Raw genomic sequence first — 56,457 nt, 5'->3', positions numbered from 1 at the left:
CGGCGGCTCATTGCAGGTCGGCCAGTTCGTACAGCGGCCGGATTTCGATCTCGCTTGGCCCGAGCATGGGATTGGGGCAGCACTTCACCCAGGCGACCGCTTCGTCCATGTCCTTGACCTCCCACAGCCAGAAGCCGGCGACCAGCTCGCGGGTTTCGGCGAACGGCCCGTCGACGACGGTGCGGCCGGGACCGGCGAACGCGACGCGCTTGCCCTCCGACGAGGGTTTTAGGCCGTCGCCGGCGAGCATGATACCGGCCTTGACCAGCTCCTCATTGAAACTGCCCATCGCCTCCATCATCGCGGTCGTCTCGGGCGTGGGGAAAAAGCCCTGTTCGCTGTCTTCGGTCGCCTTCACCAGCACCATCACACGCATTGCCTGTCTCCTTTGTTTGCGCCGGCCCGATCGGCCTGACATCGAAACGACGAACGAGATGTCCGGGAATCGACATCGCCGGCGCAAATTTTTTTCGACGGTCGAGGCGCGGGCCGCGGCTGGCCGTGAAAAATCGCGCCATGAGAGCCGGTATGACAGCGTGCGGGCGCGATGTGAATCGGTCCGTCTGGGGGTGGGCAATGCCGGAGGGTTTGGGGAGGCGGTCGGGGGGAGATATGGGACACCCGTTGTGCCGAATCTTGGGCGCCGGGCGCGCGCGCCATGAGAGCGGGCATGACAGCGCGCGGGAGTGATGTGCGTCGGTCCGTTCAGGGGTCATTGCCGGAGGATTTGGGGGGCGGTCCGGGGAGATATGGGACACCCATTGTGCCGAATCCCGGGCGCCGCGCGAGCGCGCAGTTTTTCAAAAATATCAATTATTATTCAATGATATATCCGGAATACTTGGCAATTCCATCCTGACTCGGGCGCGGGCATCATCGAGCCCGGAACGCGTTACGACGTCCAAAGCCTTTGCGCTTCCTCCGCGAGCAGATCGGGCCGCTCCTCCGGCCAGAACAGCTTTCCGCCTTCCACGCGGCGAACGCCGCGCGATTGCGGCAAGGTCCGGTCGAGCCAGTCGGCCCAGATGACCGGGAACAGCGGGTCAGCGGTGCCCCAGAGCATGCGCGTCGACACCCGAGAACGGCGCAGCGCCGGTTCGATGGCGAGGAGCGGGTTCGGTTCGAACGCGGCGAGGTGCCGATTGAGCTGCGCCCGCCGCTGTGGTGTCGAGACGAGCGGCGCGAGATAATAGTCGATCGCGTCGTCGCTGAAATTGGCGGGATCGACATAGGCGGAACCGCCGATACCGCTCGACGAGCGGGCATAGGCGCGGTCGGCAAGATGGCGCGCCAGCTTCTGATCATAGGTGCCGGCCCGCGCCGCGGCGATCGAGTTGCGCATCTGCGGCGGCGGGCTGTTCTCGTGAACATCGCAGTTGGTGAGAAGCATGGTGCGGACCCGGCCCGGATGCCGCACCATGAAGAGCTGGGCGATCGTGCCGCCGCTGTCGTTCGCGACAAGGTCCACATCGCGGATCGAGAGCGCGTCGAGAAACGCGGCGAGCATGTCCGCTTGCGCCTGGGGAGAAAGATCCTGCTGCTCGGACACTTCGGTGTAGCCCAGCCCCATAAAGTCCGGCGCGAGGCAGCGCCGGTCCCGCGACAGGCGCTCAAGCGATCCGCGCCACTGAAAACCGTTCAACGGAAAGCCATGGAGGAAAAGCGCCGCCGGCCCCTTCCCGCGCTCCACAGAGGCGATCCGCCCGAACGACGTATCGACCAGACGCCGCGATGCATGGAAGGCGGCGGCGTCCAGCCGCACCGGGGCCTCCTCATCGCTGCGCAGCGTCCGGCACGCCGACAAAGCCCCGGCGCCGGCGCCAACACCGGCAAGGATGGCGGAAGACCGCAAGAAGTCCCTTCGGTTCATCTCGAATCTCGTTGTGACGGCGCCGCTTTGCCACGATCCGTAAGCTTCACGGCGTCTCTCCCAAAAGTGCCGGGCGCCGGAATCAGAAGTCCGCCCCTACAAGCCAACAATGTTTACGACGGTGTCATTACGTGAAGTCCGTTTTTTCTCTGGCCGTGGCGCGTCATAAACTGCTCACGGGCGACCGGCAATTCGTGAACTGTCACCGTAATGAATGGATGCGATGGTTGGGCAGCCTGCCGCCGGAGGATGCGGGCGGCCATCTGGTGGCGGTTCGATATGACGCGATGGCTCGATCTGGGGGGAAGTAGGAGTTAGAATTATGGTGACTGCGCACCCAATTCAATTTTCCCGCGAGCGACAGTTTTTCCGGTTAACGCATTAAGTGCACTGTCACTGCAATTCCAGCGAGGATCTGTGATTCATCCGGTCTGGTTAGTGGGATTGCAGTTGGCGCGCTTGCGTGATTTGTGTCGGCGATGGCCGACGCGGACCCGGAACCGAAATATAGCTACCCCGAGCTCATAGCGGCAGTCCGAGAGGGTGCGCTTGAAGCCTTCCTGAAGGCTGCTCAGCGCGCACTTGGGGAGGATCAATGGGCGAGTCTGGTGACGCAGGCGCTTGAGGCGCACCAAGCTGGCGAGATCGATCTGCTTGCAGCCTTGGCCGCTATGCGCGAGGGCCGGCTCAGCTACGGCACCCAGCAATTTCTTGAGCACGTACTTCCCGCCTTGACCATCGAATTGAAGGCGATGATCGAGTTGATCGCGAGCTTCTCGGCCCGCGCGCCCGATGATGGGATTGCGCACTATCTCTTGAACGGATTTGTGAAGTGGTGCGAGGCCGACGCTGCCCGTCCCCTCGCCGCGCTGACAGCGGTGCGCGCGGGCGAAGCGCCGGCGGAGCTGCTACGGGGGATCTTCTTCTCCGGTCTCCGCGTCGACTACGCGCACTTCCTACCGGCGATTGTCGAAATGCTCGCTAGCGGCACACCCGAGGAGCAGCAAGTCTCAGCGGGCGTGCTTGGACGGTTCGATCCGTTCACCCAAGATGGGCTTGAGCAGGTCGTCACGAGCCTCGAGACTGCGCTCTCCGGAGCAATTGGCGACCGGATCGCGGAACCTCTCAGAGCATTGCTTGCGATTGCCATGCGGGCGCCGGACAATACTGCTATCGGCATGCGAGCACTTGAGAATGTCGCGCGGAAATCGGATGCGCATGTACGCCAAGCCGTAGCCACCGAGATGATGTTCGACATCGCCAAGGCGCCCGACGCGCTCGCCGCTGCCGCGCTGGCGCTACTGCATGGCACCGAGCAGGGAGAAATGGCGGCGATCAATGCGATCGATCACATTCTGTCGCATGATCTAGCCGGTCGGCTCGAAGAGGAGAAGCGCACTCTTCTTGACACGTTGCTCGCGCGGCGCACAGCGACGATGACGCTGCTAGCCTCTACTGCACGCACACTTCTGACAGGAAACCCAACCACCTATTCGGCAACGATCGTGCGCTGGCTGACTTCGGACAACTCGGTGCACGTTCTTGCTGTTAGGGACCTGTGTACCGGATTCGGCGAGGACGCGCCGCGTTTCGACCTTGATTTCACCGGTCTGCCGCACGTTTTGGCCGAGCGGATCGCGAAGCGCTGCTGTGCGCTGCTGATGGTATTCCCGGAGACAATCGCATCGATTCTCGCCAGCCTGATGCGGACGGGCCCGACTGACGCCGTCCCATTGATCGAGCAGCTGCTCTTCGATCCATTGCTCATTACTTATTGGAGCGGTCCGCGCGTTTATCTGGAATCAGTCTTGCCCGGCGCACCCGCACCGATGGCAGAAGCTATTGTGCGCGCGATCGAGCATCTTGATCGCTACATCGCCGCGGTCGAGGCTGTACGCGACTTGCCCGAGCTCCGACCGTCGCAGCACCGGCGATTCTTAGTCGAGACTAAACGGCGGGAGGGAAGCCTCGCCATCAATAAGGCAGCGCAGCGCCAGTCTATATTCGCCGAAATTTTTCCAACCTCTATTTTACTCTATGGCGACGCCGCGATCTTCGACATACATGTCGAACCAGGCAAGGTAGTTCGCAATGAAACTCCCATGCAAAGTCACGAATTCTCGCACGAACTCCCGCGGCTCGACGTGATCGACCCATTCGGCTTCTGGTTTCAGCGCGAGCAGCTCCTGCGCGGTGATAACAGTAAATGATTCCGATCGTCCGGGAGTTTTTTCGCGGCCTGAAAGAGCGGCACGAGCTCGACGCCATCATCCCCGAGCTGCTGACCGCGATGGGGTTTGAGGTCATTTCTCGCCCGATGATCGGGACACGACAATATGGCGCCGATGTCGCCGCGATCGGCGTCGACGAGGACGGCGTGCGGAAGCTTTTCCTTTTCGTGATCAAGAAGGGTGACCTAACGCGGGAAGAGTGGGATGACTCCTCCCAAGCAGTCCGTCCCTCGCTTAACGAGGTTCGTGATGCCTATCTGTCAGGCGTTGCCCCCGAGCACAAGGCGCTGCCGGTGGTCGTGTGCATAACCGTCGGCGGCATCGTCCGCGAGAATATCCTGATGTCGGTCAACGGCTATATGGCCATAGAATCCAAGAGCGGGATCGAGTTCCGGCTATGGACCGGCGATACACTCACAGGAAAGATCGTTGACGGCGCGCTGCGCGAGGAAGTGTTTCCACCCGAACTCAGGACGCTGCTGCGGCGGGCCGCGGCGCTCGTCGAAGAGCCCGAGGCTGCGTTCGCGCAGTTCGCGCGGCTGGTTGAACACGTTGCCTCGAACGGCGCGTTGGACCCGGTGTCGCGAGTCCGAATCCTGTATCTCGCGCTTTGGATCTTGACGGTTTGGGGCCGCGAGGCAAAAAACCTTGAGGCGCCGTATCGCGCGAGCGAGTTCGTAATACTTCGCGCATGGATCCTTCTCCGACCCAAGATTGAATCCGACAGGAGCCGCAAGCTCGCGGCGAGCCATACTTTTCTAGAAGTCGTGCAGCTGCATCTGCTGATTTGGGACGACCTTTACGGCGAAAAGATCCTGCCCTACGCGTCCAGCTTGCATGCACTGAGCTTCGCGGCTTGGTCGCATGAAGCACTCGACGTGAACCTCGCGCTGTTCGAGACTGTCGGTCGCGTCGCAATGGGCGGATTGTGGCGCGCCTGGCTCGAAGCGGGTGCCGGGAGCCTGCCGGACCTGATCGAGCAACCAGGCGAAAAACTCGCCGCGACTGCGGTCGCGTTGGCCCAGCTGATCGAGGCCAATCCGGCATTGTACACGCCCGCTTGTGACGACCATGCCATCGACATAAATCTCGCTTTGATGCTGCTCACCATCGTACCGCAGACGCGCGGGGCCGCCGCCCATTGGGTGTCGCAGGCCGCCAATGCCACGATGATCTGCTACCGGCGCGGTAGCAGTTTCCCTGTCATCGAGACCGACTATGCGACGCTGATCCGATATCCATCTGTTCCCGAAGAGGAACTGCGCAAGGAAATGACTGCGGGCAGCATCCTCTATCCCATGCTCGCCGCATTTGCCTGGGGCTTCGGCGACGACGCACTCGTCGGCGCCCTTGGCGAATTTCAGACTGGCCATCTCGCCCACAGCAATTTCCAGATCTGGGTTCCTAACGCGCGAAGCGAGGAGCGAATCTGGCTCGGCGAACGCAACGGCTCGGTGCTGGGCGGACTGTCGATCGGCAACGATGGAAGCGCATTGATCGCCGCATTGCGCCGGGAAATAGATCAGAACACCGCCTATCCCGATCTATCTGCGGTCAAGCTTGACCATTGGCCCATGCTGTTGCTGGCGTGCCGATGTTACCGCATGCCTCCGCCACCGCAACTCTGGTTGCCGCTTCTCGACGCGCTAGCCGCAGCAAGCAAGCCAAAGACTGGTCGATGGGTGAAAGGTCGGCCACGGTCGATAGGCGGTGTGGCACGGGTGCGCCAAATCGCCCTGCGCTCTGCCGGTATGGGCGCGTTGATGCATGGCCAGCTGACTATGGAGACCATGATCAGCGACTAGACCAACGACAGGCTGCCGGAAGTCGATACGAAAAGCACAGCCAGCAAACATTTTGACGAAAATCGATCTCGCTGCTCTCCATGAGTATCAGCTAAGGGACGGTGTACCCGTTTTTGTCAACATTCCGGTGCGCATCGAGCGAGAATTGGCTGCACCGTCACCGTAATGCAGTCAGCCCCGCTTTTTACCACAATGGCTTACGCTCCCGTACAACAATACCTTCGATTTCCGACCATTCGGAGGGCGTCGCTAGCAGAACGGAGAGCGGGAGCCCAAAGGCTGTCGCGAAGCGCGGCACTAGGTCATCGCGAAGCGATCTTACCCGATGCCACCCAGCCTCGCCGGCACGGTCAGTCGTGACTAGCACTACATCGATGTCGCGCGGCGTCCTTGTCGGGTCCAGTGCCGATCCGAACAAGAAGGCAGCGAGAAGGTCGTCTCTCGCCATTTCAAGTTCAGTTTGTAGCCAGAATATTATTCCCAAAAGGAAACGCCCTTGTTACGAAGAAACGCGAATAGGCCGGCATACCGCACGACAGAAACGCCCTTTGCTTTCGCGCGCAATTTGCCTTCCACGGTGGCATCGCACCAGGAACCGTAAGCGATGATATTCGCGCCGAGATCGACTGCTTTATCCACCACGTCGGCGGTCACCCGATATTCGTCGGAATCCGGGCAGTAGACTCGCTCATCCCGTCCGCCACCGAGGAAAATGGTTAGGACCGGATCGCCGCCGTCGGTTCTCGCATCGCTCCCGTCTGCGAGCTTGCCCCTCAGCCAATATGTGCTCAAATCTGCTCTCCAATGGCTTGGTAGTAAGCTTCGAGAACCGCCTCTCGCTTGCTCACGACATGGGGGCGGATATCTGTCGGGAAGAAAAAGCGCTTGTACAGGTCCGTTTGTACCTTCTGGAAAGTCTCGTACATCGCAACATGCACCAGTAGGCGATGATAGGCATCGAGAGAGTCCGCCTCCTCTAGTAGATGCGTCTTAGTGCGCAGGATGGTTTCGATCTGCGCGTTGTTGGTTAGGATCTTCTTCTTCGTTTCCTTCCAGACCAAGGCCGCCGCGGTGTGACCATCTTCGTCTCTAGGAAAGCTTGATGGCCCGGTCTGATCAAAAATCTCCTTGTTTATATCCAAAAGGGCAAGAAGTGGGTTGTAGAACTCGTTCAGAGAGGCCGACAAATGTTCAATTTTTCGCTGTCGGAGCAAGGCATTGAACGACCGAGATGATTGGAGATAGATGAGGCCGACTGCAATTCCGTTGGTGATGATAAGGGTGAGACCGGTTCCGATAAGCGGCCACGGACCGCGCTCGAACCATGATTTTTCGTCTTTGGGAGAAAGCTGAAGCTGCTCGGTCGACTGGATCGTTAGCGTGTGCGTCGGCGCCGCTATCACAGCCGTCGCCATTGCAGTCATTACCAATAGTACTCCGATAAACAGAATCGCCGCCGTGCGAGCGCGGCCTCTCGCGCGCGCGACAATCTGCTTGATCGTTATCATACAGCCTAAATAGGCGAAATGAGCTCGCCGCGCTGCTGCTAATTGATGGTGCAACTCGCCTCCTTGGGAACGGCGCCACCGAATACGGTAGAATTACGGTGACTGCGCACATAATTTTCACGATCGGCCCGTGCCCCATCTCGCCCAAGGCCTATGGGGCTACGCGCAGCCGACGGTGAATTTCACGCATCGGCAGCAGCTTGTCATGGCGCGCGGCGTGCGATGAGGCCCACGAGTTAGCGCCATGTTAACCATGGCCAATTATCGCCGGCGCAAGCAATTGGGAGTGGGTTTTGGACCAGGACATTCATGTGCAGGCGGGCGCCGCGGCGCTCGGCTCCGGACACTCCGCCGTTGGCGGTTCCGGTCATGCCGCACAGGATCGCGAGGCGATCGTCCGCCTGGTCGGGGCGAGCGCGCTGATGCTGTTTCTCGAGCTGGCGCTGATCCGCTGGCTCGGCGCCAATGTCGTGCATTTGTCCTATTTCTCCAATTTCGTCCTGCTCGGATCGTTTCTCGGGATCGGCGCCGGGTTCCTGATCAGCCGCAAGAGCTGGTCGATCTGGCCGGTGTCGCTGCCGGTCCTCACCATCCTGGTGTTCGGGGTGCTCAAATTCCCGGTCACGATCGAGCGCACCGGATCGGACATGATCTATTTCACCTCGCTCGCGGTGAGCGGCCCGCCGGCCTGGCTGGCGTTGCCATTGCTGTTCATCCTTGCGGCCATCATCCTTGCCGGCCCGGCCGAGCTGGTCGGCCGCTGCTTCGCGAAGCTCCGCCCGCTGACCGCTTATCGTTACGACCTGATCGGCTCGCTGCTCGGCATCGTCACCTTCACCATCCTCAGCTTCCTCAATGCGCCCTCGGTCGTGTGGGGCGTGGTCGCCGCGGCATGCTATCTCGGGCTGGCCGCGCCGAAGCGACGCCTGGTCACCGCCGCCTGGATCGTGGCGCTGCTCTATGCGCTGACACTCGAAACCATGACCCCGGGGGTGAGCTGGTCGCCCTATTACAAGGTGACGGCCCGCGAAGTTCCCAACATGGGACCCGGCTTCCTGCAGATCGACGCCAATGGCGTGCCGCACCAGCTGATGGCGCCCGCCAGATGGAAGATCGAGCAGGGCGAACGGATCTACGAAACGCCCTATCTGCGGCTTCCGGGCAATGCGATGCAGGATGTGCTGATCATCGGCGCCGGTTCGGGATCGGACGTGGCGATCGCGCTGAGCGAAGGCACGCGCCGGGTCGACGCCGTCGATATCGACCCGCGGATCCTGCAGATCGGGGCGGAGCGCAACATCGACCGTCCCTATGCCAATCCAGTGGTAACGCGGCACACCAATGACGGCCGTGCGTTTCTGGAAAGCACGAACCGGAAATATGATCTGGTGCTGTTCGCCCTGCCGGATTCGCTGACCCTGGTCAGCGGCGCGTCGCAGATCCGGCTTGAATCCTTCCTGTTCACCGAAGAGGCGATGGCCTCGGTCCGCCGGCACCTGAAGCCGGACGGCGCGTTCGCGATGTACAATTATTATCGCGAGCCCTGGCTGATCGACCGGCTTGCCGGCACCGCCGCCAAGGCATTCGGCCATGCACCGTGCGTCGACACCTTTGCCGGCGCGCAGGCGGTGATCAGCATCGCGGTGGCGCCCGCGGGGCAGAAGTGCAACGGCGCGTGGAGGCCGTCCACCGCCCGGGCGGTGCCGCCCGCCACCGACGACGCGCCGTTCCTTTATTTCCGGGGCGATGTCTTCCCGCCCTTCTATGCCATCACGCTGGCCGCGATCCTGCTGACATCGCTCCTCACGGTGCGCGTGCTCGGCGGCCCGCTCGCGCAGATGCGGCCCTATGCCGACCTGTTCTTCATGGGCGCGGCGTTCCTGTTGCTCGAGACGAAGAATGTCGCGACCTTCGCGCTGCTGTTCGGCACGACCTGGCTGGTCAATGCGATGGTCTTTGCCGGCGTGCTGCTGATCGTGCTGGCCGCGGTGGAGACGACGCGGAAGTTTCGCACGCCGCCATTGCCGCTGGTGTTCGCCGGCATCGCCCTGTCGCTGGCGCTGGCCTGGGCGATCCGGCCGGAATGGCTCCTGCCGCTGCCGGTGGTGCCGCGGCTGATCGCCGCGACGGTGCTGGCGTTCCTGCCGATCTTCCTGGCCAATGTGGCCTTCGCCAAGCGCTTTCAGGGGACCGGGGATGCGCAGGCGGCGTTCGCGATCAACCTGCTCGGCACAATCGTGGGCGGCTGCCTCGAATATGCGGCGCTGCTCACCGGCTACAACAATCTGCTCATCCTGACCGGCTTGCTGTATCTCGTGGCGTTCATCCTGGTGCCAAAAGCACGGCCGCGCGTGATGACACCGACATAACCGCAAAGATTTGTTTGCGGAAAATTACGGGGGGCGTTGCGTTCAATTGCGCCGGTCCGCGAGCGCCGGTTTTTCTCGGTTTGACGCATTACGGGCAACGTCGCCGTAATTCTCTCGCGTCTGGGGGTAGACAGGATTTGTAGCGCTGCTACGCAACGCCAGTTGAATGAATTGTATCAGAGGTAATCCAAATGGCGGCCAATAATGAAATGCTGCTGGCACTCACTGCCGATATCGTTGCGGCGCATGCCGGACATAATAGTGTGCCGATGAATGATCTCCCGGCAGCCATTGCGAATGTCTACGCAGCGCTGGCCGGACTCGGTGAGGCCGCCGCGCCGGCACAGCCCGAAAAGCCGGTCGGAGCGGTGTCGATTCGCGCATCGATCAAGCCGCAGCACATTGTCAGCATGATCGACGGCCAGCCCTACAAGATGCTCAAACGGCATTTGTCGCTGAACGGCTATACGCCGGAGAGCTATCGCGAAGCCTTTGGATTGCCCCGGGATTATCCGATGGTATCAGCGGAATATAGCGAGAAGCGCAAGGCATTGGCGCTCAAGATCGGTCTCGGCCGCAAGCCAAAGGGCGCTGCACCCGCAAAGGCCGCCGCCCCGGCAAGCAAGGCCGTTCGCAAGCCCAGGGCATCGAAGGCAGCGGCAACAACCGAAGCCTGAGAGGCGGTACGCCTTTCGGGCGGTCGCACAGGCACAGGGGGTGAGGCTTAGCTCACCCCCTTGTGCCCCTATGGCGCCCGCCTCACTCCACCGTCACCGACTTCGCCAGATTGCGCGGCTGGTCCACATCGGTGCCCTTGAACACCGCCACATGGTACGCCAGCAGCTGCACCGGCACCGCATACACCAGCGGCGCGATCAGCGGGTGGACCTTGGGCATCTCGATCGTCGCGATGGTGTTCTCGCCGGCCTGGGCGATGCCATCGGCGTCGGAAATCAGCACGACCTGCGCGCCGCGCGCCTGTGCCTCCTGCATGTTGCTGACCGTCTTGTCGAACAGCGGGCCTGACGGCGCGAGCACGATCAGCGGTACGCTGTCGTCGATCAGCGCGATGGGCCCGTGCTTCATTTCGCCCGAGGCATAGCCCTCGGCATGGATATAGCTGATTTCCTTGAGCTTTAGCGCCCCCTCCAGCGCGAGCGGGTAATCCGGGCCGCGGCCGAGATAGAGCACGTCGCGCGCCGCGGCGATCTTCGGCGCCATCGCCTCGATCTCGCCGTCATGGGATAGCGCGTTGCTCATCGCCTGCGGCACTTCCTGCAAATGATGGACGATGTCGCGCTCCTCCTCCGGGCTGAGCTTGCCCTTGGCGCGGGCGAGATTGACCGCCAGCGCGGCCATCACGCTGAGCTGGCAAGTGAAGGCCTTGGTCGAGGCGACGCCGATCTCCGGCCCCGCATGCGTGGGCAGCAACAGGTCGACTTCGCGCGCCATCGAGCTGGTCGGCACGTTGATGATCCCGGCGGTGGTCAGGCCGGCCGCCTTCATGTGGCGAAGTGCCGCGAGCGTGTCCGCGGTCTCGCCCGATTGCGAGATGACCAGGCCAAGCATGTCGGGGGTGAGGACCGGGTCGCGGTAGCGGAACTCGCTCGCCACATCGACTTCGACCTGAACGCGGGCGAGCTGCTCGATCCAGTATTTGCCGATCATCCCGACATAGGAGGCGGTGCCGCACGCGACGATCGCGACGCGCTCGACCGATCCCAGGTCGAATTCCATATCGGGCAGCGCGACCTGCTCCTCAAGCGGGCGGAGATAGGAGCGCAAGGTCTGCGCGACGACCACCGGCTGCTCGTAAATCTCCTTCTGCATGAAGTGGCGGTGATTGCCCTTGTCCATCAACTGGCCAGAGGCGCCGCTATTGACGATCGGGCGCTTCACCGGATCATTGTTGCGGTCATAGACCTGCACCGCGGCCCGCGTGATGACGGCCCAGTCGCCTTCCTCGAGATAGGCGATGCGCTGGGTGAGCGGCGCGAGTGCAAGCGCGTCGGAGCCGAGATAATTCTCATTGTCGCCGTACCCGACGGTCAGCGGCGCGCCGAGCCGCGCGCCGATCAGCAGATCGGGTTCGGACTTGAACATCACGCCGAGCGCAAAGGCGCCGTGCAGCCGCGGCAGGACATTGGCGACCGCTTCGCGCGGTTTGAACCCCTTGCCCAGTTCGCGGTCGATCAGATGCGCGACGACTTCGGTATCGGTCTGCGACTTGAACTCGCGGCCTTCGGCGGTCAGCTCGTCGCGCAGCGGCTTGAAATTCTCGATGATGCCGTTGTGGACCAGCACGACGTCGCCGACGATGTGCGGATGGGCATTATCGACGGTCGGCGCGCCGTGCGTCGCCCAGCGTGTGTGTGCGATGCCGCTGTCACCGGGCAGCGGATTGGCGACGAGCTCGGCGGCGAGGTTGACCAGCTTGCCCGGCGCGCGGCGGCGGTCGAATTCGCCGTCATGCACGGTGCAGATGCCGGCCGAGTCATAACCGCGATATTCGAGCCGCTTGAGCCCATCGAGCAGCCGGTCGGCCACTGCGCCCTGCCCCAGAATTCCGACAATTCCGCACATTCGACTGTCTCCACTCCGCCATCTGGCGGGTTATTTCTTCGCGGCCTTTTTCGCCGTCATCGCATCGCGAAACCGTTTCGCCCAGCCGGCGCGCGCTTCCTGCGTGCCGCGTGCCACGGCCAGCGCATCGGCCTCGACATCTTTGGTCACCACGGATCCGGCGCCGACGATCGCGCCGGCGCCGATCGAGACCGGCGCGACCAGGGCGCTGTTCGAACCGATAAAGGCACCCGCGCCGATCACCGTCTTGTATTTGAAATAGCCGTCATAATTGCAGGTGATCGTGCCCGCGCCGATGTTCGCACCGGCGCCGATTTCGGCATCGCCGAGATAGGTCAAATGATTGGCCTTTGCGCCGGGGCCGAGCACCGCCTTTTTCATCTCGACGAAATTGCCGACCTTGGACTTTTCGCCCAGCACCGCGCCGGGGCGCAGCCGGGCGTACGGGCCGACCTCGGCCTTCGCGCCGATCGTCGCGCCCTCGATATGGCTGAATCCGTGGATCACCGCGCCGTCGCCGACCGTGACGCCGGGGCCGAAGAAGACGTTCGGCTCGATCACGACATCGCGGCCCAGCTTGGTGTCGTACGCGAACCACACCGTGTCCGGCGCGATCAGGCTCACGCCGTCGGCCATCGTCTGGTCGCGGCGCTTGGCCTGCCAGCGCGCCTCGGCATAAGCGAGTTCGGCGCGGCTGTTGATGCCGATCACTTCATCAGCGTCGGTCTCGATCACGATCGCGCGGTCGCCATCGGCCAAAGCGAGCATGACGATGTCAGGCAGATAATATTCGCCCGCGGCATTGTCGTTGCCGACGCGTTCGAGCAGCGGCCAGAGATCGGCGGCGCGCACCGCGGTCACACCGGAATTGCACAGGTCGACCGCGCGCTCGGCCTGGGTCGCGTCCTTATATTCGACCATCTTGGCGATCGATCCGTCGGCGCGCGCGATGATCCGGCCATAAGCCTTGGGATCGTCGGGCCGAAAGCCAAGCATGACGACGCGCGGCGCGTCGGGTGCCTCGAGGCGCGTCGCGAGGCGGGCGATCGTCGCCGCATCGAGAAAGGGCGTGTCGCCAAAGCAGACGATCGCGGTACCGTCGAACCCGGCCAGTGCGTCCTTTGCCTGCAGCGCGGCGTGCGCGGTGCCGAGCTGTTCGGCCTGCAGCGCCAGCGTCACCGGATGACCGGCCACCGCGGCCTCAAGCTGTTCGCGCCCTACGCCCGCCACCACCACGCTGCGTGTGGCGCCGGCGCGCTCGAAGCTGTCGATCAGCTGCAGCAGCATTGGCCGCCCGGCAATCGGGTGCAGCACCTTGTGCAGGTCGGATTTCATGCGGGTACCCTTGCCTGCGGCAAGGATGATCGCGGCAATCGGCTGGGTCATGCGCCTGCCCTGCCACGACACTATTGGCATTTCCATAGCGATGCTGTCAGGGGCCCGTTTCATGACGGATTTTTCATTTCAGATCGTCGGTTTCGACCTCGACGGGACCTTTCTCGACACCAGCGGCGACCTGACCGCGTGCGTCAATTATGCGCTCGGCCTGGCGGGCCGGCCTCTGCTCACGGTCGAGCAGGTCAAGCCAATGATCGGCGGCGGGGCGAAACATATGCTGACGCAGGGGCTGAACGCGACCGGCGGCTGCGAACCGGAGGAGCTACACCGGCTCTACAAGCTGATGCTGGGCTATTACGAGGCCAATATCTCGGTGCACACCGTACCGTTCCCGGGTGCGATCGACACGCTCGACCAGCTCGATGCGCTCGGCGTGAAGAGCGCGATCGTGACCAACAAGTTCGAGGGGTTCGCGCGCAAATTGCTCACCGAGCTTGGCCTGATCGACCGCTTCGCCACGCTGATCGGCGGCGATACGATGGACAAGATCAGGGGGGTCAAAGGACTATCCAAGCCGCACCGCGCGCCGATCGACGAGATGATCCGCCGTTGCGGCGGCGGCCGGGCGGCGTTTGTAGGTGATTCAATCTACGACATCATGGCGGCGAAGAATGCGGGCATCCCCAATGTCGCGGTCAGTTTCGGCTTCCTGATGCAACCGATCGAGGAGCTTGAGGCCGATGTGGTGATCGACTCTTATGGCGACCTGATTCCCGCGCTGCGCCGTCTCGGCTGATTTTTTCGTTACGATCCCGGCACTTTTTCTCTGCTCCCACGTTACCTCGCCCGACCGACCCCCGCACCGCTCGTAATGGCTTTGCGGGACGGACAGGGATCAAGGAAAAAGGGAGATACGATGCACGACCGTATGCTGAAGAAGTTCCGGAGGGTCCTGGCCCCCTCGTTCGGGGAGGCGACCGATGCCCGATAACAGCAAATGGATCATCCTGACCTGCATTGCGGCGTTCATTGGCGTGTTCGTGGGACCGGTGCTGGTGCGCAGCTTGCCGGACGGTGTTGGCGGGTCGCTGATGATCGCGATCCTCGTCGCGGTGGTTGGTTACATCGTCTATTTGCTGGCGGGTAACAAGGTCGGCAAGGCGGCCGATGCGGCAACGCTGAAGGACGCCCGGCTGCTGATTCCCGCACCCGGCAAAGCGCGCATCTATGTCGTCCGGCGCGGCTTCATGGGTGGCCTGGCGGGTATGAAGGTGAGCATCGCCGGCGTCGCGTCGGGACAGATCCGCATGAACCAGTTCGTCATGGCGGAGGTGACGCCCGGAACCTATACCGTCGAGACGGCGATGGCCCGCAACGGCATGAAGCCGTCCAATTCGGAGTCCAGCGTGACCGTGGCCGACGGCGATGCCGTGGTGGTGCAGGTGATACTCGAAGTGCGCGCCACCCATGCGGTCACCGTGCAAAAGCAGCTTTCACCCGGCCAGGCGCGATCCGAGATCGCGAGCACCAAAATGGTGCAGTGGACCAGCTGAATCTGGCGAGATTCAGCTGACGGTCAATTGAGGACCAGGGCGTCGGAATTGATGTGATAGCCTGCCAGGCTGACATCCTTGTCCGACACCTGGAACACGAAGGTCTCGGCCGCCTTACCACGCTCATAGAGCGTGTCGTAACCGAGCGTGAGCGTGTGTCCGTCGCCATTGACTTGTTCGTTCCAGCCCTGACGAACGGACTGTTTGGTCGCGCCGAGCTTACGATGCACGGCGGACAGAAGCGCAACAAGCTGCGGGCCAGTGGCAACGGATTTCATCACGCTGCCAGACTGATCGTAGATTTGCTGGAACTGCCCGCGATCGAGCATGGCGTGGAATTTGACAACGGCTTTTTCGGCCGCCGGTACGCTCGCACCCAGTGAACAGGACGAAAGGCCGATCAGGGCCAGGGCAGCCAGCGCACGCTTCATGTCATATCCTCGAGTCGCGGGCGAAGTTTGCCGGATCGGCACGCGCCGCACAATTGCGCGGCGTCGGAATCCTTACCCGCTGACCGGACCCGCTCCGCCCTTGCGCCATTTGGTCCATAAATGCCGCGCCAGCATCGCCGGCGGCATGCGCAGCCAATGCGAGCGGATATAGAAGGCAAGTCGGGTTACGGGCCGTGTCGGCCAGCCCCAGCCATCGCGCGCGGTAAGACGGCGCAAATACAGGCGATCGGCGGGATTGAGCCTTGCCCCCGCGCCGTACAGCGCGGTCGCGAGGCGCAGCGCGCGCGCGGTTTCCTTGGCCAGCCCATGATACGCTGCGCGCTCCGCCAGGCCGCCGGTGCCGAATTGCCCGACCAGGCAATGCACGTCCCACAAATTGCGTATCCCCCCGGCGAGATCGCCATCGGCGAACAGATGCGCAGCAGCATGGACCAGCATGTCGTTGGGCGAGAGGATACGCACCTCACCAATCCCGTTCGCTTCGGGCCCTTCGACTGCCTGCCAAGGCAGGCGCTCAGGATGAACTTCTACCCCGCCGGCCGAAGTCGAGAAGCCGGTATCGTCGCTCTCGGAACCGGTTTCTCGACTTCGCTCGAAACGAACGGAGGGAGGAAGTGCCAGGCTGTGCTCAAGCAGCGCGCCCGCATCAGGCGTGATCCGCGCGGTCAGTGGCAGGATCGTATGGTGCACATCGATCATCCGGTCGCGCTCGCGGTGGATCAGCGGCGGCAGTTCGTGCATCCAGCGACGGTAATACTCATCGTCATAGGGATCGGGCTTGACCCATTCCCATCCCGCTGCGAGCAGCGCCGTCTCGACCGCATCGATGCGATCCCTGGGCACCAATATGTCGAGATCACCGATCGAGCGCCCCCGCCCTGCCTCCAGCCCGGCCGCGACGAACGCCGTGCCTTTCAGGAGCACCAGCGGCACGCCGATCGCGGCCAGCACGCGGCGCGCCATCTCGGCTTCCCACAAAGCGACGATGCGCCCCTGTTCCGCCGAGGCGCGGGCATCGTCGAGGATGCGCGCAACTGCATTCGGTACCGGCAGGCCGGCGAGCCGATGCGCCAGCGTGCCGATCATCTGCTCCGCGCGCGCGATCGCGAGCAAATCGGTCCAGCCCGCCGCGTCGAGTGCGAGCATATTACCGGGCGTGCGCAGAGCGCGGGCGAGCAGCCAGCCGTCATTCACGGCGTTGCCCCCAGATCTGGCCCAAGATCTGACCCAAGATCTGACCATGCCGCCTCGACTTGCGCCAGCGCGCTCTCGGTGTCGGGATAGTCAATCGCGCATGCGGGGATCGACTTCACCAAGCGAGTCAGCGCCGTGAAGCCGCGTTCGCCCATCGCGACATAATTGGTCGACGCCTGGGTCAGCCGCACGAACACTTCGCTCAACGCCACATCGCGTGTCGCCGCGTCGAAGCCGAAGCTCGGAAAGAGCAGCAACGCCGGTATCGCGGGCGTTTCCATCGCCGCGATCGCGTCCGCGCCGGGCACGAGATGGCGGATGCTGCCCTTGGGCGTTCCGTCCATCAGCGGGCCGAAACGCCCCTGCGGCACGGCCTGTTCGGTGACCGCAATCGCCTGGTTCTTCAGGCTGACCAGCCGGGGAAAGGGATGCACCAGCCGGGTCGCCGGATCGAGCAGGGCGAACTCATCACCCATCAGCCGCCAGCCCCGCGCGCCGAGCAACGCTGCGAGCGTCGATTTGCCCGAGCCCGACACGCCGGTCATCAACAGCGCGCGGCCGCCGCGCTCGACCACCGAGGCGTGGAGCAGCAGATAGCGCCGCTGCCCGAGCGCCATTTGCAGGTTCATGCCCATTTCCGCCGCGAGCAGGCCCTGCGCGAGCGGCAGCGGCGCCGCTTCGGGCAGCACAAAATCGCCGCCGATCATCACTGACGGCCGCACGAAACGCCGCCACGGCCGCGCCGCGAACAGACGCACGGTATAGTCCGGCACGCCGTCCTGCGGCGCGGGGTAATCGCGATACAGTTCCGCGAGCTGATCGACCGGCGCGCGCCAGTCGGAACCGATGCGAAAGCCGATCGGCCCGATACGCACGGAAAAGACGTGCCTCATGCCGGGCTTGCCTCGACCAGGCCGGCCGCAACCAGTTCATCAAGCCGCGCCGCCAGTGCTGACGCATCACCGTCGAGCATGTCGAAATCGGCCGCAAGCCGCTCGGCCAGGGCGGGCAGCGTCATGCCGGCCTCCCCCAGTGCCGCGAGAATCTCAGGCGCGGGCGAGGTCAGCAAATGCGTGATGCCCGAAACGCGATGGTAGAAAAGCGTGAAATCGTCGAGCCAGTCGATGCACAGCGTCTCGACGCGCGCCGCGCGAAACAGCCTGTCCAACGTCAGCCGCGCGGCATCTGCAACGATGCGAAGCAGGTGAAGCCGCTGGTGCCCGACTGCAGACGGCGGATGTAATTGGTGTAGGCGCGGTTGCGCTCATAATCGACGCCGGGAAGCTGCCCGCCCGACAGCGCGCGCTTGACGTCCTGGCCCTTGAACGGCCGGCCGGCCGGCGCGAACGCGCCCGGCGTGCCCGCCGGCACCAATTTACCGTCCGGGGCGATATAGCTGCCACGACGGGCCGGGTCGGGCACCGGAATCTCACAGGTCAGGATCGACGCCTGGGTCTGTGCCAATGCAGGACGGATCGAAATGATCGCCGAGGCACCGACCGCACCAAGCAGCAGCGCGCGGCGGCGGGTCGTTCCCTCCGTTGGCAACTCGGTTTCAGGAATGTCGTCGCTCATTGTCCGCCCCTTATGCGGCCTCAGCCCTTTCATATTCATGAAACACTGGCAAGCGGGCCTATCGGGGTTAAGCACGATTGCGCTACAGGCAGTGTAATGTTCACTGGTTTTGGTCCCCGCACGGTCACCGCGATCGGCATCGTCCTGCTCGCCGCCGCCGCCGTCTATCTGCTCGGGCATGATGCGCAGACCACGTTGGTCACGCTGGTCAGCGGCGTGGCCGCAGTGCTGGCTGCCGCCGGCACCGGCGACAGTTCGGCGGATCCACCGCTTCCGGCCCCGGTACCCTCCGGCCCCACCGCGCCTGACCTGAGCGAAGTGATGGAAGCGATCATCGAACCGGTGCTGATCGTCGCCGACGGCCGGGTCAGCCACGCCAACGCCGCGGCGCGCGCGCTGCTTGGCGGCCATATCGTCGGTGAGGATATCCGGCTTGCCATCCGCCACCCCGCGGCAGCGGAGCGGCTGGCCAATCCGCTCGCCGGCCATTCGTCGCGGCCGATCGACCTGGTTGGCCTGGGCACGCTCGACCAGCGCTGGGAAATGCGCATCGGTCGCGCCTCCAGCGGGCAACGCATCGTCCATCTGATCGACCAGACCGGCAATTATGCCGCGGAGCGCATGCGGGTCGATTTCGTCGCCAATGCCAGCCATGAGCTACGCACCCCGCTCGCCTCGATCCTCGGCTATATCGAAACGCTGGCCGAAGAGAAGGCGGGCGAAGACTCCGCGGTGCGCAATCGTTTCCTGCAGATCATGTTCGACGAAGCGCGGCGGATGCAGCGGCTGGTCGAGGACCTCATCTCTCTGAGCCGGATCGAGGCAGAGAAATACCGCCTACCCGACATTGCGGTCGATCTCGGCGCGCTGATCGGCGAAGTCCGCACCGAAATGGAGCGCGCGCGGGACAAATCCGCCGGCGAGATCGTCGTCGACATTGAACCGGAGGTGCCGCCGATCGCGGGCGACCAGGCACAACTGAGCCAGGTGCTGCACAACCTGATCGGCAATGCGACGAAATATGGCCGCGCCGGTGCACCGGTTTCGGTCCGGCTGTGGCGCGACCAGACCAATATGGTGCGGATCAGCGTGACGGATCAGGGTGAGGGCATTGCTCCCGAACATATTCCGCGGTTGACCGAACGCTTCTATCGCGTCGATCCCGGCCGCAGCCGTGCGGCCGGCGGCACGGGTCTGGGCCTGGCGATCGTCAAGCATATCGTCGAGCGGCACCGCGGCCGGCTCGACATCGCCAGCACGGTCGGCAAGGGCACCACGGTGACCATCCTGCTGCCCGCTCATGCGGACGCTGTCATCAAACGGTAACGCAAGTGTCACACAGCGGCGATCATCGCAGTGCTAGGCGCAAATGCGGCGAGTCGAACCGGCTTCGCCCGACATCGTCACCAGAGGGGTCCCATGCTGAAGAACATCGCGCTTATCGCCGTCTCCGCGCTCGCGCTTGCGGCGTGCCAGGATCAGGCCAATGGCGGCGGCGCAGGCTCGCGCGACCAGATCAAGGCGGTCGGATCCTCAACCGTTTATCCGTTCACGACGATCGTCGCCGAACAGTTCGTCAACAAGAACCCGGGCATGAAGGCGCCGGTGATCGAATCGACCGGCACGGGCGCCGGCATGAAACTCTTCTGCGCCGGCATCGGCGCGGCGCATCCCGATATCGAAGCCGCATCGCGCCGCATGAAGGCGTCTGAATATGCCGGCTGCAAGACCAATGGCGTGGCCGACATCATCGAAATCCAGGTCGGCCTCGACGGGATCGCCTTTGCCGAGGGCAAGAACGGGCCGAAGCTGCAGCTGACGCCAGCGGACCTTTACAAGGCACTCGCCGCCAATCCGGGCGGCAAGCCCAACGCCTACAAGACCTGGAAGGACGTCAATCCGACGCTGCCCGCGATCCCGATCCAGGTGTACGGCCCGCCCTCGACCAGTGGCACGCGCGATGCGCTGACCGAGCTGATCCTCGACAAGGGCTGTGCCGAGGTGACGCCGAGCGTCAAGGCGCTGAAGGACAGCGACAAGGATGCCTATGCCGCCGCGTGCAACCGCATCCGCGAGGACGGCGCCTATATCGACGCCGGCGAAAACGACAATCTGATCGTCCAGAAGCTGCAGTCGAACCCCAATGCGATCGGCATTTTCGGCTATTCCTATCTTGAGGAAAATATCGATCACCTCAACGGCGTGCCACTGAACGGTATCGAGCCGACCTATGAGACGATCGCGCAGAACAAATATCCCGGGTCGCGCCCCTTGTTCATCTACGTCAAGAAAGCGCATCTCGCCGCCATTCCGGGCCTGCAGAAATTCCTCGACGAATATGTCGCGGCATGGAATCCGGGCGGCCCGTTGACCGCCAAGGGCCTGATCGCCTCGCCGGAAAATGTACGGACCAGCTCGGCCGCCATCGTCAAGGCGTCGACTCTGCTCGACCCGAGCCAGTTGAAATAATGTTACCGGCGCGCCGGTCGTGACCGGCACGCCTCTTTAATTACGAGCCGCTCCTTACGAGCCCCTCCTGTTCGAGAACGCCGCGTTGTCCACGCTCGCCCTTTTATTCCTGATTGCCGGACTTGGCCTGATCGGCTGGCTGACCGCGCGCGTTCGCGCGGTCAGTTTCCGCCGCGACAGCAGTGCGCGGTTCAGTTCACTGCCGACGCATCACGGCACCTATGTGGCGCTGTGGACGCTGTTGCCGGCGGCGCTGTTCGTGGCCGTGTGGTCGTCAGTGTCGCCGGCCTTGGTCACCGACACAGTGCTCACCTCGCCCGCTGCAACACAGCTGCCCTCACCGGGCTTCGAGCGCGCGGCGGTGCTGTCGGAGGCGCGTAACATCGCCAATGGCCGCACCTTCGGATCGTTCAACCCGATCGCGCAGCAGCTCGCGCCGGCCTATGCCGCCGCGCAGTCGCGCTATGACTGGATCGGTACGGCCGCCGCGCTGCTCCTCGCCTTTGCCGCCGGCGCCTGGGCCTATCTGCGGATCAAACCCGATTTCCGGGCGCGCACGCGGGTCGAGCGGGTCGTCATGGTCGTGCTGCTCGCCGCCTCGCTGATTGCCATCCTGACGACGGTCGGCATCGTCGCCTCGCTGCTGTTCGAATCCTGGCGCTTCTTCCAGATCGTGCCGATCGGCGATTTCCTGTTCGGCACGCATTGGAGCCCGCAGGTCATTCCGGCCAATGACCCGGGCAGCGCGTTGGGCGCGGTGCCTTTGTTCTGGGGCACTTTCTTCATCGGCGCGGTGATCGCGATGGTCGTCGCGATCCCGTTCGGGCTGATGAGCGCGATCTATCTGACGCAATATGCCGCGCCGCGCGTGCGTCGCTGGATGAAGCCGATCCTGGAGATCCTCGCCGGCGTGCCGACCGTCGTCTATGGCTATTTCGCCGCGCTGACGGTTGCCCCGGCGGTGCGCGACCTGGCCGTGTCGCTCGGCGTGACCTGGGCCAGTTCGGAAAGCGCGCTCGCCGCCGGGCTGGTGATGGGCGTGATGATCATCCCGTTCGTGTCATCAATGGCCGACGATTCGATCGCCGCCGTCCCCTCATCGATGCGCGACGGCAGCCTGGCGATGGGCGCAACGCCGTCAGAAACGATCCGCAGGGTGATGCTGCCCGCGGCTCTCCCCGGCGTGGTGGGCGGTGTGCTGCTCGCGATCTCCCGCGCGATCGGCGAGACGATGATCGTGGTGATGGCCGCATCGGGCGTCGCCACCCTGTCGCTCAATCCGTTCGGCAGCGCGACCACCGTGACCAAGCAGATCGTCGATCTGCTGACCGGTGAGGCCGAATTCGACAGCCCGAAGACGCTCGCCGCCTTTGCACTTGGCCTGACCCTGTTCATCGTCACTCTGCTGCTCAACATCATCGCACTGACCGTCGTGAAACGGTATCGAGAAGCTTATGAATAACGTCGCTGCATCTCCCTCCGGAGTGGTGCCGGATCGCGCCCCGACCGACTGGCGGACCGACGCGATGCAGCGCCGTATCCGCCGCCGCTATGCCGCCGAGCGCCGCTTCCGCTTTATCGGGCTGAGCGCGGTAGTCATCTCGGCCGGGTTCCTCGCCTTTCTGCTCGTGACGATGTTTCTCAACGGCGCGAGCGGCTTCACTCAGACCGAGCTCAAGCTGCCGGTCGATTTCCCGCGCGCCGAGCTGACGATCGATCCGGCGCAGCTGCACAATAAGGGTGCCGATATGGCGCTGGCCGCTGCCGGGCTGGAGCGGGCGACCGATGCCGCCGCGATTGCCGCGTTCGGACCGAAGGGCGATACTTTGCTATCCGATGGTGCCGGGCTGCGCGTGCGCGATGCGCTGAAGGCCGACCCGGCACTGCTTAAGGCGCGCAACATCATCTCGGTCCCCGCCTCGGCCGCGATCGACATCGCCGCCAAGGGCGTGGGATCAGCCGATGCCGAGCGGCAGGTCGCCGAACTGGGCCGGCGCGGCGTCATCACCACCGGCTTCAACCCATGGTTTCTGACCAATTCGGATTCGACCGACCCCACCATGGTCGGCATCTGGGGGGCGCTGAAGGGCTCGCTATTCACGATGATCGTGACCCTGCTGCTCGCCTTCCCGATCGGCGTGCTGTCGGCACTGTATCTCGAGGAATATGCACCGCGCAATCGCTGGACCGACCTGATCGAGGTGTCGATCAACAACCTTGCCGCGGTGCCGTCGATCATCTTCGGCCTGCTTGGCCTCGCCGTGTTCCTCGGCACTTTCAACCTGCCGCGCTCGGCGGCTTTGGTCGGCGGGCTGACGCTCGCACTGATGACCATGCCGGTGATCGTCATCGCCGGCCGCAACGCGATCAAGTCGGTGCCGCCATCGATCCGCGATGCGGCACTCGCGGTCGGGGCGAGCCCGATCCAGGTCGTGTTCCATCATGTCCTGCCGCTCGCCTTGCCCGGCATCTTGACCGGCACGATCATCGGCATGGCGCGTGCGCTGGGTGAGACCGCGCCGCTGCTGATGATCGGCATGCGCGCCTTCATGGTGTCGCCGCCCGAGCGGCTGACCGATCCGGCAACGGTGCTGCCGGTGCAGATCTTCCTGTGGTCCGATCAGGTCAATCGCGGCTTTATCGAAAAGACCAGCGCGGCGATCATCGTGCTGCTCGTCTTCCTGCTCGCGATGAACGGGCTGGCCATTTATCTTCGCAACAAATTCGAGACCCGCTGGTGATGACCGAACAACATCTGAAAATCACCGCTCGCAATGTGAACGTCTTTTACGGCGCGAAACAGGCGATCAACGACGTGTCGATCGATGTCGACCAGGACAATGTCACGGCGTTCATCGGCCCGTCGGGCTGCGGTAAATCGACTTTCCTGCGCACGCTCAACCGGATGAATGACACCGTCGCCAGCGCACGGGTCGAGGGCGATATCCGGCTGGACGGCGAGGATATCTATGCCTCGTCAATGGACGTGGTACAGCTCCGCGCGCGGGTCGGCATGGTGTTCCAGAAGCCCAACCCGTTTCCCAAGTCGATCTATGAGAATGTCGCTTATGGCCCGCGCATCCACGGCCTTGCCGGCAGCAAGACCAATCTCGATGGGATCGTCGAGCAATCGCTGCGCCGCGCCGGCCTGTGGGACGAGGTCAAGGACCGGTTGAGCGAAAGCGGCACCGCGCTCTCGGGCGGTCAGCAGCAGCGGCTGTGCATCGCCCGCGCGATCGCGGTCGACCCCGAGGTAATCCTGATGGACGAGCCGTGCTCGGCGCTCGACCCGATCGCCACCGCCAAGATCGAGGAGCTGATCCACGAACTGCGCGGCCGCTATGCGATCGTGATCGTCACGCACAATATGCAGCAGGCTGCGCGCGTTTCGCAAAAGACCGCCTTCTTCCATCTCGGCACCCTGGTGGAATATGGTGCAACCTCCGACATCTTCACCAACCCGCGGCAAGAGCGGACCAAGGACTATATCACCGGCCGTTATGGCTGAACATTGGGATCCCCCCTGTTAGGATTTAGGTTGTGAGTGACCATACGGTAAAGGCTTTCGACGAGGATATCGGCGAACTGCGCGGCCTGATCGCGCAGATGGGCGGATTGGCCGAACAGGCGATCGGCGCGGCGATGGATGCGCTGCACCGCCATGATCTCGTCGCCGCTGCCAAGGTGGTCGCGGGCGACAAGAAGATCGATGCGCTCGAGATGGACGTGGAGCAGCTCGCGGTGCGGATCATCGCACTGCGCGCGCCGATGGCCGACGATTTGCGCGAGGTGGTTGCCGCACTGAAGATTGCCGGCGTGATCGAACGCATCGGCGATTACGCCAAGAACATCGCCAAGCGCGTTCCCGATATCGACGCGCATAGCGAGATCGAACCATTGTCGGTCATGCCCGCTATGGCCAATCTCGCCAAGGCGATGGTCCATGACGTGCTGGACGCCTTTGCCGCGCGCGATGCGCAGGCGGCGGTCGAAGTGTGCGATCGCGACCGTGCGGTCGATGATTTCTACAACAGCCTGTTCCGGGTGTTCGTCACGCACATGATGGAAAACCCCAAGACGATCAGTCAGGTCGCACAACTCTTGTTCATTGCCAAGAATCTGGAACGTGTCGGCGACCATGCGACCAATGTCGCGGAGATGGTTTATTATGCCGCGACCGGCGAACATATGGCCGAGCGCGACCGTGGTTCGCCGACCGCCAGCGAAGGAGTTTGATTATGGCGCGCGCCCGTATGCTGCTGGTCGAGGACGATGCCGCCCTCGCCGAATTGCTCGTCTGGCATTTCAAGCGTGAGGATTTCGAAATCACGCACACGCCCGATGGCGAGGAAGCCTTGCTACTCGCCAAGGAGGCGACGCCGGATATCGTGCTGCTCGACTGGATGGTCGAGGGGCTGTCCGGGATCGAAGTGTGCCGACGCCTGCGCCGCATGCCGGAAACCGCCAATGTACCGATCATCATGCTCACTGCACGCGGTGAAGAGGAAGATCGCGTGCGCGGGCTGGAAACCGGCGCGGACGACTATGTCACCAAGCCCTTTTCCCCACGCGAACTCGTCGCACGCGTCGGCGCGGTGCTGCGCCGGGTACGCCCGGCGCTGGCCGGCGAGCAACTGACCTATGCCGATATCGAAATGGACACGGTCGGGCACAAGGTGCGCCGGTCGGGCGACGTGATCCCGCTCGGGCCGACCGAGTTCCGCCTGCTTAAGCATTTCCTCGAGCATCCCGGCTGGGTCTTCTCACGCGAGCGCCTGCTCGATGCAGTGTGGGGGCATGACTCCGACATCGAATCGCGCACCGTCGACGTACATATCCGTCGGCTGCGCAAGGCGATCAACGATGGCGGCCGCGCCGATATCATCCGCACCGTGCGGTCGGCCGGATACGCGCTCGATTCGGGCGCCTAAGGGCTTTTTGAAATTCGCTCTTCTGCGAATTTCAAAAGTCTTTCCTACGTGTTTATTTCCGTCGTGCCCCGGCTGATCCAGCTGGGGCTCCGGCGGGATCCGCATCCGGCTCCGCGGATGCCTTAAGATCGAGCCAGTCGGTCGGTGGCAAGCCGTACAGCATATCGAAGAATTCGAGCTGCAGGCGCGCGGCTATGCCCCGGTTGTTGTTCCACAGCATCACGATGCCGCTCCTGTCCGCGGGATCGAACAGAATGAGCGAGCCATAACCGTCCACCGATCCGCGGTGACCGACCAGGCTATGGCCGGCATAGGTGAAGCTGCGCCACGCCAGGCCGTAGGACGCGTTGGCCAGCGCGCGATCCATCGGCCCGCGCGGACCGTGCGGCGGCGTCGGCACCCTGGGGCGATGCATGGTGCCCAGCATTGCCGGCGACAATATGTTCGGCGCGTCGCCCATCTGCGCGCGCATCCAGCGCGTGAGGTCGTTGATCGACGAATTGACGCCGCCTGCCGCGGGCACGCGATAATAGATGTCAGTCACCGTCGCGGGCGTCCGGGCCAGATGGTGCGGCCGCGCCCAGCTCGCGGCGCTTTCCAGCCCGGCACGGCCCACGCTTGCATTGGTCATGCCGAGCGGCACGAACAGCTGCGCGCGGGCGACCGATCCATAATTCTGCCGCGTGACTCGCTCGACGATCTCGGACGCCGCGTCGAAGGCGATATTCTGATAGGTGTAACAGGTACCCGGCGGGCAATAAGGCGGGAGTGTGCCGAGCTGACTACGAATCAGCTTCGGGTCTTCACCCGCTTCCAGCCGGTCGTCCCAGGCGTTGCGGACGAGGCCGAGGCGGTGCGAGAGCAGGTCGGCTACGGTGACCCGGCTGGTATCGCCGGGCAGCGTGAGAGTCGTGCCCATGGTCGCCAGCGGCGCGTCGAGCGAGAGCCGGCCCTCCGCGGCGAGTTTGGTAACCAGTGCAGAGGCCACGCCCTTGGAAAGCGACGCCCAGCGGAACACGGTATCGGGCGTGACTCGATCGCCCGTACCCGCGAGCGTCTCGCCATAACCCCGAACAAACCGGACCTCCCCGCGCTCGACCGTACCGACCGCCAGGCCGACCATGTCGGGCTGCTGCATGAGGGTGAGGATCCGCTCATTCAGTCGTCGATAATCGACCCGGGATGGCTCGCCGACAGGAGCCAGGTCGATCGACAAGGCGCTCGCAGCGTTCGCCGCCTGTTTCTCAGTGGTACCCGGCCATACGCGGTTCAAGGCGAGCATCACGACGATGCCCGCGAGCAGGACAAGTCCCAGAACCATGTAGCGCTTGCCTACTCGCCGCTGCGTACTCCTCACTTCATGCATTCGTGCTTCGACTTCCCATGTCATGGCTCCAACGATCGATCATGGAACCGCGGCTCTGTGTGCCAATCTCAGCGAATGCACCAGAGAGGCGCGGGCTTTTTCGACCAAACCGAGCTGTCCGGGCCGAATGTCCGGGTGGATCGCCGGGATCCAACCGATCCAATGTTCCAGCCATCATCATTTGCACCGCGGGATCGGCCGGACAGGTGCTCGATTCGCGAGCGTGATGATTTTTTGGAGCCATTAAGGACAATGCGCGTTGGGGGTGGCGCGCCGGTCTTCGGCGCAATGCTATCAGGAGACCCTTGATGAAGCTGATCCTATTGGCCGCCGCCGCGTTTATCGCAGCTCCCGCGGTGGCGCAGGACGCCCCGGCACAGCCGGCCACAGCAGTCGACCCGACCCCGGCCGGCACCACTGGCGGGTACGGCCCGACCGGCCCCGCGCTGAGCGGCCCGGTACAGCCCGGCGCAACCGTCGTGTTCCGCCAGGCGCCGACGCCGGACCAGGCCTATCCGGCCCCGCCACCGCTGGCCAAATATCCGCTGTGCAAGCGCGGCCAGACCGATAATTGTATCCAGCGCGGCGGTCGCTGAACGCATTGCGGGCGTGCGTCATAAACGTGCGCCCGCACGGCTTTCCCTAAACGGAAACTTGTCCTAGGAAGCGCTCGAACGTTTCCAGGAGCCCTTTTTCATGACCATTCGCTTCGATAATCGCGTCGCCATCGTCACCGGCGCAGGCGGCGGCCTTGGCCGCACTTATGCCCTTGAGCTCGCACGTCGCGGCGCGAAGGTAGTGGTCAATGATCTCGGCGGATCGCGCGACGGCACCGGCCATTCCGACGCTGCGCTGAAGGTCGTCGAAGAGATCAAGGCGGCCGGCGGGGAAGCGATGTCGGACGGCGGCAGCGTCACCGAATATGAGCATATGGTCGAGCTTGTCGCCAAGACGAAGGAAAAATGGGGCGGCGTCCATGTCCTGATCAACAATGCCGGCGTGCTGCGCGACAAGAGCTTCGCCAAGATGGAGCCGGCCGATTTCAAGTTCGTCGTCGATGTGCATCTCAACGGCTCGGCAATGTGCACCAAGGCAGTGTGGGAAACGATGCGCGAGCAGAATTACGGCCGCATCCTGATGACTGCATCATCGACCGGCCTGTACGGCAATTTCGGCCAGGCGAATTACGGCGCGGCCAAGCTCGGCCTGGCCGGCCTGACCAAGACGCTCGCGATCGAGGGCGCCAAGAACAACATCAAGGTCAACACGATCGCCCCGACCGCCGGCACGCGCATGACCGAGGACCTGTTTCCGGCCGAGGCGTTCGCCGCATTCGCGCCGGAAAAGGTCGCGCCGGCCGCAATCTATCTCGTGTCGGAAGACGCGCCGACCAACATGATTATCGGCGCGGGCGCAGGCGTATTCCAGGCTGCCTATGTAACGCTGACCCAAGGCAAGCTGCTGACCGGCGACGAATTGTCGGCCGAGGGGATCGCCGCGCATTGGGCGGAAATCACTGACCGTACCGGCGAACTGACCCCACAATCGGGCGCCGAACAGTCGCTGTCGATCATGCGCAAGCTGCAGGGCGGCTGACGCTCACGATTGCGCCAAGCGCATGACCACCCCACGCAGCCACACCGATGCAGGATCGGTTTCGAGCCGCGCGGGGTAGAGCAACCATTGCTGATCGGCCGACTGGCCGATCGGCAACGGCGTCTCGACCAGCCCAAAGGGCCAGGCGACCGTGGTCGCGAACCGCGCCGGAACGATCGCAACCAGATCGCTGCGCGACACGAGGTGCGCCGCCTGGAGATAGGTCGGCACCGTTACCGCGATGCGCCGGCTCAGCCCCTGGCTGCGCAGCCAGGGTTCGACCGGATCCTCCGTCAGCGCCGCCGGGATCACCGCAACATGCCGCAGGCTGAGCATCGTCGCCATGTCGCCCACAGCATCGTTGCCCAACCGTCCCACGCAATGGATCAGCAGGTCGCGGTCCTGATATAGGCTGCGCATACGAAAGCCGTGATAGACCTGTGGCTCGGTCGAAATGGCGAAGTCGGTCTCGCCCCCGCGTGCCGGCGCAAGGCCCGGCCAGCCGATGATCTCCAGCCGGCAGCGCGGCGCTTCGGTTGCAAGGATTTCGATCAGCGGCGGCAACAGGGTCGTCGCCACCACATCAGGCATGGCGGCACGAAACACGCGTTCGGCCTCTCCGGGGATAAAGGCTTCCGGCCGATACAGCGCGGCGGCACGATCAAGAAACGCCTCGATCGTATCACGCAATGCGTCACCCCGCGGTGTCCGGCGCATCGCGGCCCCCGACCGGATCAGCAGCGGATCACCGAAATCGAGGCGCAACCGGGCGAGGGCACGGCTCATGCCTGGTTGCGAGAGCCCCACTATTGCGCCGGCTTGTGTCACATTGGCGGTCTCGAGCAACGCGCGGAGCACGACTAGCTGATTAAGATCATAACGCCGTAAATCCGTTTTTGGCATGATAGATATAATCCATATGCATTTTTGTTATTTACTGATCTGATCCACAGATGGCGCCGACGCAATAAGGAGCATTTCCATGAGCACCCACGCCAACAAGGCCATCGTCAAGCGCATCTTCGACGCCATGGCTGAGGGCGATCGCAGCGCGTTCGGCGACGCGCTGCATCCCGATTTCACCTGGCAGGCGACCGGCTCGTCGAGCTGGTCGCGGCGCTGGGAAGGCCTCGACACGGTGCGCCGCGACCTGTTCCGGCCGCTGTTCGCGCAATTCGACGGCCAGTATCGCAGCCACGCGACCCGCATGATCGCTGAGGGCGATCTGGTCATGGTAGAGGTTCAGGGCGACGTGCGCACCCGGCGCGGCGGCCGCTATAATAATCAATATTGCTATATCTGCCGCTTTACCCAGGGCAAGATAATCGAGCTGATCGAGTATATGGATACGGCGCTGATCGACCGCGAACTCGGCACCTATGAGCAGGCGCTGGAGGCTGCCAAAGCCTGACCGCTCTGGTGTATTGCATTACCAATACACCAATGCTATCCTTCCGGCCGGAACAGGGAGGATTGTCATGTACAGCGAAAGCGACATCGACGGCGCCGTGGCGGCCGGGGTCATCACCCCCGATGCCGCCAGTGCGCTACGCAACCACATTGCCGCCAATCGTGCCGCGCCGGCGGTCGACGAGGAGTCGTTCCGGCTCCTGACCGGCTTCAACGATATTTTCGTGTCGATCGCGATCGCCTTGCTGCTCGTCGCGATCGCGCAGATCGGCGAGGCGATCGCCAAGCCGCTGGCCGGCGCCGGCATTGCGACGGCGTCATGGCTGCTCGCCGAATATTTCACGCGCAAGCGCCGCATGGCGCTGCCCAGCATCCTGTTGCTGCTGGCATTTGTCGGCGGCGTTGCCGCGGCTCTGGTCGGCGCGATGATCCAGATCGACCCCAACCTGCCGGAGCAGACCAATGCCGCGATTGGCGCGGGGATCGCACTGATCGCGGCCGGCGCCGCTTGGCTGCACTGGCGCCGCTTCATGGTGCCGATCACCATTGCGGCCGGCGCCGCAGCCTTGGTCGCGACCGCCACGGGCCTGGTCATCGCCGCCGTGCCGGTGGCCGAGAATGCGGTCTATGTGATCGTCCTGGTCGGCGGGCTAGCGGTGTTCGCGCTGGCAATGTGGTGGGACATGTCGGATACCCAGCGTCGCACGCGCAGAGCCGATGTCGCGTTCTGGTTGCATCTCGCTGCCGCGCCGATGATCGCGCACCCGGTGTTTCAGATGCTCGGAATCTTCGGCGACGATGTCGGCATGGGCACCGCGGTGATTGTGCTCACCCTCTATCTCATCTTCTCGTTCGTCGCACTGGCGATCGATCGCCGCGCCCTGCTCGTGTCCAGCCTCGTCTATGTCCTCTATGCGATGTACGCGATCATCAACAGCGCGGGCGCAGTCGAACTCAGCGCCGCGATCGCCGCGCTGGTGATCGGCTCCGCCCTGCTGATGCTCTCGGCCTTCTGGCACACGATGCGCCGGACGGTGGTCGGCACGCTCGGCGGTCTTGGCGGTCGCCTGCCGCCGGTCGCGACGCTGGTGCCGGCCTGACCATAGCAAGCCATCCGTTCGAACGCCCCCCTGCCCCGGCACCGCAAGGCTGCCGGGGTTTTCTTTTGCCTAATCCGCCACCAGCTTCATCAAGCGACGTTCGACCGGCGCCAGCACCGCGGGCAATTCATGCCCGCGCTTCAGCACCACTCCAACCTCGTTGATCAGCGCCCACATGCCTTGGCGGTTGCGCAGCGCCGGGCGTTTCTCGATGCGGAATTCGGGCCGTTCAGCGGCGCGGCGGAATGCGGCGAAGACGGCGGCATCGCGGCCCAGGTCCATGGCATAATCGCGCCAGTGCCCGGCCGAGACCATGCGGCCATAAAGATCGAGAATGCGGGTCAGTTCGGCGCGTTCGAATCCCACTTGCGTGGCGGGACGCTGCGGCGCGGGAAAGGGTGTGACGCTTCCCATCAAGCCTCCGGCACGGAATTGTCAGGCACGATCGCGCGCTCTCTCCACGCTCTCATGTTCGGCAAGCAGCGCATCGAGCCGCTTGCGCATCGTCTCCAGCTCGCAGCGCAGCAGTTCGACCTTCTGCGTCGCCGGATCGAACATGTCGCTGCACGGCGTACCATAGGCAAGGAAGCCGCTTTGCTTCTGCCCGCCCTCGACTATCGTCGCGCGCGCCGGGATGCCGACCATCACCGCGCCTTCCGGCACTTCGCGCGTGACCACCGCATTGGCACCGATCCTGGCGCCCTTGCCGACGATGATCGGCCCAAGCACTTGCGCGCCCGATCCGACGATCACGCCGTCCGACAGGGTCGGATGCCTTTTGCCCTGAATGCCATTGTCAGGGCTGGTCCCGCCCAGCGTGACGCATTGATAGATTGTGACATTGTCGCCGATCTCCGCGGTCTCGCCGATCACCACGAAACCATGATCGATGAAAAAATTGCGCCCGATCGTCGCACCGGGATGAATGTCGATTGCCGTCAGGAAGCGCGAGAAATGATTGACCACGCGCGCCAGGAAATAGAGCCGCGCCTTGAACAAGCGGTGCGCGATGCGGTGGTACCCGAGCGCCCAGACGCCGGGATAGGTCATGATCTCAAGCCGCGACCGCGGCGCGGGGTCGCGCGCCTTGATCGAATCGAGATAGGCGATCAGACTTCCCATCATTGCGTCCCCTTAGTCGCGGGGCCATATCTAGTCGTTCAATCCGGCGAATTAAAGGACCGGACCATCGTAACTTTCTGCCAACAAACCCTATCTTGCTTGTAGGATTTCCAGCGGTGCGCGATCTCGATCCTTCAGGCTGGGTGCCGGATTGCCTTGGGGGATTGCATTGAGTCCGTTTATTTCAGTCGAAACCATCGAAACTATTCTTCCCTTCATCGCGATCGGCTTTGCCGCGCAAATGGTGGATGGCGCCTTGGGAATGGCGTTCGGCGTGATCTCGAACTCGCTGCTGCTGTTCCTCGGCGTGCCGCCAGCCGCAGCGTCGGCGGGGGTGCATACGGTCGAAACCTTCACCACCGCCGTCTCCGGTATCAGCCATGCGATCCACCGCAATGTGAACTGGAAACTGTTCTTCCGGCTGATGATCCCAGGCGTGATCGGCGGCGTTCTCGGTGCCTATGTCCTGTCGAATATCGACGCGAGCACCGCGAAGCCATTCATCCTGGTCTATCTGACCGGTATCGGCGTGTACCTGCTGTTCCGCGCGCTGCGCTATCCGCCGCGCGAGCGTGAGCCCAAGATCGTGGAGCCGCTCGGACTGATCGGCGGCTTTCTCGATGCGGCGGGCGGCGGCGGCTGGGGCCCGGTCGTGACCTCCAACCTGCTCGTCCAGGGCGCAAGCCCGCGCATGACTGTTGGCACGGTCAATACCGCGGAATTCTTTCTCACCGCGACGATCTCGGCGACGTTCATCAGCCAATTGGGCCTGGAGGCCTTCACCCTGGCGACGGTCGGCCTGCTGATCGGCGGCGTGATCGCAGCACCGTTCGGCGCGATGCTCGCCAAGCGCGTCCCAGCCAAGACGCTGATGTTCCTGGTCGGCATCATCCTGACGCTCACCAGCCTGTTCAACCTGTACCGGGCGCTCCACTAGGCGTGTTCAGACGATGGGACGGTGCCGGCCGGCACCGTCCCATCGGCGTCAGTTCACCGCTGCATGGACTGTGGCAACGGCCTTCAGCACCGCGCCGATGCGCACGGCGGTCTGGATCGCTTCGGCCGAGGCACCGGCCTTCTTGAGCACTTGCTCATGGCTGTCGATGCACATGCCGCAACCGTTCATCGCCGACACGGCGAGGCTGAACAGTTCGAAATCGACCTTGTCGATCCCTGGCTGGCCAATCACGTTCATGCGCAGCTTGGCCGGCATACGTTGATATTCGTCATTCCCGGCAAGGTGCGTGAAGCGGTAATAGACATTGTTCATCGCCATCACCGCCGCCGCCGCGCGTGCCGCATTGGCCGCCTCGGGCGAGAGCTTGCCGGCGGTCTCGGCCTCGGTCACATCGACCAGCGGCTTATAGCCGGTGGCGTGCGCGCAGGCGAGCAGCAGGCCGAACTTCTGCTGGTCGGGCAAATGCTGCTCATTAAGCAGCGATCCGACATTGAGGCGAATGTCCTTGGCGAAGTCGGGCAGCGTGCCCGCAAAATCCTTGAGCGACATGGGGATCTCCAGTCAAAATAAAGGGCGCGAGGCCGCATGGCCCCGCGCCCCTCGAACGCTACGGCGCTTAAGCGGCCAGCTTCAGGACGTCGTCGCCCTTGTTCCAGTTGCACGGGCACAGCTCGTCGGTCTGCAGCGCGTCGAGCACGCGCAGCGTCTCGGCGGGGTTGCGGCCGACGTTCAGGCCGTTGACCTGCACCGCCTGGATCACATTGTCCGGATCGATGATGAAGGTCGCGCGGAACGCGACATGCTCGTTCTGGTCGAGAATGCCGAGTGCCGAGGCAAGCACTGCGCCATTGTCGGCGATCCACGGGAAATCGGCGGCAGCGAGGTCGGGATCCGACTTGCGCCAGGCGAGGTGGACGTGCGCGGTGTCGGTCGAGGCGCCGATCAGCACGGCGTCGCGATCAGCGAAATCGTCCTTCAGGCCGGCATAGCCGACGATCTCGGTCGGGCACACGAAGGTGAAGTCCTTCGGCCAGTAGAACAGCACCTTCCACTTACCCGGGAAGCTGTCCTGGCTGAGCGTTTCGCCAGCCGGAAGGGCGTCCACGCCCTGCTGGACGGGAACGGTGAAATCGGGGAGCGTGTCGCCGATGGTGAGCATTAATGGCCTCCTCAAGGAAATGGGTCGGCCGTCCGGACATCCTCGCACCGGGGCGTTAGCCGCCCTCTTCGCTGCGCTGCACATAAGCACTGGCTTTTAATCGATCAAGCAGGTTATTCTGGCCACCTTGATCGATTGAGGCAATCAATGGCCACCTACCTGCCAACCTTGAAACAGCTGCAATATCTCGTTGCATTACAGGATCATGGCCATTTCGGGCGCGCCGCCGAAGCCTGTTTCGTCACGCAATCGACACTGTCGGCCGGCATCCGCGAGCTCGAGACATTGATCGGCGTGGTACTGGTAGAGCGGACGCGACGCGTCGTGCGCTTCACCCCGCTCGGCGATCGAATCGCCGACAAGGCGCGCCGCGTGCTGCGCGAGGCAGAGGAGCTGGGCGACCTCGCCCGCGCCGCCGGACGGCCGCTGTCGGGGGAAATGCGCATGAGCGTCATTCCGACGATCGCGCCGTTCATGCTGCCGCGCATCCTGCCGCGTCTGCGCCGCGACTATCCCGACCTCAAATTGTTCCTGCGCGAAGAGCCCAGCGGCACCGCCTGCGAAGGCCTGCATCATGGCCGCACCGATTGCGTGTTGCTCGCCCTCCCCTATGCTTGCGGCGAAGTGTCGAGCGAATTCCTGTTCGACGACCGGCTGTTCGTCGCCGGCCCCGAGTCCGAACTCGGCAGTTCGTCACTCACCATACGCGCCGCCGATATCGATGAAACCCGGCTGTTGCTGCTCGAGGACGGACATTGCCTGAAGGACCATGCGCTCGCCGCGTGCAACCGCCCCGAACTGCGCGCCGAAGCGACGATGCTCGGCACCTCGCTGCACACCATTGTGCAGATGGTCGACAATGGACTGGGCGTGACGATGCTGCCCGAAATGGCACTGAAGGCCGGAATTCTCGATCATACCGGCTTGACAGCCCGGGCGCTCGACGCTGAAAATCCGTCACGCCAGATCGCTTTGGTCTGGCGGCGCGCAAGCCCGCGCGAGAAGGATTTCCGCCTGCTCGCGAATGTGCTTGCCGAGGTGCACTGAGCGGCCCGCACGACGGACGGCGGAACCCATTTGTGTGCTGAATCGTACATTTACCGCGTGCCGGACCCGGCACGACACGGTTTACAAGTTGGAGAGACAGATGAATTGCTTTGCCAAACTTCCTTTGGCGGCGCTTGCCGGCGCGCTTTCAATGACCGCCATGACCGCCACTGCCGCCCCGTTGCAGGATACGGCAACCTCGGCCCAGACGACTTCGGCTCAGGCAGCAACGGCCGCACCAGCGGCGGCACAACCGGCCAATCCGGCTGTCGGTGGCGCGGCGATGGATGCCACCAAGACGATCGTCGACAACGCCTCCACCGCACCCAATCTGAGCACCCTCGTCTCCGCCGTGAAGGCCGCCGACCTGACCACCACGCTGTCGGGCCCGGGTCCGTTCACCGTCTTTGCGCCGACCAATGACGCGTTCAGCCGCCTCGCGCCGGGCACGGTCGACACGCTGCTCAAGCCGGAAAACAAGGCGACCCTGGTCAAGGTCCTGACCTATCATGTCGTGCCCGGCACGATCACCGGCGCGCAATTGCTGGCGCAGATCGACGCGGGCGGCGGCAAGGTCGTGCTGAAAACGGTCGAAGGCGAACCGCTGACCGTGTCCAAGGAAGGACAGGCCGTGGCGCTGGTCGATGTCAACGGCAACAAGAGCTATATCGAAGTGCCCGATGTCCGTCAGTCGAACGGCGTCGTCCATGTCGTCAACGGCGTGGTCCTGCCCAAGCTGAACTGATTCAGCCCGGCTCCTGCCACCGCGCGGCGGCGTCATCGTCGCTGCCGCGCGGTTCGACCCACCGACTGTCCGCCCCCCGGCTTTCCCGTTTCCAGAACGGCGCGTCGGTCTTCAGCCGGTCGATCAGGAAAGCGCAGGCCTCCAGCGCCGGTGCACGGTGCGTCGCGGCGACGCCGACAAAGACGATCCGTTCGCCCGGATACATCACCCCGACACGGTGGATCACCGTGACCGCCAGCAGCGACCAGCGCTGCGCCGCCCGCTCGGCCAGAGCCAGCAACGCCGCATCGGTCGCACCGGGATAATGTTCGAGTTCCAGCGCGCTGACCCCGTCATCGGCGCGGACCAGCCCGGCAAAGGTTGCGATCCCCCCTGCCCCCGGCACTTCGATCGCGGCCAGTTCCTGCGCGAGATCGATCGGGTCGGTCTGGACGGCGGCGCGGATCATCCGCCGGTCACCGGCGGAAAGATCGCCACTTCGCGCGGCGTGCCGAGCGGTGCGTCGAGCGCCACGAAGACCTGATCCACGGCCGCTCGCAGCCGGCTGCGATCGGCAAAGGCGCCGGCATGTCCTTCACTGCGGGTAGCAAGCCAGTCGATCAGCTGCGCGATCGTCGCGACCGACTCCGGCGGATCGACGCGCTCCTGCCCGACACCGATCGCTTCGCGCACCCAGGCGAAATACAGCATCTCGATCGCCACGGCTCAATCCATATGCTTCAGGCCGACGCGCAGATAATCCCAGCCCGTCACCAGAGTGAGCGCCGCGGCGCCCCACAGTGCCGCGAGGCTGACAGTCTGCACCCAGGGCCAGCCCGGCAGCCCGCCGCCGAGGATCAGCCCGCCAAGCGCAATCAGCTGCAGCGTCGTCTTCCACTTGGCGAGCTGCGACACCGGCACCGATACCTGCAACTGCGCCAGGAACTCGCGCAGGCCCGACACCGCGATCTCGCGCAGCAGAATGACCAGTGCGGCGACCTGGTGAATGCCGGTGATCACCGCCGGGCTGCTGTCGCGCGTGCCGACCAGCAGCAGGATGACCGCCGCGACCATGATCTTGTCGGCGATCGGATCAAGGAACACGCCAAGCTTCGACACGGTGCCCTGTGCGCGGGCGAGATAGCCGTCGAAATAATCGGTCACGCCCATCAGGCAATACAGTATGAACCCGGCGAGATAGCCGGCTGGCCAGCCCGGCCACCACAGGAACCATGCCAGCAGCGGCACCGCGACGATTCGCGAGAGAGTAAGCAGGTTGGGCAGCGTGAGCATGTGATCGCTCTAGACCTGCCTACGCCCCCGGGAAACCCCAAGGCAGACGCGCGAGATGGAACGGAATGACACGGCCATGCGTCAGGAAGAGGCGCCAATGATAAGCGGTTGCCGCTCCGCCACCGCCTCGTCTATGTCGCGACACTGTTTCGCCACAAACCCAATCACTAACCCCAATCACTAACAGGGCCGGATTAGACCATGCTCACTGCGCTCGGGTTGCTGAAAGAGCGCCGTTTTCTGCCCCTGTTCACCACTCAGTTCCTCGGGGCGTTCAACGACAATCTGTTCAAGACCTCGATGGTCCTGTTCGCGACCTACCAAATCTTCAACGACCCGGCGACCGAATCGAACTTCAACGCGCTGGCCACTGGTCTCAGCATCATTTCCTTCTTCCTGCTCTCGGCGCTGTCCGGCCAGCTCGCCGACACGACCGACAAGGCGAAGATCATCCGCATCGTGAAGACGGCGGAGATCCTGATCATGCTGCTCGGTGCCGCTGGGCTGCTGATCGCCAAGGCCGGGCACACTGGTATCGGCATGTTCATGATGCTCGCGGCAGTGTTCGCGCTGGGCATCCATTCGACCTTTTTCGGGCCGATCAAATACGCCATCCTGCCGCAGCATCTGAAACCCGAAGAAGTGCTTGGCGGCACCGGCCTGGTCGAAGCCGGCACCTATCTCGCCATCCTGATGGGGACCGTGGTTGCCGGCTGGATCTCGGCCGAAGGCGCGGCGGTGACCGTGCTGGTGGTCGCGCTGATCGGCTGGTTCTCGGGGCGGCAGGTACCGCCGGCGCCGCGCGAGGGCGCCGTGCTCAAGCTCAACTACAACCCCTTCACCGCCTCATGGCGGCTGATCGCGGCGACGATGCACATCCCGCGCCTGTTCCTGGCGATCTGCGCAATCTCCTTTTTCTGGACGATCGGCTCGGTGCTGATCATCGTCTTTCCGCCGCTGGTGAAGAATGTTCTAACCGCCGACGAACGCGTCGCCAGCATGGTCATCGCGATCTTCTCGGTCGGTGTCGCGATCGGATCGGTGATCATCAACTCGATGCTGAAGGGCAAGATCTCGGCGAAATATTCCCCCGTCTCGGTCATCGCGATGGGCGGCTTCGTCGTGGTCTTCTCGCTGCTCGCCCGGTCCTGGGTGCCGGCCGCTGACGGCCATCTCTACGGCATCGTGGAATTCATCACCCAGCCGCGCTCGATCCCGGTGATCCTGTCACTGCTGGCGATCGCGATCACCGGCGGCATGTTCGTCGTGCCGCTCTATGCCTTTCTCACCACCACGGTGACCAAGGACCAGACCGCGCGCACGGTCGCGGCGAACAATGTCGTCAATTCCGGCGCGATGACGGTTGGCGCATTCACCGTGCTGTTCCTGATCTGGCTTGGCGTCTCGCCCGAGGACATGATGCTGCTGGTCGCGGGCATGTGCCTGGTCTCGGCGTGGATCGCGCAAAAGCTGCACCTCGCCTGCGATTGACGCATCGGGCGCAGCGCTCCGGCAAGACTGTTTTCGACCCTGAGAAAGAGCGCGCCGATATCAAGTCCGGCGAGCGATGACATGCCGAATCCTGCGCGATGGTCGAATGATTGCTGATGGCCGGACCGCGAAGGACAGGGGAGATATGGGACACCGTATGTGCCGTATCTCTTTCACCGCCGCCCCAACGTGGCAACGCATAATATCCATATATATCAGATACTAATGCGAATTCCACTGAGCAGGAAACTCTATCGCCCGGCCCGGTGCGAGCGGCAGGAGTCGATCAGCCCGAACCGGGTTCGCGCTAGAAAATGAAGCTGTAGATGCAGATGAAAAAGGCAGTGAAGCTCAGCACGAAGAGCTTCAGATCGCCATCTTCATTGCGCAGCCGTTCCGTGTGCCGGGCAGGCGCCAGGGTCCGCCGGAAGGGGTGGCGGGGCGCTGGAGCGCTGGGGGCAAACTGGCTTCGCATGACCAACAGTTAACGCCGCGTTTACGATTTCGGCCAGCGCAACTTATGGTTAAGAAAGTCTTAATTCGGGACGATCGCATATGGCAGTTGCGGCCCGTTGCTGCGCGGTCTAGGCGCATCCGGCAATGTATCCGGCGTCTTACCAATCCTCGTCGGACCGGCGCCGTGCAACCGGCCTGGGGCTGGCGCTGATTGCCCATATCCTGGTCGTGATCGTGCTGGTGAGGCTGGCCCCCGACCCGCCGCCTCCGCCGGAAAAGCCGCGACGGCCCAATGCCTTCCGGCTGCTGCCCGAACCAAAGCCTACCCCGCCCTCGCCGGTGGTCGCCAAGGCCAAGCGCCCGACCGGCGGTGCACCGCCGCCACGCCCGACACCGCCGGCGGAGGCGCATTCGCCGAAACCGCCACAACCGGAAATGCCGTTCCTGATCGGCGGCAAGGAAATGTTCGAAGCCGCCGACCTCTCCAAGCTTCCCAGACACCCCGGCAGCGGCGACGGCAACTCGGCCGGCAAGGACAGCAAGGGCACTTATGGCCCAGGCGAAGGGCCGGGCGGCGAGACGCTCTACAACGCCGAATGGTACCGTGAACCCACCTCCGCCGAGATCAACGGCTATCTGCCGGCCAGCGCCCATCAGACCGGATGGGGCCTGATCGCGTGCAAGACGATCCCGGATTACCGCGTCGAGAATTGCCGCGTGCTCGGCGAATCGCCGCCCGGCTCTGGCCTGGCGCGGGCGATGCGCCAGGCGGCGTGGCAATTCCGGGTCCGGCCGCCGAGAATCAATGGCCGTCCGGTGATCGGCGCCTGGGTGCGCATCCGCTATGACCTGACGATCACTACCGAGAAGCCGTCGAGCCGGCGCCCCATACCGGGCGGCCCGCCGGACGACAGCGAGGATAACGCACCGGGCCAATAGCGCACGCCCGATTCGCCCGGTCACGCGTTCAGCCGTGCCGCACGCACGTCGGTAGAGGCCGATAACGACGCCGTGCGCCATTTTAGCGGCAACCAAAATCCTCCAGCGGAGTAGAACCGGCACTGCAGCGCAACAAAGGATCGCCAATGGCCGGAACCGACATCATGACGCATTCGGCCCTGATCCTGCGGCCGGACCCTGCGCGCACCGTGATCCGGCCCTTCTCGCTCGAGGACCCCGGCCCCTTCCTCGTCAAAGGCCATCCGCGCGCGGAGCGAATCATCGCCCGGGTCATGTCGCTCGATGAGGATGAACTGCGTACCGAGCTCGACCGGGTCATCACCTCACTGTCCGAGCGGCACCGCGATGTCGAGGAGACTCTGCTCCGCCGCTTCGCCGAAGTGGAGGCGCTGACCGACGAGGAGGAGCATCTCGACCGCGATCGATCGTTGCTGATCGGCGCCTATTTCAGCGAGGAATATTCCTTCGAATCCGCCGCCTTGTTCAACCCGTGCATCCTCATGCATCCCGAGCAGTCGGGCCTGGCCGAGGGCACGATCCGCTTCGCCATGTCGCTGCGCGGGATCGGCGAGGGACATGTGTCGTCAGTCACCTTCCGCTGCGGCACCTGGGCCGCCAACGGCCATGTGACGATCGACCCGCCAAGCGCCACCGTGGTCTCGCCGCAGATCGACTCGGTCGATGGCGAAGGCGACGATGCGGTCACTCGCGTCGTTTTCCCGGGCAGCCAGGACCCGTCGGAGACGGTGTTATTCCCGGTCACGCCCAGCCAGCACCAGGGGATCGAGGATCTGCGCATGGTGCGTTTTGTCGAGGACGACGGCAGCGTCCAGTATCTCGGCACCTATACCGCGTTCAGCGGATCGGCGGCGCGCTCCGAACTGCTGCGCGCGCATGACTTCCGCAGCTTCGAAATGCGCCCGCTGCATGGCACCGCGGCCGCGGCCAAGGGCATGGCATTGTTCCCGCGCCGGATCGGCGGGCGCTATGCGATGCTCAGCCGGCAGGACAATGAGAATATCTGGCTGATGTATTCCGACGATCTCTACACCTGGGACGGCGGCGAGAAGATCGTCACGCCGAAATGGTTCTGGGAATTCGTCCAGATGGGCAATTGCGGCTCACCGATCGAGATCGAGGAAGGCTGGCTGCTGCTCACCCACGGCGTCGGCACGGTGCGCAATTATTGTATCGGCGCTTGCCTGCTCGACCGGGACGATCCGTCAAAGGTGATCAAGCGCATGAAGCTGCCTTTGGTCCATCCAAGTCCCAAGGAACGCGACGGCTATGTCCCCAATGTCGTCTATAGCTGTGGCGGGCTGGTCCATGACCGGCGGCTGCTGCTGCCCTATGGCGTGGCGGACAGTTTCACCACTTTTGCCAGCGTGGCGCTCGACGACCTGTTGGCGGTGATGGTGTGAGGTAGCACGGTCTTGCCATGCCTGTACCGGCTCAGCGCGCGCCGGCGAGGTGAGCTTTCAGGAACCGGCTCATGATCGAGAATGCCTGCCGGGATTCGGGCGCGTCGATATAGGCCCAGAACGCGTGCGGCAGCCCGTCGAACACCACCAGATGATTGTCCACGCCCGCAAGTTCGAGCCCGCGGCAGAAATTGGCGGTGTCGCTCATCAGAAAGTCGCGCGTGCTGGTGACGCACAACGTGGGTGGAAAGCCATCCAGCTTGCCCAGCAACGGCGAGGCGATCGGATCGGTCGGCGGTGTGTTGCCGAGATAGAATTTGATCAGCGGCGACAAGTCGACCCTTGGCGATGTCAGCTGTGAATCGCTCTTGCGCGAGAAATCGGCGCCGCCCGCAAACATGCCGAACGCGGCCGGCATGGGCAGCCCCTCCGCCTTGATGCGCGCGATCAGTTCGCCGCCCAGAAAGCCGCCGGCCGAGGTACCGTACACGCCGATCTCGCCCGGCTTGTGGGTCTTCAGCAGGTCGCGATAGACCGCCAGCGCCTGATCCAGCGCAGCGGGGAATTGATGCTCGGGCGACAAGGGGTACAGCACTGCGACAACCGGAATCCCGGTCTCCGCGGCGATCGGGATATTCTCGGTCAGCGACCCGGAATCGCCCATGAACCCGCCGCCATGGAGATTGAGCAGGATGCGCCGGTCGCTGGCCTTTGCGCCGGCCTTTGGCGTGATCAACCGCACCGGGACCCCGGCCATCACCTGCTCGGCGATCTCGACCGCATGGCGCTCACGCTGGCGGGCGCCGAACTCCTTCTGAAACCGGTTCAGGAACGCACGGTTTGCGGGAAGATCGGCCGGCGACGGCTGCGGGTTTTTCTCATTGGCCGCCACTGCGGCGCGCGCTTCCTCGCTGACCGTCGGCGGCAATGGCAGGGTCGACTGGGCGGCGGCATGGCCCGTCAATGAGGCGAGCAGCGCCGCAGCGCCCATCCGGGCCGCGTAGCGATACAGGGTCTTTTTCATCTGAAATACCTCTCCACGGCCTGGTTCCCGGCGCTCAATATCGGATGCGCAGCGACGCGCCGAACATTCGCGGCTCGCCGTAGATCGCGCTGGTGTAGCCGCTGGCATTATATTGCTGGATGATCGCGATCCGGTACGTCTTGTTGGTCAGGTTGGTCGCGAAGAGCGCAAGATCGACATTCTTCGTATCAAGCACATTCTGCCAGTCGATCCGCGCGCCCAGCAGCCCATAACCCTTGATGGTCGAGAAAGGCTGAGTCGGATCGGTGTCGCCGGCGTAGATGCGGTCCTGCCAGCTATAGGTGCCGCGCAGGACGAGATCCCCGAATTGCTTCGGCGTCGGCAGCGTCAGGTTCGCGCCGATGTTGAACTGGTTCTTCGGCGTGAAGACAAAAGGCAGAGCCGACAGGTCGAGCGGCGGCATCGACGGATCGGTGCCGGCGACGAGATATTGGTCGTATTTCGCGTCGGTATAACTGTAGCCGGCGTCGATCGAGAACCAGCGACGGATGCTGACATTGGCTTCCACTTCCATGCCCCTGATCGTGGCGCGGGCGGCATTCTGGATCGCGGTCGCCGTGAACGGCGGAACGATCGCCGGCACGTTTGCGTGAATGTTGCGATATCTGCTGGAATAGCCGGTGACATTGAACCGTCCACGCAATCCCGCGAGCGACCAGGAGGTCTTCAGGCCGACTTCGGTCGTGTTCACGGTTTCCGATTTGAAGCTGTAGAACGGATCGGATGGCGACCCGCCAAAAGCCGCCACGGTCGGATTGAAACCACCCGGCTTGTAGCCGCGCTTGTAATTGGCGAAGATCATGACGTCGCGCCCGATCTTATAGTCCGCGCCGAAGGCGAACGAATCCCCCCGGTCCTTGCCCGATCCCGAAACGCCGCAATTCGGATAGACATTGCCCGGGGGCACAAGGCACGGAGTACCGGCTTGCGGTTCAGGCGGCGGGCGCAGGATTCCGGGATATTGCAGCAAGGTGATGCCGAAGGCGAAATCGTTCCAGGTATAGCGATAGCCAGCGGTCAGATTCAGCCCTTCCAGCGCCGGAACGACTTTGCCGACATCGAAACCGACCTGCCCGAACAGCGCCTTGGAGGTCGACCGGGCGGTGGAGTCGACCTGCGAACTGGTCGCCACGGTCTGCAGATTCTGCGAATAGGTCATGACGCCGCCGGGCGTCAGGTGATCATAATATCCGCCGGCCTGGAACTTCACGAGACCGCCGCCCAGCGTTCCCGACAGGCGCAATTCCTCGGTCAGGTAATTGAAATTCGTATTCCATGTCCCGGGCTTCCAGGCGCCATTCGAATCCTGGATCGGCAAAGGCGTGCCGTCATCGTCGCGGGCGCTGTCGGTACGATAATTGGTATAGCTGAAGATGTTGGTCAGCGTCAGATCGTCGGAGAGATTGAGCGTCGTGCGGTTGATCACGCCGAACTGCCGCGTGCGGTCGCGCGAAATGGCGCTGAGTGCGACATTGCGTACGCCCCTCGCCTGTTGCTGCGCCAGCAGCGGAGTGAGAAACGATGCGAAGACATTCTTGGGATTGGCGGCGATCAGAACGACGCCAGGGCCATTTTCCCGCGAGCCGGCGAACTGGACGACCGTATAATTTTCGAATGAGCCGGACGGCCGGAACAACAGGCTGGCGCGGACCGACCAGGCATTGCGATCGTCATAATCCTTGCCGGTGACGGCATCATGGGTGAAGCCGTTGCGATTGAGCGTCTGGCCGCCGACACGAAACAGCAGCTTGTCATCGACGATCGGGATGTTGACGGCGCCTTCGATATCGAGGCGGCCATAGCTGCCAACCGTGCCCATCACATAGCCTTCGAACTCATTCTTGGGCCGTTGCGGTTCGAACAGGATGGCGCCGCCGGTCGTGTTCTGCCCGAACAGCGTGCCTTGCGGCCCCTTGAGTACCTGCACATTCTGCATATCGAAGAACTGCCCCGGCCCGATCGCGCGGGACGGCGCCTCAGCGAAATAGGCCACCACCGCAGGGCCGCCGCCGGTGCCCGGCGATGTCCGGGTCTCGCGCTGCCCGCGCATCGCGAAGGTCACATTGTTGCGATTGAGATCGGTGGAGAAGTTCAGCGACGGCACCAGCCGCGTCAGGTCCGAGACCATCGTGACATTCTGCTCGCGCAATGTGTCGCCCGAAATAGCCGTGAGCGACATCGGCACGTCCTGCTGGTTCTCGGCGGTCCGCCGCGCGGTGACGATGATGTCGTCATGATAGTCCGGCGCCGGTGCCGCGGCCTCACCGTCGGCAGGTGCGGTCTGCGCGGCAGCCGGCATGGCGGCCAGCACCAACAGCGACGCCGTGAACAGCAAAGTGGTGGAACGATACGACATGCCTGTGGCCCTCTCCCTGGCGAGACGATTCATGCCGTCCCGTTGTTCTGCTCAACCGCACCGGATGCGGTTCTCATCCTGTGCATTACCAGAAATGATATCGATAACAATGGAAAAATGAAATCGATATCATTTCACTGTATCAAGCGGCTGCAGAGCGGACCCGGTGGCCCTAGGGCCGGCCGAACATGAGCTTGCGATAGGCCTCGGTCGCGAAGGGAAGCGCCTCTACCGGCACATTGTCGGTGACGTCGAGCTCGACCTGGCGGTATCCCTTGAGGACGTCGGCATAGGCGCGATCGAGCACCATCGTGCCGTGACCCGGCAGCAGCACATCCCAGCGGACCTTGTCGGGATAGGTGCCGTACCCGGCCAGCTTCCTCAGCGAGGCGAGATAGGCGACATTGTCGGCAAAGGGCGTCGGCTGCGCGGCCAGGCGATAGTCGAACAGGATGGTGTCGCCCCCGAACAGGATGGTCTTTCCGTCGACCTGCAACAGGTAGCAGGTCGATCCCGGCGTGTGGCCGGGCGTATGGATGGCATAAAAGACCTTGTTGCCGAGCTTAAGCGCCTCGCCGTCATCGACCGGCCAGTCGACGCGAAGCGTCGGATAGGCGGCCTGCATGGCGGGCGGCAGGATGTACTTGCCCGTGATCAGCGTGCCCTTTTCGACCGCCGCCACGTCGTCGCGGCCGATCAGGATGCGCGCGCCCAGTTTCTGGAACGATGCGTCTGCCATCGAATGGTCGAAATGCGCATGGGTGTTGATGACCCATTTTATCGTGTCGGTGGAGAAGCCTAGCGCGGCGACATTCTTGAGAATCGCGGCGGTGTTGCTTTCCATTCCCGGGTCGATGATCACCACGCCGTCCGGGCCGGCATCGATCAGATAAACGAGATTGGGTTCGGTGTTGACCAGATAGACGTCCGGCATGATCCGCGCGGGCAAGGACAGTTTCGCCGGGATTGGCGGCCGGTCGAGGCCGAAGCGCTTGAACTGTGCGTCGATCGCCGCCTCCGACGGCCAGGGCTCATCCAGCGGCAATCGCTTGGCCAACTCGCGCCGTTGCCAGGTGTAGCGGTCGTAAATGACCTTCTGCCCTTCCTCCGTCGTTTGAGCCTGGAGCGTCGGACTCTCTTTCCTGGCGGTCGCGTCACTTGCCGGAGCGGGACGCGTCGATGCCCGCCCTGCGCCGGGGCTGGCCATGACAAGTGCCGCTGCCAGGCCCGAAACAACGATCTTTGGATCGACTTTCATGGACGCTCCTCCCGATACCATCTGGCCTTCCTACCGCCGCGCGCGAGTGGTCGATCCAGAAATGATATCGATACCATAACCGGGATGCTGTCGATACAGGTTTCGCCGGGAGGGTAATCATTTCATATTAAGTATCTGAAATACAATGAATTATATGAGCACGCCGTCAAAACGGCCGCATGAGATATCGGACATTCCTGGTGTCCCATATCTCCTGCCTCCCCAGTCAGTCAGGCGGCGCCGGTCCCGAGCCCCATACGCAGCACGGCGCAGATATCCGCATAGGCCGTGACGACGCGCGGAATGGTCAGCGGCAGCGAGAAAAAGCCATGGGGGAGGCCGGGATAGTCCCGCCAGGTGACCGCGACTCCGGCCGTCGCGAGCGCCCGGGCATAGGCTTCACCGTCACGGCGCAGCGGATCGATGCCGGCCGTGATCACGTGCGTCGGCGGACAGACGGCAAGGTGCGGCGCGAGGATCGGCGACGCACGCCAATCGGTCAGATCCTGCTCGTCCGCGATATACTGCGCGCGGCACCACAGCGCTTCCTCGATCGTGAGGCCCAGCGGATCGAACACGTCGTCGGACTCGGGATCGAGGAGCCGCAGATCGGTTGCGGGATAGATAAGGCATTGAAAAACGAAGCGCGGCTGGGATTCTTCGCCGAGCGACAGCGTCGTGACCGCCGCCAGATTGGCGCCGGCGCTCTCGCCGACGATCCCGATCCGGGCGGGATCGCAGCCCAGCACCGCTGCGGACTGCAACGCCCAGCGCGCCGCCTCGACGCAATCGTCCACCGCGGCCGGGAAGCGATGTTCGGGCGCCAGGCGATAGGTGACCGCAAGGACCGCGCAGCCGCTCCCCGCCGCCAGCAGCCGGCACATCTGATCATGCGTCTCGAGATCGCCCCCGACCCATCCGCCGCCATGCACGAACAGGATCAGCGGCGGATGATCGGCGGCGGGGCGATAGAGGCGCAGTGCCAGCGGACCGGCCGGGCCGGCGATCGAAAGATCCTCGCGCGTCAGCTTGGGAAGGTCCGGGCTGGCGAAAGCCCGCGCCATCTTGCGCTGTAGCGCCCGTGCGTCGGCGGCAGTGAAGTCGGCGCCGGGGGCGTCGAGCTTGCCGCCCGACCGGATCGCGGCCCTGATTTCCTCGTCCAGGACCCGCTGGCTCTTGTCCACTTTGCGCTACCCCTCCCCTGTCCCTAGAATAGCTGAGGCCGGGCCGCTTTGCTTAACGCAGAGAATGATGCCGGCGGTTAGAGAGATTGATGGCAAAAAGCGAAATCAGCAACGGCAGCGGCCGGGACATGTCCGGCCGACGCCCGACCATGGGGGATCTGGCCGCGTTGGCCGGCGTGTCGAAGATCACCATCTCCCGGGCGCTGAACGACAGCCCGCTCGTGCGCGCAGCGGTCCGCGAACAGATCCAGCAACTCGCCAGCGCGCACGGCTATCGGCTGAACACCGCGGCCCGAAACCTGCGGCTTCGGCGCAACCACAGCATCACCGCGGCGATCGAGATGATGCCGAGCGCGGATCGCCCGATGTCCGACCCGATCCTCCTCGCAGCACTCGGTGGACTGCTGCAGGTCGCGACCAGCGCGGGCTACCGCGTGATCCTGACCACGCTCGCACAATTGCTGCAGTCGAGGAGCGCGGATTCTGACGGGATCATCCTGCTCGGACAGGGGACCGATCCCGACGCCGTCCGGCGCGTGCGCGCGCTCGACCTGCCGCTGGTCGTCTGGGGCACACCGCGCGACTCCGACGGTGACTGGCTGACGATCGGCAGCGACAATCGCGCGGGCGGACGCCTGATCGGCGAGCATCTGGCATCGCTTGGCCGTCGCCGCATCCTCTTCCTCGGCGACCCGACGCATCCCGAAATCGCCGACCGGCTCGATGCGATCCGGAAGGCATCGGGCGCCGAGGTCGAAGTGCAGCCCTGCGATTTCGGCATCGGGCCGGGGAGTGTTGCGATGAAGGCGGCCCTGGCGCGGGGCTGGCGCGGCGACGCCGTCGCGGCGGCGAGCGATGCGATCGCGCTGGGCGCGCAGACCGCGCTCCAGGAAGCGGGCATTACTGTTCCCGCCGATATCGCAATGACCGGCTATGACGGCATTCCGGCATCTGCCGTCGCTGCGGTTCCCCTGACCACCGTGCGACAGGACTGGGAGCGCGCCGGCGAACTGGTTGGCGCAAAACTGCTGCAATGGCTGGATAACGGCCGGCCGGAAGCGGAGCTTCTGCCGGTCGAACTGATCATACGCGCGTCTACGACCGGCGCCTGATCGCACACGATGCGGACGGCCATTTTCAGGCCGTCCGCGAACGTCACATCAACGCAAGGGCTTGAAGGCCAGCCGCAGATCCTTGGTCAGGGCGTCAGGCTGCTCCCAGGCGGCGAAATGCCCGCCCTTTGCCTGCCTGTTGTAATAGAGCAGGTTCGGGAACGCCTGATCGACCCAGGATTTGGGCGCCTGGTACAGTTCATCCGGAAATGCGCTGACCGCGACCGGAATTTTGATCCCCTTCGGCGCGAAAAAGGCGAACTTGTTCTCCCAGTAGAGACGAGCGGAGGACACCGCCGTGTTGGTCAGCCAGTAGAGCGTGATATTGTCCAGCACATCGTCCTGCGTCAGGCCCTCGCTCTTGCCGTCGAAGACCCGCGCGATCAGTTCATAGCTGCGCGCATCATGATCGAGCATCCAGGATGCAAGGCCGACCGGGGAGTCCTCGATTCCGTACAGGGTCTGTGGCCGATTGGTCATCTCCTGGGCATAGGACAGGCCGTGCTTGTAGAAGAAGTCGAGCTGATCATAGGCGTGCTTCTCATCCGCTGAGAGACCCGCCGGTGCCGGCTGGCCGGCCGCCAGCGCCTTGTCGATCTCGGCCGGGACGGCGCCCGGCATATTGGTATGGATGCCGAGCAGCCCCGGTGCGGCCTGGACCGCCATCTGCTCGGTCACCGCATCACCCCAGTCCCCGCCCTGCGCAACGTAACGCGTATAGCCGAGCCGCTTCATCAGCTCGGTCCACGCACGCGCGATCCGCGCCGGATCCCAGCCAAGTTCGGTCGGCTTTCCGGAGAAACCATAGCCGGGCAGCGACGGAATGATCACATCGAACGCGTCGGACTCCTTGCCGCCATGCGCGGTCGGATTGGTCAGCGGATCGATGACCTTGAGCTGCTCGATGATCGACCCCGGCCAGCCATGAGTGATGATGATCGGCAGCGCTTGCTTGTTCTTCGACCGGACATGGATGAAGTGAATATCCACCCCGTCGATGTTGGTCACGAACTGCGGCAGGGCATTGAGCTTCGCCTCGGCCTTGCGCCAGTCATAATCGGTCGCCCAATGCTGTGCGAGCTTCTGCATCGTCGCGAGCTGCACGCCCTGGGTCGCGTCGCCGACCAGCTCACGGCTCGGCCATTTGGTGGCAAGGACGCGGCGGCGCAGGTCGGCGAGCTGCTCGTCCGTGGCATGGAACTGGAACGGGCGGATCGACGTGTCTTGAGCCGCTGCTGCGGCGGCGGGCGCCGTCACGGTGCTGGTTGCCGAATCCTGCGCCTGGGCCAGAGGTGCGAAGGCGACCACTGCGCCGAGCAATGCCGAAGCCGCAAGCAGCCGCCGGGCAATAGGATTGTTGAGGGACTTCATCATTCATTCTCCTGGTCAGATCGCAAAAAGACCGCATCGGCATTGCCCCGGACGGAGCGTGAAGACCGGCGGCATCTGGTAGATAACTCGCATCCGTTTAAATCGGATGCGAGTTATCTAGTTTGGCCGCGACACACTGTCAATGCACGCGATCTAATCGGATGCGATTTATCTCGGGCTGTGCGAAAGATGCCGGGCGAGCATCGACAGCGCGACAGGCATGATCAGGCGCCGCAAGCCCCCGCGCGTCGGCACTCAGCCAGAACATGCGGCAACGCTCGAGCTCTTGGTCGTACAGCGAAAACCGCACAATTCGGCGACGAGTCGTCGATCACGTAGGTCGCTTTGTTTTTTATGGGATAATTGGCGGAATGAACCGCCAATCTGTATCAAGCGATGAAATCAATCACTTGAAAAATGGTGGAGCCGTGGGGGATCGAACCCCAGACCTCTGCAATGCCATCGCAGCGCTCTCCCAGCTGAGCTACGGCCCCATCCGTTTCAGGCCCTTGGGCCTTGGGAACGTCGCCCTAAACGGGCGACGCTTTGTTGGCAAGCGGGTGAATCACCCATGCCGCATCAAATTTTCATGCCGGCCCGAAAAAATTCCGGGCCGGCAGGCTTATTATGGAAATCCAACCTGGTCGGTTGGTTGGATCAATGCTCGTCCTCGTCGACCGGCGTCTCGACGCCGAGATCGTCGTCGCCGCCCAGATCGACTTCGTCGTCGGGCGAGGGCTCTTCGTCTTCACCGGTGTCCAGATCCTCGTCGTCGCCGGCGAGATCGTCGTCCTTCTTGATGAGTTCAGGCTTGGGCGCGTCGAACGGCAGCGGCTGCTTCGACTTCAGAATCGGCTCGGGATTCCAGGTTGAACCGCATTCGATGCAGGTGACCGGATCCTCGTTGCCGAGGTCATAGAAACGGGTGGCGCATTTCGGACACGATCGCTTCGTGCCCCATTCCGGCTTGATCATGTGCCGCCTAGACCTTTCAAGACTATTTTGAATGCAGCCCTCTTGCGAGGGTAAGCTGGGTTTTGAGGTTCCTCTTTCGAGGGTAGCCTGCAAAGTGGGGCGCGCCTTGCCATAGCGCAAGCGCACTGTCAAAGCGCCGCCCAATGTCGCATGCAAGCCCCCGCCCGCTCGAAATCGCTCACACCGGCCCGCTCACTGGCCGACTCACCGTCCCTGGCGACAAATCGATCAGCCACCGTGCGCTGATGTTGTCGGCGCTCGCGGTCGGTGAAAGCCGAATCACCGGACTGCTGGAAGGCGAGGACGTCCTCGCGACCGCGGCGGCGATGCGCGCGATGGGCGCCGATATCGTGCGCGGCGATGACGGCATCTGGACAGTGAACGGCGTCGGCGTGGGCGGATTGCTCCAGCCCGAACAGGCGCTCGACATGGGCAATTCAGGCACCTCGACCCGGCTGCTGATGGGCCTGGTCTCCAGCCACGGCATTACCGCCACCTTCACTGGCGACGCCTCGCTCTCGGCACGGCCGATGGCGCGCGTGATCGAGCCGCTGTCGACGATGGGTGCGGATATCACCGCCAGCCCGGGCGGGCGCCTGCCGCTGATGGTGCGGGGCATGAACCCGGCGGTGCCGATCCGCTACACGCTTCCCGTCGCGTCGGCACAGGTGAAGTCGGCGATCCTGCTCGCCGGGCTCAACACGCCGGGCATCACGCGCGTGATCGAGCCGGTCGCGACGCGCGACCATAGCGAGCGGATGCTGGCCGGCTTCGGCGCCGAGCTGACGGTCGAGGAAACACCCGAGGGGCGGGTCATCTCGCTGGTCGGCGAGGCCGAACTCAAGCCGCAGCAGATCGTGGTTCCCGGCGACCCCTCCTCCGCCGCCTTCTGGGTGGTCGCGGCAACCATCGTGCCGGGATCGGACGTGGTGGTCGCCAATGTCGGGCTCAACCCGACTCGCGCCGGCATCTTCACCGCGCTGCGCCTGATGGGCGCCGACATCACCGAGGAGAATGCTCGCATCGTCGGGGGCGAGCCGGTCGCCGACCTGCGCGTGCGCCATGCCGCACTGCACGCGATCGAGGTGCCCGCCGACCTCGCGCCGAGCATGATCGATGAATATCCCGTGCTGTTCGTCGCTGCCGCCTGCGCGACCGGGCGCACCGTGGCGCGCGGCACGCATGAGCTGCGCGTCAAGGAATCGGACCGCATTGCCGCGATGGCCGCGGCGCTCGGCGCGATCGGCGTGAAGACCGAGGAATTCGACGACGGCCTGGCGATTGAGGGTAGCGGCGGCGCGCTACTCCACGGCGGCGGCGCGATCGCTTCGCTGCTCGATCACCGTATCGCGATGAGCATGACGGTGGCCGGGCTGGTGTCGACGCGCGGCGTGACGATCGATGATGTCTCGCCAGTCGCAACAAGCTATCCTATGTTCTTCCAGACGCTTGACGAATTGAGAAAGCAGGCGCTGTGACCGGACCCTTGATCATTGCCGTCGACGGGCCCGCCGCATCGGGCAAGGGCACGATCGCGCGCGCGCTGGCGAAGCATTATCGCCTGCCCTATCTCGACACCGGCCTGCTCTACCGCGCGGTCGGCGAAAATGTCCGCCGCCTTGAGCTCGACCCCGAGAAAGAGGCCGATGCGGTCGCTGCGTGCGATTTCGACGATCATCTGCTCGACGACGATGTGCTGCGCTCGGACGACGTCGGCAAGCTCGCCTCGATCGTCTCCGCTCACCCGCTGGTGCGCGCCGCATTGCTGCACCGGCAGCGGCGCTTCGCCCGCCAGCCCGAGGGCGCCGTGCTTGACGGGCGCGACATCGGCACCGTGATCGCGCCGGATGCCAGCGCCAAGCTGTTCGTGCGGGCCACCCCCACGATCCGCGCCCGGCGGCGTCACGCCGAGCTGCGCGAGCGCGGCTCCTCGGTCAGCATCGACCGGGTGCTGGCCGATATCCGCGCCCGCGACCTGCGCGATTCGATGCGCGCCGCCGCCCCGATGGTGCCGGCCAATGACGCCGCCCTGCTCGACACCAGCTTCCTGTCGATCGAGGCCGCGATCAAGCGTGCGATCGAGCTGGTCGAACGCCAGGTCAACCTGAAAGCGGAGAACGCAGCTCACGGCTGAACCGGGTGTGGACGCGGGGCCGATCCCGCCCTGCTCGACACACAGCCGGTAGCCGGAGCGTTCCACCTTGCGTACCCTTGTGCGACCTTGCCTTCCTGCCCTTGTGGCGCTATGTGCGCGTCCGTCCGGCGAGTGGGTGCTCTCGGAGGAAGGCGCGGAGCCATGCTCTCGCGCCCTTTTCGCATTTCAACGCGTCTAGTTCCTCCTGTGCCCGCCCGAACGGATGCCGTGCCGGTATTCGGCTGTCGCGGCGTTTTGGCCAAGACCGCCGGAAACAACCGGCTGGCCGGAAACTGAACTAGGACGTACATATTTTATGGCCACTCAGGCACATCCCACGCGCGACGATTTCGCCGCCATGCTCGAAGAAACGCTCGGCGCCGCCGACAGCTTCGAAGGCCGCGTCGTCAAGGGTACCGTTACCGGAATTGAAAACGACCTCGCCGTCATCGACGTCGGCCTGAAGTCGGAAGGCCGCGTGCCGCTGCGCGAATTCGCAGCGCCGGGCCAGAAGGCCGATCTGAAGATCGGTGACGAAGTCGAAGTCTATGTCGACCGCGTCGAGAACGTCCATGGCGAAGCGATGCTGTCGCGCGACCGCGCACGCCGCGAAGCCGCCTGGGACAAGCTGGAAACCGAATTCGCCAAGACCGCGCGCGTCGAGGGCACGATCTTCGGCCGCGTCAAGGGCGGCTTCACCGTCGACCTGAACGGCGCCGTGGCGTTCCTGCCCGGTTCGCAGGTCGATATCCGCCCGGTCCGCGACGTGACCCCGTTGATGGACATTCCGCAGCCGTTCCAGATCCTGAAGATGGACCGCAAGCGCGGCAACATCGTCGTGTCGCGCCGCGCGATCCTCGAAGAGACTCGCGCAGAACAGCGTTCGGGCCTGATCCTTTCGCTCGCGGAAGGCCAGATCATCGACGGCGTGGTCAAGAACATCACCGATTATGGTGCGTTCGTTGATCTCGGCGGCATTGACGGCCTGCTGCACGTCACCGACCTCAGCTACAAGCGCGTCGGTCACCCGAGCGAAGTGCTGAACATCGGCGACACCGTGAAGGTGCAGATCATCCGCATCAACAAGGACACGCAGCGCATCTCGCTCGGCATGAAGCAGCTCGAGAGCGATCCGTGGGAAGGCGCGATGCAGAAATACCCGGTCGGCGCCAAGCTGTCGGGCCGCGTGACCAACATCACCGAGTACGGCGCATTCGTCGAACTGGAAGCGGGCATCGAAGGCCTGGTTCACGTGTCGGAAATGAGCTGGACCAAGAAGAACGTCCATCCGGGCAAGATCGTCTCGACCTCGCAGGAAGTCGACGTCATCGTGCTCGAGGTCGATCCCGAGAAGCGCCGCATCTCGCTCGGTCTCAAACAGGCGCAAGCCAATCCGTGGGAAGCCTTTGCCGAGGCGCACCCGATCGGTTCGACCGTCGAAGGCGAAGTCAAGAACGCGACCGAATTCGGCCTGTTCATTGGCCTCGACAACGATGTCGACGGCATGGTCCACATGTCGGACATCGCCTGGGGCGTGTCGGGTGAGGACGCCCTCAACCTGCACCGCAAGGGCGAGACGGTTCAGGCCGTCGTGCTCGACATCGACGCCGAGAAGGAGCGCATCTCGCTCGGCATGAAGCAGCTTGAGCGCGGCGCACCCGCGGTCGGCGCGACCGGCGGTGCTGCCGCTGCAAGCGGCGGCGGTTCGGGCGGCCTCAACAAGAACGCGATCGTCACCGTGACCGTGCTCGAAGTCCGCGATGCGGGCCTTGAGGTTCAGGTTGGCGACGATGGCGCGACCGGCTTCATCAAGCGCACCGATCTCGGCCGCGACCGCGACGAGCAGCGTCCGGAGCGTTTCCAGGTCGCGCAGAAGTTCGACGCGATGGTTACCGGCTTCGATCGTTCGAAGAAGCCGACCTTCTCGATCAAGGCGATGCAGATCTCCGAAGAGAAGCAGGCCGTGGCGCAGTATGGCTCGTCCGACTCGGGCGCGTCGCTGGGCGACATCCTCGGTGCGGCGCTCAAGGCGCAGAGCAGCGAGAACAAGAAGTAAGAAATCGGCGGGCGGGAGTGCGATTTTTCGCCTCCCGCCCTACCCGTTTTGAGTGTTTAGTGTCGAATCGGTCCTATCGGTTTGACAAAGATCAGTATATCGTTTCGCAGACGTCCTTTAGGGGATGATTGATCCGGGTCCGTCGAGTACCGCCTTTTGTGGTGCGATCCGCGATCGAGAGGGGAATGAACACGCCATGATCCGATCCGAGCTTGTCGACATGCTGGCCCAGGACAATCCCGATCTCGCGCTGCGCGACATCGAGGCGATCGTCAGCACCTTTTTCGATGAGATTTCGCGCCGCCTGGCCGCCGATGGCCGGGTCGAACTGCGCGGCTTCGGCGCTTTCTCCACCCGCGCCCGCGATGCCCGCACCGGCCGCAACCCGCGCACTGGCGAAACCGTTGATGTGGTCGCCAAACGCGTGCCCTATTTCAAGCCCGGCAAGGAAATGCGCGCACGTCTCAACGTGTGAGCGGTCGGTTTTTTTGAAGAGTTGACGGAATACCTCGCCCGCGCCACCACGGCGCCGTTGCGGACGTGGCGAAATCGGTAGACGCAGGAGACTTAAAATCTCCCTCTTCGGAGTGCGGGTTCGAGTCCCGCCGTCCGCACCATGAATATACAATCCAATAACATGCTATTAAGCCTTTGATTTATTTGAAATAGCATCGCGACGCGCTCACCTTTCACATTTGCGCGGTCGCTCGCGTCGAGGCGCGCTTCAAAATTCCCAGTGTTCGTGACCGCCCTCCCCGGTCCCGGCGCTCTCAGCCCTCAAACTCGAAAACCTTGCCGTCCCCTGCTCGTGCCTGAGTTCGCTCTCCGGCCAAGGTGATCCGTACGGCGGGGCTGACCGCTTTCAGAATGACAGGGCCGTGGACTTCACCTGAGCACAGGCGTGATCAACAGGATTATATCGTATGCGATTAAATCGTACTTGACTCTTATCCGCGACTCGCATATTTAGATCGCATCCGCTTTA

At 63.7% G+C, this 56,457-nt stretch carries 54 protein-coding genes and 2 tRNA genes; 29 read left to right on the top strand and 27 right to left on the bottom strand.

Annotated features, from left to right (window positions below):
* Positions 1–7: 7 nt before the first annotated feature.
* On the bottom strand, positions 8–376 hold the full coding sequence (locus ACRECS_RS05745) for a YciI family protein (RefSeq protein ID WP_431581994.1): 369 nt from the start codon (positions 374–376) through the stop codon (positions 8–10).
* Between the two features lie 516 nt (positions 377–892).
* The gene (locus tag ACRECS_RS05740) at positions 893–1,870 is read right to left on the bottom strand and encodes an alpha/beta fold hydrolase (RefSeq protein WP_431581993.1); all 978 of its coding nucleotides are present in this window, start codon (positions 1,868–1,870) and stop codon (positions 893–895) included.
* A gap of 479 nt (positions 1,871–2,349) precedes the next feature.
* Here ACRECS_RS05740 and ACRECS_RS05735 point away from each other — a divergent pair, with 479 nt between their 5' ends.
* Positions 2,350–4,080 (top strand): hypothetical protein, encoded by a 1,731-nt coding sequence (locus ACRECS_RS05735; RefSeq protein WP_431581992.1) that lies wholly within the window; start codon positions 2,350–2,352, stop codon positions 4,078–4,080.
* Positions 4,077–5,906 (top strand): hypothetical protein, encoded by a 1,830-nt coding sequence (locus ACRECS_RS05730; RefSeq protein ID WP_431581991.1) that lies wholly within the window; start codon positions 4,077–4,079, stop codon positions 5,904–5,906. The genes ACRECS_RS05735 and ACRECS_RS05730 overlap by 4 nt, the downstream gene beginning before the upstream one ends.
* A gap of 474 nt (positions 5,907–6,380) precedes the next feature.
* Here ACRECS_RS05730 and ACRECS_RS05725 read toward each other — a convergent pair whose 3' ends face one another.
* Both ACRECS_RS05725 and ACRECS_RS05720 read right to left on the bottom strand, forming a co-directional pair.
* On the bottom strand, positions 6,381–6,698 hold the full coding sequence (locus ACRECS_RS05725) for a hypothetical protein (RefSeq protein WP_431581990.1): 318 nt from the start codon (positions 6,696–6,698) through the stop codon (positions 6,381–6,383).
* On the bottom strand, positions 6,695–7,468 hold the full coding sequence (locus ACRECS_RS05720) for a hypothetical protein (RefSeq protein ID WP_431581989.1): 774 nt from the start codon (positions 7,466–7,468) through the stop codon (positions 6,695–6,697). Before ACRECS_RS05720 ends, ACRECS_RS05725 begins: the two co-directional genes overlap by 4 nt.
* Before the next feature lie 239 nt (positions 7,469–7,707).
* Between ACRECS_RS05720 and ACRECS_RS05715 the strand changes: the two genes are divergently transcribed.
* Positions 7,708–9,783, top strand: a complete 2,076-nt coding sequence (locus ACRECS_RS05715; RefSeq protein ID WP_431581988.1) for a spermidine synthase — start codon at positions 7,708–7,710, stop codon at positions 9,781–9,783.
* A 191-nt stretch (positions 9,784–9,974) separates the two neighbouring features.
* Positions 9,975–10,460 carry a MucR family transcriptional regulator gene (locus ACRECS_RS05710; RefSeq protein WP_431581987.1) on the top strand — a complete coding sequence of 162 codons (486 nt, stop codon included), beginning with the start codon at positions 9,975–9,977 and terminating at the stop codon, positions 10,458–10,460.
* A gap of 82 nt (positions 10,461–10,542) precedes the next feature.
* Here ACRECS_RS05710 and glmS read toward each other — a convergent pair whose 3' ends face one another.
* Positions 10,543–12,366, bottom strand: a complete 1,824-nt coding sequence (gene glmS / locus ACRECS_RS05705; RefSeq protein ID WP_431581986.1) for a glutamine--fructose-6-phosphate transaminase (isomerizing) — start codon at positions 12,364–12,366, stop codon at positions 10,543–10,545.
* A 30-nt stretch (positions 12,367–12,396) separates the two neighbouring features.
* Entirely contained in the window at positions 12,397–13,752 is a 1,356-nt protein-coding gene (glmU, locus tag ACRECS_RS05700) for a bifunctional UDP-N-acetylglucosamine diphosphorylase/glucosamine-1-phosphate N-acetyltransferase GlmU (RefSeq protein ID WP_431581985.1), read from the bottom strand.
* Between the two features lie 61 nt (positions 13,753–13,813).
* Between glmU and ACRECS_RS05695 the strand changes: the two genes are divergently transcribed.
* Positions 13,814–14,500 carry an HAD-IA family hydrolase gene (locus tag ACRECS_RS05695; RefSeq protein ID WP_431581984.1) on the top strand — a complete coding sequence of 229 codons (687 nt, stop codon included), beginning with the start codon at positions 13,814–13,816 and terminating at the stop codon, positions 14,498–14,500.
* Between the two features lie 184 nt (positions 14,501–14,684).
* Entirely contained in the window at positions 14,685–15,257 is a 573-nt protein-coding gene (locus ACRECS_RS05690) for a hypothetical protein (RefSeq protein ID WP_431581983.1), read from the top strand.
* A 23-nt stretch (positions 15,258–15,280) separates the two neighbouring features.
* On the opposite strand, the gene ACRECS_RS05685 is transcribed toward ACRECS_RS05690, so the two are convergent.
* The 5 genes from ACRECS_RS05685 to ACRECS_RS05665 form a co-directional block, all read right to left on the bottom strand.
* The gene (locus tag ACRECS_RS05685; protein WP_431581982.1) at positions 15,281–15,688 is read right to left on the bottom strand and encodes a DUF4019 domain-containing protein; all 408 of its coding nucleotides are present in this window, start codon (positions 15,686–15,688) and stop codon (positions 15,281–15,283) included.
* A gap of 72 nt (positions 15,689–15,760) precedes the next feature.
* Entirely contained in the window at positions 15,761–16,855 is a 1,095-nt protein-coding gene (locus ACRECS_RS05680; protein ID WP_431582037.1) for a nucleotidyltransferase domain-containing protein, read from the bottom strand.
* 44 nt (positions 16,856–16,899) lie between these two features.
* Positions 16,900–17,796 (bottom strand): HprK-related kinase A, encoded by an 897-nt coding sequence (locus ACRECS_RS05675; protein ID WP_431581981.1) that lies wholly within the window; start codon positions 17,794–17,796, stop codon positions 16,900–16,902.
* Positions 17,793–18,071, bottom strand: a complete 279-nt coding sequence (locus tag ACRECS_RS05670) for an HPr-rel-A system PqqD family peptide chaperone (protein ID WP_431581980.1) — start codon at positions 18,069–18,071, stop codon at positions 17,793–17,795. The genes ACRECS_RS05675 and ACRECS_RS05670 overlap by 4 nt, the downstream gene beginning before the upstream one ends.
* Before the next feature lie 2 nt (positions 18,072–18,073).
* Positions 18,074–18,478: a hypothetical protein gene (locus ACRECS_RS05665; protein ID WP_431581979.1), complete on the bottom strand. Its 405-nt coding sequence runs from the start codon at positions 18,476–18,478 to the stop codon at positions 18,074–18,076.
* 96 nt (positions 18,479–18,574) lie between these two features.
* On the opposite strand from ACRECS_RS05665, the gene ACRECS_RS05660 reads away from it, so the two are divergent.
* The 7 genes from ACRECS_RS05660 to phoB all read left to right on the top strand — a co-directional run bounded on the left by ACRECS_RS05660 (position 18,575) and on the right by phoB (position 25,878).
* A complete protein-coding gene (locus tag ACRECS_RS05660) occupies positions 18,575–19,804 on the top strand; it encodes an ATP-binding protein (protein WP_431581978.1) in 1,230 nt (409 codons plus the stop codon).
* Positions 19,805–19,897: 93 nt separating this feature from the next.
* Positions 19,898–20,947 (top strand): substrate-binding domain-containing protein, encoded by a 1,050-nt coding sequence (locus ACRECS_RS05655; RefSeq protein ID WP_431581977.1) that lies wholly within the window; start codon positions 19,898–19,900, stop codon positions 20,945–20,947.
* A gap of 85 nt (positions 20,948–21,032) precedes the next feature.
* On the top strand, positions 21,033–22,409 hold the full coding sequence (pstC, locus tag ACRECS_RS05650; RefSeq protein ID WP_431581976.1) for a phosphate ABC transporter permease subunit PstC: 1,377 nt from the start codon (positions 21,033–21,035) through the stop codon (positions 22,407–22,409).
* Positions 22,402–23,688 (top strand): phosphate ABC transporter permease PstA, encoded by a 1,287-nt coding sequence (gene pstA, locus ACRECS_RS05645; RefSeq protein ID WP_431581975.1) that lies wholly within the window; start codon positions 22,402–22,404, stop codon positions 23,686–23,688. The genes pstC and pstA overlap by 8 nt, the downstream gene beginning before the upstream one ends.
* A complete protein-coding gene (gene pstB / locus ACRECS_RS05640; protein ID WP_431581974.1) occupies positions 23,688–24,455 on the top strand; it encodes a phosphate ABC transporter ATP-binding protein PstB in 768 nt (255 codons plus the stop codon). Before pstA ends, pstB begins: the two co-directional genes overlap by 1 nt.
* A 32-nt stretch (positions 24,456–24,487) precedes the next feature.
* A complete protein-coding gene (phoU, locus tag ACRECS_RS05635) occupies positions 24,488–25,183 on the top strand; it encodes a phosphate signaling complex protein PhoU (RefSeq protein WP_431581973.1) in 696 nt (231 codons plus the stop codon).
* Positions 25,184–25,185: 2 nt separating this feature from the next.
* A complete protein-coding gene (gene phoB, locus ACRECS_RS05630) occupies positions 25,186–25,878 on the top strand; it encodes a phosphate regulon transcriptional regulator PhoB (protein ID WP_034158672.1) in 693 nt (230 codons plus the stop codon).
* 52 nt (positions 25,879–25,930) lie between these two features.
* Here the strand turns inward: phoB and ACRECS_RS05625 are convergent, their stop codons facing one another.
* Positions 25,931–27,199, bottom strand: coding sequence for a serine hydrolase domain-containing protein (locus ACRECS_RS05625; RefSeq protein ID WP_431581972.1), 1,269 nt, complete (start codon positions 27,197–27,199; stop codon positions 25,931–25,933).
* Between the two features lie 353 nt (positions 27,200–27,552).
* Between ACRECS_RS05625 and ACRECS_RS05620 the strand changes: the two genes are divergently transcribed.
* Positions 27,553–27,840 carry a hypothetical protein gene (locus ACRECS_RS05620; RefSeq protein WP_431581971.1) on the top strand — a complete coding sequence of 96 codons (288 nt, stop codon included), beginning with the start codon at positions 27,553–27,555 and terminating at the stop codon, positions 27,838–27,840.
* A 100-nt stretch (positions 27,841–27,940) separates the two neighbouring features.
* Positions 27,941–28,840 carry an SDR family NAD(P)-dependent oxidoreductase gene (locus ACRECS_RS05615; RefSeq protein ID WP_431581970.1) on the top strand — a complete coding sequence of 300 codons (900 nt, stop codon included), beginning with the start codon at positions 27,941–27,943 and terminating at the stop codon, positions 28,838–28,840.
* A gap of 3 nt (positions 28,841–28,843) precedes the next feature.
* On the opposite strand, the gene ACRECS_RS05610 is transcribed toward ACRECS_RS05615, so the two are convergent.
* Positions 28,844–29,743: a LysR family transcriptional regulator gene (locus ACRECS_RS05610; protein ID WP_431581969.1), complete on the bottom strand. Its 900-nt coding sequence runs from the start codon at positions 29,741–29,743 to the stop codon at positions 28,844–28,846.
* A gap of 79 nt (positions 29,744–29,822) precedes the next feature.
* On the opposite strand from ACRECS_RS05610, the gene ACRECS_RS05605 reads away from it, so the two are divergent.
* Both ACRECS_RS05605 and ACRECS_RS05600 read left to right on the top strand, forming a co-directional pair.
* Complete coding sequence (locus tag ACRECS_RS05605; RefSeq protein WP_431581968.1) at positions 29,823–30,251, top strand: nuclear transport factor 2 family protein; 429 nt, start codon at positions 29,823–29,825, stop codon at positions 30,249–30,251.
* 67 nt (positions 30,252–30,318) lie between these two features.
* Positions 30,319–31,350 (top strand): hypothetical protein, encoded by a 1,032-nt coding sequence (locus ACRECS_RS05600; RefSeq protein WP_431581967.1) that lies wholly within the window; start codon positions 30,319–30,321, stop codon positions 31,348–31,350.
* Positions 31,351–31,419: 69 nt separating this feature from the next.
* On the opposite strand, the gene ACRECS_RS05595 is transcribed toward ACRECS_RS05600, so the two are convergent.
* Together ACRECS_RS05595 and epsC are read right to left on the bottom strand one after the other, a co-directional pair.
* Complete coding sequence (locus ACRECS_RS05595; protein ID WP_431581966.1) at positions 31,420–31,764, bottom strand: DUF2794 domain-containing protein; 345 nt, start codon at positions 31,762–31,764, stop codon at positions 31,420–31,422.
* Between the two features lie 21 nt (positions 31,765–31,785).
* Positions 31,786–32,475: a serine O-acetyltransferase EpsC gene (gene epsC, locus ACRECS_RS05590; RefSeq protein ID WP_431581965.1), complete on the bottom strand. Its 690-nt coding sequence runs from the start codon at positions 32,473–32,475 to the stop codon at positions 31,786–31,788.
* 166 nt (positions 32,476–32,641) lie between these two features.
* Here epsC and ACRECS_RS05585 point away from each other — a divergent pair, with 166 nt between their 5' ends.
* On the top strand, positions 32,642–33,409 hold the full coding sequence (locus ACRECS_RS05585) for a sulfite exporter TauE/SafE family protein (protein ID WP_431581964.1): 768 nt from the start codon (positions 32,642–32,644) through the stop codon (positions 33,407–33,409).
* Positions 33,410–33,457: 48 nt separating this feature from the next.
* Here the strand turns inward: ACRECS_RS05585 and ACRECS_RS05580 are convergent, their stop codons facing one another.
* On the bottom strand, positions 33,458–33,979 hold the full coding sequence (locus ACRECS_RS05580; RefSeq protein WP_187762682.1) for a carboxymuconolactone decarboxylase family protein: 522 nt from the start codon (positions 33,977–33,979) through the stop codon (positions 33,458–33,460).
* Positions 33,980–34,046: 67 nt separating this feature from the next.
* A complete protein-coding gene (locus ACRECS_RS05575) occupies positions 34,047–34,589 on the bottom strand; it encodes a peroxiredoxin (RefSeq protein WP_431581963.1) in 543 nt (180 codons plus the stop codon).
* Positions 34,590–34,736: 147 nt separating this feature from the next.
* Here ACRECS_RS05575 and ACRECS_RS05570 point away from each other — a divergent pair, with 147 nt between their 5' ends.
* Together ACRECS_RS05570 and ACRECS_RS05565 are read left to right on the top strand one after the other, a co-directional pair.
* Entirely contained in the window at positions 34,737–35,636 is a 900-nt protein-coding gene (locus ACRECS_RS05570) for a hydrogen peroxide-inducible genes activator (protein ID WP_431581962.1), read from the top strand.
* A gap of 100 nt (positions 35,637–35,736) precedes the next feature.
* A complete protein-coding gene (locus ACRECS_RS05565; protein ID WP_431581961.1) occupies positions 35,737–36,381 on the top strand; it encodes a fasciclin domain-containing protein in 645 nt (214 codons plus the stop codon).
* 1 nt (position 36,382) lies between these two features.
* On the opposite strand, the gene ACRECS_RS05560 is transcribed toward ACRECS_RS05565, so the two are convergent.
* The 3 genes from ACRECS_RS05560 to pgsA are packed head-to-tail and all read right to left on the bottom strand — an operon-like array spanning position 36,383 to position 37,653.
* Positions 36,383–36,829 (bottom strand): molybdenum cofactor biosynthesis protein MoaE, encoded by a 447-nt coding sequence (locus tag ACRECS_RS05560; RefSeq protein ID WP_431581960.1) that lies wholly within the window; start codon positions 36,827–36,829, stop codon positions 36,383–36,385.
* Positions 36,826–37,083 (bottom strand): molybdopterin converting factor subunit 1, encoded by a 258-nt coding sequence (moaD, locus tag ACRECS_RS05555; RefSeq protein ID WP_431581959.1) that lies wholly within the window; start codon positions 37,081–37,083, stop codon positions 36,826–36,828. Before moaD ends, ACRECS_RS05560 begins: the two co-directional genes overlap by 4 nt.
* Positions 37,084–37,086: 3 nt before the next feature.
* Positions 37,087–37,653 (bottom strand): CDP-diacylglycerol--glycerol-3-phosphate 3-phosphatidyltransferase, encoded by a 567-nt coding sequence (gene pgsA, locus ACRECS_RS05550; protein WP_431581958.1) that lies wholly within the window; start codon positions 37,651–37,653, stop codon positions 37,087–37,089.
* A gap of 201 nt (positions 37,654–37,854) precedes the next feature.
* Between pgsA and ACRECS_RS05545 the strand changes: the two genes are divergently transcribed.
* The 3 genes from ACRECS_RS05545 (at position 37,855) to ACRECS_RS05535 (ending at position 41,981) form a co-directional block, all read left to right on the top strand.
* A complete protein-coding gene (locus ACRECS_RS05545; protein ID WP_431581957.1) occupies positions 37,855–39,144 on the top strand; it encodes an MFS transporter in 1,290 nt (429 codons plus the stop codon).
* Positions 39,145–39,744: 600 nt separating this feature from the next.
* On the top strand, positions 39,745–40,539 hold the full coding sequence (locus ACRECS_RS05540; protein WP_431581956.1) for a hypothetical protein: 795 nt from the start codon (positions 39,745–39,747) through the stop codon (positions 40,537–40,539).
* A gap of 146 nt (positions 40,540–40,685) precedes the next feature.
* Positions 40,686–41,981, top strand: coding sequence for a glycoside hydrolase family 130 protein (locus tag ACRECS_RS05535; protein ID WP_431581955.1), 1,296 nt, complete (start codon positions 40,686–40,688; stop codon positions 41,979–41,981).
* A 31-nt stretch (positions 41,982–42,012) separates the two neighbouring features.
* Here the strand turns inward: ACRECS_RS05535 and ACRECS_RS05530 are convergent, their stop codons facing one another.
* The 4 genes from ACRECS_RS05530 to ACRECS_RS05515 all read right to left on the bottom strand — a co-directional run bounded on the left by ACRECS_RS05530 (position 42,013) and on the right by ACRECS_RS05515 (position 47,824).
* A complete protein-coding gene (locus tag ACRECS_RS05530; protein ID WP_431581954.1) occupies positions 42,013–43,005 on the bottom strand; it encodes an alpha/beta hydrolase in 993 nt (330 codons plus the stop codon).
* A 34-nt stretch (positions 43,006–43,039) separates the two neighbouring features.
* Entirely contained in the window at positions 43,040–45,382 is a 2,343-nt protein-coding gene (locus ACRECS_RS05525; RefSeq protein WP_431581953.1) for a TonB-dependent receptor, read from the bottom strand.
* A 172-nt stretch (positions 45,383–45,554) separates the two neighbouring features.
* Positions 45,555–46,640, bottom strand: coding sequence for an MBL fold metallo-hydrolase (locus tag ACRECS_RS05520; RefSeq protein WP_431581952.1), 1,086 nt, complete (start codon positions 46,638–46,640; stop codon positions 45,555–45,557).
* Positions 46,641–46,870: 230 nt separating this feature from the next.
* Positions 46,871–47,824 carry an alpha/beta hydrolase gene (locus tag ACRECS_RS05515; RefSeq protein ID WP_431581951.1) on the bottom strand — a complete coding sequence of 318 codons (954 nt, stop codon included), beginning with the start codon at positions 47,822–47,824 and terminating at the stop codon, positions 46,871–46,873.
* Between the two features lie 89 nt (positions 47,825–47,913).
* Here ACRECS_RS05515 and ACRECS_RS05510 point away from each other — a divergent pair, with 89 nt between their 5' ends.
* Entirely contained in the window at positions 47,914–48,936 is a 1,023-nt protein-coding gene (locus ACRECS_RS05510; protein ID WP_431581950.1) for a LacI family DNA-binding transcriptional regulator, read from the top strand.
* A gap of 48 nt (positions 48,937–48,984) precedes the next feature.
* Here ACRECS_RS05510 and ACRECS_RS05505 read toward each other — a convergent pair whose 3' ends face one another.
* The 3 genes from ACRECS_RS05505 to ACRECS_RS05495 form a co-directional block, all read right to left on the bottom strand.
* A complete protein-coding gene (locus ACRECS_RS05505) occupies positions 48,985–50,310 on the bottom strand; it encodes an epoxide hydrolase family protein (RefSeq protein ID WP_431581949.1) in 1,326 nt (441 codons plus the stop codon).
* A gap of 415 nt (positions 50,311–50,725) precedes the next feature.
* A tRNA-Ala gene (locus ACRECS_RS05500) sits at positions 50,726–50,801 on the bottom strand.
* Between the two features lie 163 nt (positions 50,802–50,964).
* The gene (locus tag ACRECS_RS05495; RefSeq protein ID WP_034159983.1) at positions 50,965–51,282 is read right to left on the bottom strand and encodes an FYDLN acid domain-containing protein; all 318 of its coding nucleotides are present in this window, start codon (positions 51,280–51,282) and stop codon (positions 50,965–50,967) included.
* Positions 51,283–51,425: 143 nt separating this feature from the next.
* Between ACRECS_RS05495 and aroA the strand changes: the two genes are divergently transcribed.
* From aroA to ACRECS_RS05470, 5 genes are all read left to right on the top strand, one after another.
* Entirely contained in the window at positions 51,426–52,760 is a 1,335-nt protein-coding gene (gene aroA, locus ACRECS_RS05490; protein WP_431581948.1) for a 3-phosphoshikimate 1-carboxyvinyltransferase, read from the top strand.
* Between the two features lie 8 nt (positions 52,761–52,768).
* Positions 52,769–53,416: a (d)CMP kinase gene (gene cmk / locus ACRECS_RS05485; protein WP_431582036.1), complete on the top strand. Its 648-nt coding sequence runs from the start codon at positions 52,769–52,771 to the stop codon at positions 53,414–53,416.
* Between the two features lie 316 nt (positions 53,417–53,732).
* Positions 53,733–55,472, top strand: a complete 1,740-nt coding sequence (gene rpsA, locus ACRECS_RS05480; RefSeq protein ID WP_431581947.1) for a 30S ribosomal protein S1 — start codon at positions 53,733–53,735, stop codon at positions 55,470–55,472.
* 196 nt (positions 55,473–55,668) lie between these two features.
* Positions 55,669–55,947, top strand: a complete 279-nt coding sequence (locus ACRECS_RS05475) for an integration host factor subunit beta (RefSeq protein ID WP_187762670.1) — start codon at positions 55,669–55,671, stop codon at positions 55,945–55,947.
* A 59-nt stretch (positions 55,948–56,006) separates the two neighbouring features.
* A tRNA-Leu gene (locus ACRECS_RS05470) sits at positions 56,007–56,089 on the top strand.
* The last annotated feature ends 368 nt before the right edge of the window (positions 56,090–56,457 follow it).

Origin of the sequence: Sphingomonas sp., assembly GCF_050725575.1 — a bacterium.
GTDB lineage: Bacteria > Pseudomonadota > Alphaproteobacteria > Sphingomonadales > Sphingomonadaceae > Sphingomonas.
Note: the sequence above shows the minus strand (reverse complement) of the source record. Positions and strands in the feature narration are given on the sequence as shown.

Excerpts from the sequence above, each read along its gene's own strand:
- ACRECS_RS05580 (WP_187762682.1), bottom strand. The coding sequence starts at position 33,979 with ATGTCGCTCAAGGATTTTGCGGGCACGCTGCCCGACTTCGCCAAGGAC.
- glmS (WP_431581986.1), bottom strand. The coding sequence starts at position 12,366 with ATGTGCGGAATTGTCGGAATTCTGGGGCAGGGCGCAGTGGCCGACCGG.
- ACRECS_RS05535 (WP_431581955.1), top strand. The coding sequence starts at position 40,686 with ATGGCCGGAACCGACATCATGACGCATTCGGCCCTGATCCTGCGGCCG.
- ACRECS_RS05475 (WP_187762670.1), top strand. The coding sequence starts at position 55,669 with ATGATCCGATCCGAGCTTGTCGACATGCTGGCCCAGGACAATCCCGAT.
- glmU (WP_431581985.1), bottom strand. The coding sequence starts at position 13,752 with ATGACCCAGCCGATTGCCGCGATCATCCTTGCCGCAGGCAAGGGTACC.
- ACRECS_RS05660 (WP_431581978.1), top strand. The coding sequence starts at position 18,575 with ATGTTCACTGGTTTTGGTCCCCGCACGGTCACCGCGATCGGCATCGTC.
- ACRECS_RS05530 (WP_431581954.1), bottom strand. The coding sequence starts at position 43,005 with ATGAAAAAGACCCTGTATCGCTACGCGGCCCGGATGGGCGCTGCGGCG.
- phoB (WP_034158672.1), top strand. The coding sequence starts at position 25,186 with ATGGCGCGCGCCCGTATGCTGCTGGTCGAGGACGATGCCGCCCTCGCC.
- ACRECS_RS05600 (WP_431581967.1), top strand. The coding sequence starts at position 30,319 with ATGTACAGCGAAAGCGACATCGACGGCGCCGTGGCGGCCGGGGTCATC.
- ACRECS_RS05545 (WP_431581957.1), top strand. The coding sequence starts at position 37,855 with ATGCTCACTGCGCTCGGGTTGCTGAAAGAGCGCCGTTTTCTGCCCCTG.
- ACRECS_RS05735 (WP_431581992.1), top strand. The coding sequence starts at position 2,350 with ATGGCCGACGCGGACCCGGAACCGAAATATAGCTACCCCGAGCTCATA.
- ACRECS_RS05620 (WP_431581971.1), top strand. The coding sequence starts at position 27,553 with ATGAAGCTGATCCTATTGGCCGCCGCCGCGTTTATCGCAGCTCCCGCG.
- ACRECS_RS05570 (WP_431581962.1), top strand. The coding sequence starts at position 34,737 with ATGGCCACCTACCTGCCAACCTTGAAACAGCTGCAATATCTCGTTGCA.
- ACRECS_RS05690 (WP_431581983.1), top strand. The coding sequence starts at position 14,685 with ATGCCCGATAACAGCAAATGGATCATCCTGACCTGCATTGCGGCGTTC.
- ACRECS_RS05665 (WP_431581979.1), bottom strand. The coding sequence starts at position 18,478 with ATGAGCGACGACATTCCTGAAACCGAGTTGCCAACGGAGGGAACGACC.
- aroA (WP_431581948.1), top strand. The coding sequence starts at position 51,426 with ATGTCGCATGCAAGCCCCCGCCCGCTCGAAATCGCTCACACCGGCCCG.
- ACRECS_RS05625 (WP_431581972.1), bottom strand. The coding sequence starts at position 27,199 with ATGGTTCTGGGACTTGTCCTGCTCGCGGGCATCGTCGTGATGCTCGCC.
- ACRECS_RS05605 (WP_431581968.1), top strand. The coding sequence starts at position 29,823 with ATGAGCACCCACGCCAACAAGGCCATCGTCAAGCGCATCTTCGACGCC.
- ACRECS_RS05675 (WP_431581981.1), bottom strand. The coding sequence starts at position 17,796 with ATGAGGCACGTCTTTTCCGTGCGTATCGGGCCGATCGGCTTTCGCATC.
- ACRECS_RS05520 (WP_431581952.1), bottom strand. The coding sequence starts at position 46,640 with ATGAAAGTCGATCCAAAGATCGTTGTTTCGGGCCTGGCAGCGGCACTT.
- ACRECS_RS05615 (WP_431581970.1), top strand. The coding sequence starts at position 27,941 with ATGACCATTCGCTTCGATAATCGCGTCGCCATCGTCACCGGCGCAGGC.
- pgsA (WP_431581958.1), bottom strand. The coding sequence starts at position 37,653 with ATGCTCACGCTGCCCAACCTGCTTACTCTCTCGCGAATCGTCGCGGTG.
- ACRECS_RS05740 (WP_431581993.1), bottom strand. The coding sequence starts at position 1,870 with ATGAACCGAAGGGACTTCTTGCGGTCTTCCGCCATCCTTGCCGGTGTT.
- ACRECS_RS05595 (WP_431581966.1), bottom strand. The coding sequence starts at position 31,764 with ATGGGAAGCGTCACACCCTTTCCCGCGCCGCAGCGTCCCGCCACGCAA.
- ACRECS_RS05655 (WP_431581977.1), top strand. The coding sequence starts at position 19,898 with ATGCTGAAGAACATCGCGCTTATCGCCGTCTCCGCGCTCGCGCTTGCG.
- ACRECS_RS05680 (WP_431582037.1), bottom strand. The coding sequence starts at position 16,855 with ATGCTCGCACTCGACGCGGCGGGCTGGACCGATTTGCTCGCGATCGCG.
- ACRECS_RS05565 (WP_431581961.1), top strand. The coding sequence starts at position 35,737 with ATGAATTGCTTTGCCAAACTTCCTTTGGCGGCGCTTGCCGGCGCGCTT.
- epsC (WP_431581965.1), bottom strand. The coding sequence starts at position 32,475 with ATGATGGGAAGTCTGATCGCCTATCTCGATTCGATCAAGGCGCGCGAC.
- ACRECS_RS05495 (WP_034159983.1), bottom strand. The coding sequence starts at position 51,282 with ATGATCAAGCCGGAATGGGGCACGAAGCGATCGTGTCCGAAATGCGCC.
- ACRECS_RS05505 (WP_431581949.1), bottom strand. The coding sequence starts at position 50,310 with ATGATGAAGTCCCTCAACAATCCTATTGCCCGGCGGCTGCTTGCGGCT.
- rpsA (WP_431581947.1), top strand. The coding sequence starts at position 53,733 with ATGGCCACTCAGGCACATCCCACGCGCGACGATTTCGCCGCCATGCTC.
- ACRECS_RS05685 (WP_431581982.1), bottom strand. The coding sequence starts at position 15,688 with ATGAAGCGTGCGCTGGCTGCCCTGGCCCTGATCGGCCTTTCGTCCTGT.
- ACRECS_RS05510 (WP_431581950.1), top strand. The coding sequence starts at position 47,914 with ATGGCAAAAAGCGAAATCAGCAACGGCAGCGGCCGGGACATGTCCGGC.
- ACRECS_RS05745 (WP_431581994.1), bottom strand. The coding sequence starts at position 376 with ATGCGTGTGATGGTGCTGGTGAAGGCGACCGAAGACAGCGAACAGGGC.
- ACRECS_RS05710 (WP_431581987.1), top strand. The coding sequence starts at position 9,975 with ATGGCGGCCAATAATGAAATGCTGCTGGCACTCACTGCCGATATCGTT.
- ACRECS_RS05525 (WP_431581953.1), bottom strand. The coding sequence starts at position 45,382 with ATGTCGTATCGTTCCACCACTTTGCTGTTCACGGCGTCGCTGTTGGTG.
- ACRECS_RS05610 (WP_431581969.1), bottom strand. The coding sequence starts at position 29,743 with ATGCCAAAAACGGATTTACGGCGTTATGATCTTAATCAGCTAGTCGTG.
- ACRECS_RS05730 (WP_431581991.1), top strand. The coding sequence starts at position 4,077 with ATGATTCCGATCGTCCGGGAGTTTTTTCGCGGCCTGAAAGAGCGGCAC.
- ACRECS_RS05540 (WP_431581956.1), top strand. The coding sequence starts at position 39,745 with ATGTATCCGGCGTCTTACCAATCCTCGTCGGACCGGCGCCGTGCAACC.
- ACRECS_RS05575 (WP_431581963.1), bottom strand. The coding sequence starts at position 34,589 with ATGCTCACCATCGGCGACACGCTCCCCGATTTCACCGTTCCCGTCCAG.
- pstB (WP_431581974.1), top strand. The coding sequence starts at position 23,688 with ATGACCGAACAACATCTGAAAATCACCGCTCGCAATGTGAACGTCTTT.
- pstA (WP_431581975.1), top strand. The coding sequence starts at position 22,402 with ATGAATAACGTCGCTGCATCTCCCTCCGGAGTGGTGCCGGATCGCGCC.
- ACRECS_RS05695 (WP_431581984.1), top strand. The coding sequence starts at position 13,814 with ATGACGGATTTTTCATTTCAGATCGTCGGTTTCGACCTCGACGGGACC.
- ACRECS_RS05560 (WP_431581960.1), bottom strand. The coding sequence starts at position 36,829 with ATGATCCGCGCCGCCGTCCAGACCGACCCGATCGATCTCGCGCAGGAA.